This window comes from Streptomyces sp. NPDC059092 (assembly GCF_042756365.1).
Taxonomy (GTDB): Bacteria; Actinomycetota; Actinomycetes; order Streptomycetales; family Streptomycetaceae; genus Streptomyces.
Window position 1 is genome coordinate 1 of record NZ_JBHZEJ010000034.1, and the last position, 56,420, is coordinate 56,420.

General features: G+C 71.5%; 51 protein-coding genes and 1 tRNA gene (1 of these 52 running past the window's edge). 18 read left to right on the plus strand and 34 right to left on the minus strand.

Going from position 1 to position 56,420, the window contains the following annotated elements:
• Positions 1-55: 55 nt before the first annotated feature.
• From ACFXPL_RS20455 to ACFXPL_RS20465, 3 genes are all read right to left on the minus strand, one after another.
• Positions 56-463 (minus strand): rodlin, encoded by a 408-nt coding sequence (locus ACFXPL_RS20455; protein WP_384921142.1) that lies wholly within the window; start codon positions 461-463, stop codon positions 56-58.
• Between the two features lie 29 nt (positions 464-492).
• Positions 493-900 (minus strand): rodlin, encoded by a 408-nt coding sequence (locus ACFXPL_RS20460; protein WP_384921145.1) that lies wholly within the window; start codon positions 898-900, stop codon positions 493-495.
• A gap of 168 nt (positions 901-1,068) precedes the next feature.
• Entirely contained in the window at positions 1,069-1,479 is a 411-nt protein-coding gene (locus tag ACFXPL_RS20465) for a rodlin (protein ID WP_384921148.1), read from the minus strand.
• Between the two features lie 232 nt (positions 1,480-1,711).
• On the opposite strand from ACFXPL_RS20465, the gene ACFXPL_RS20470 reads away from it, so the two are divergent.
• The 3 genes from ACFXPL_RS20470 (at position 1,712) to ACFXPL_RS20480 (ending at position 3,702) form a co-directional block, all read left to right on the plus strand.
• Complete coding sequence (locus ACFXPL_RS20470) at positions 1,712-2,122, plus strand: rodlin (protein ID WP_384921333.1); 411 nt, start codon at positions 1,712-1,714, stop codon at positions 2,120-2,122.
• 272 nt (positions 2,123-2,394) lie between these two features.
• Complete coding sequence (locus ACFXPL_RS20475) at positions 2,395-2,628, plus strand: chaplin (RefSeq protein WP_384921151.1); 234 nt, start codon at positions 2,395-2,397, stop codon at positions 2,626-2,628.
• A gap of 156 nt (positions 2,629-2,784) precedes the next feature.
• A complete protein-coding gene (locus ACFXPL_RS20480) occupies positions 2,785-3,702 on the plus strand; it encodes a chaplin (RefSeq protein ID WP_384921154.1) in 918 nt (305 codons plus the stop codon).
• A gap of 115 nt (positions 3,703-3,817) precedes the next feature.
• On the opposite strand, the gene ACFXPL_RS20485 is transcribed toward ACFXPL_RS20480, so the two are convergent.
• The gene (locus ACFXPL_RS20485) at positions 3,818-5,110 is read right to left on the minus strand and encodes an FAD-dependent oxidoreductase (RefSeq protein WP_384921157.1); all 1,293 of its coding nucleotides are present in this window, start codon (positions 5,108-5,110) and stop codon (positions 3,818-3,820) included.
• Between the two features lie 40 nt (positions 5,111-5,150).
• Positions 5,151-6,593, minus strand: a complete 1,443-nt coding sequence (locus ACFXPL_RS20490; protein WP_384921160.1) for an ATP-grasp domain-containing protein — start codon at positions 6,591-6,593, stop codon at positions 5,151-5,153.
• 161 nt (positions 6,594-6,754) lie between these two features.
• Between ACFXPL_RS20490 and ACFXPL_RS20495 the strand changes: the two genes are divergently transcribed.
• Entirely contained in the window at positions 6,755-7,963 is a 1,209-nt protein-coding gene (locus tag ACFXPL_RS20495) for a glycoside hydrolase family 26 protein (RefSeq protein ID WP_384921163.1), read from the plus strand.
• A gap of 40 nt (positions 7,964-8,003) precedes the next feature.
• Here the strand turns inward: ACFXPL_RS20495 and ACFXPL_RS20500 are convergent, their stop codons facing one another.
• From ACFXPL_RS20500 to ACFXPL_RS20535, 8 genes are read right to left on the minus strand one after another with little or no spacing between them, the layout of a single operon-like run.
• Complete coding sequence (locus ACFXPL_RS20500) at positions 8,004-9,245, minus strand: GNAT family N-acetyltransferase (RefSeq protein WP_384921166.1); 1,242 nt, start codon at positions 9,243-9,245, stop codon at positions 8,004-8,006.
• On the minus strand, positions 9,245-9,997 hold the full coding sequence (locus tag ACFXPL_RS20505) for a lipopolysaccharide biosynthesis protein (protein ID WP_384921169.1): 753 nt from the start codon (positions 9,995-9,997) through the stop codon (positions 9,245-9,247). The genes ACFXPL_RS20500 and ACFXPL_RS20505 overlap by 1 nt, the downstream gene beginning before the upstream one ends.
• A complete protein-coding gene (locus ACFXPL_RS20510) occupies positions 9,994-11,136 on the minus strand; it encodes a glycosyltransferase (protein ID WP_384921172.1) in 1,143 nt (380 codons plus the stop codon). The genes ACFXPL_RS20505 and ACFXPL_RS20510 overlap by 4 nt, the downstream gene beginning before the upstream one ends.
• The gene (locus ACFXPL_RS20515; protein ID WP_384921175.1) at positions 11,133-11,978 is read right to left on the minus strand and encodes a polysaccharide deacetylase family protein; all 846 of its coding nucleotides are present in this window, start codon (positions 11,976-11,978) and stop codon (positions 11,133-11,135) included. The genes ACFXPL_RS20510 and ACFXPL_RS20515 overlap by 4 nt, the downstream gene beginning before the upstream one ends.
• A complete protein-coding gene (murJ, locus tag ACFXPL_RS20520) occupies positions 11,968-13,911 on the minus strand; it encodes a murein biosynthesis integral membrane protein MurJ (protein WP_384921178.1) in 1,944 nt (647 codons plus the stop codon). Before murJ ends, ACFXPL_RS20515 begins: the two co-directional genes overlap by 11 nt.
• Positions 13,908-15,299 (minus strand): O-antigen ligase family protein, encoded by a 1,392-nt coding sequence (locus ACFXPL_RS20525; protein ID WP_384921180.1) that lies wholly within the window; start codon positions 15,297-15,299, stop codon positions 13,908-13,910. The genes murJ and ACFXPL_RS20525 overlap by 4 nt, the downstream gene beginning before the upstream one ends.
• Positions 15,299-17,023, minus strand: coding sequence for a sugar transferase (locus tag ACFXPL_RS20530; protein WP_384921183.1), 1,725 nt, complete (start codon positions 17,021-17,023; stop codon positions 15,299-15,301). Before ACFXPL_RS20530 ends, ACFXPL_RS20525 begins: the two co-directional genes overlap by 1 nt.
• Positions 17,020-18,285, minus strand: a complete 1,266-nt coding sequence (locus ACFXPL_RS20535) for a glycosyltransferase family 4 protein (protein ID WP_384921186.1) — start codon at positions 18,283-18,285, stop codon at positions 17,020-17,022. The genes ACFXPL_RS20530 and ACFXPL_RS20535 overlap by 4 nt, the downstream gene beginning before the upstream one ends.
• 524 nt (positions 18,286-18,809) lie before the next feature.
• Between ACFXPL_RS20535 and ACFXPL_RS20540 the strand changes: the two genes are divergently transcribed.
• Positions 18,810-19,049 carry a chaplin gene (locus ACFXPL_RS20540; RefSeq protein WP_384921189.1) on the plus strand — a complete coding sequence of 80 codons (240 nt, stop codon included), beginning with the start codon at positions 18,810-18,812 and terminating at the stop codon, positions 19,047-19,049.
• A 328-nt stretch (positions 19,050-19,377) separates the two neighbouring features.
• Positions 19,378-19,662 (plus strand): hypothetical protein, encoded by a 285-nt coding sequence (locus tag ACFXPL_RS20545; protein WP_384921192.1) that lies wholly within the window; start codon positions 19,378-19,380, stop codon positions 19,660-19,662.
• Positions 19,663-19,770: 108 nt separating this feature from the next.
• Here ACFXPL_RS20545 and ACFXPL_RS20550 read toward each other — a convergent pair whose 3' ends face one another.
• Positions 19,771-20,448, minus strand: coding sequence for a vitamin K epoxide reductase family protein (locus ACFXPL_RS20550; RefSeq protein WP_384921195.1), 678 nt, complete (start codon positions 20,446-20,448; stop codon positions 19,771-19,773).
• A gap of 22 nt (positions 20,449-20,470) precedes the next feature.
• Positions 20,471-20,977 carry a DUF5949 family protein gene (locus ACFXPL_RS20555; RefSeq protein ID WP_384921197.1) on the minus strand — a complete coding sequence of 169 codons (507 nt, stop codon included), beginning with the start codon at positions 20,975-20,977 and terminating at the stop codon, positions 20,471-20,473.
• 533 nt (positions 20,978-21,510) lie between these two features.
• Here ACFXPL_RS20555 and ACFXPL_RS20560 point away from each other — a divergent pair.
• Positions 21,511-22,428, plus strand: coding sequence for a nitroreductase/quinone reductase family protein (locus ACFXPL_RS20560; RefSeq protein ID WP_384921200.1), 918 nt, complete (start codon positions 21,511-21,513; stop codon positions 22,426-22,428).
• A gap of 57 nt (positions 22,429-22,485) precedes the next feature.
• Positions 22,486-23,853 (plus strand): damage-control phosphatase ARMT1 family protein, encoded by a 1,368-nt coding sequence (locus tag ACFXPL_RS20565; RefSeq protein ID WP_384921203.1) that lies wholly within the window; start codon positions 22,486-22,488, stop codon positions 23,851-23,853.
• Here ACFXPL_RS20565 and ACFXPL_RS20570 read toward each other — a convergent pair.
• The 11 genes from ACFXPL_RS20570 to galU all read right to left on the minus strand — a co-directional run bounded on the left by ACFXPL_RS20570 (position 23,840) and on the right by galU (position 34,409).
• Complete coding sequence (locus ACFXPL_RS20570; protein ID WP_384921206.1) at positions 23,840-24,619, minus strand: enoyl-CoA hydratase-related protein; 780 nt, start codon at positions 24,617-24,619, stop codon at positions 23,840-23,842. The genes ACFXPL_RS20565 and ACFXPL_RS20570 overlap by 14 nt on opposite strands.
• A 33-nt stretch (positions 24,620-24,652) precedes the next feature.
• Positions 24,653-25,861 (minus strand): hypothetical protein, encoded by a 1,209-nt coding sequence (locus ACFXPL_RS20575; RefSeq protein WP_384921209.1) that lies wholly within the window; start codon positions 25,859-25,861, stop codon positions 24,653-24,655.
• 215 nt (positions 25,862-26,076) lie between these two features.
• A complete protein-coding gene (locus tag ACFXPL_RS20580; RefSeq protein ID WP_384921211.1) occupies positions 26,077-27,669 on the minus strand; it encodes an amino acid adenylation domain-containing protein in 1,593 nt (530 codons plus the stop codon).
• Between the two features lie 339 nt (positions 27,670-28,008).
• Complete coding sequence (locus ACFXPL_RS20585) at positions 28,009-28,392, minus strand: hypothetical protein (protein ID WP_384921214.1); 384 nt, start codon at positions 28,390-28,392, stop codon at positions 28,009-28,011.
• Between the two features lie 452 nt (positions 28,393-28,844).
• Positions 28,845-28,918: transfer RNA gene (locus tag ACFXPL_RS20590), tRNA-Ala, on the minus strand.
• A gap of 106 nt (positions 28,919-29,024) precedes the next feature.
• Positions 29,025-30,167: a gephyrin-like molybdotransferase receptor GlpR gene (gene glpR, locus ACFXPL_RS20595; protein WP_384921217.1), complete on the minus strand. Its 1,143-nt coding sequence runs from the start codon at positions 30,165-30,167 to the stop codon at positions 29,025-29,027.
• Between the two features lie 142 nt (positions 30,168-30,309).
• On the minus strand, positions 30,310-30,933 hold the full coding sequence (locus ACFXPL_RS20600; protein WP_384921220.1) for a GNAT family N-acetyltransferase: 624 nt from the start codon (positions 30,931-30,933) through the stop codon (positions 30,310-30,312).
• Positions 30,930-31,469, minus strand: coding sequence for a molybdenum cofactor biosynthesis protein B (locus ACFXPL_RS20605; RefSeq protein ID WP_384921223.1), 540 nt, complete (start codon positions 31,467-31,469; stop codon positions 30,930-30,932). The genes ACFXPL_RS20600 and ACFXPL_RS20605 overlap by 4 nt, the downstream gene beginning before the upstream one ends.
• Positions 31,466-32,065 carry a cyclic pyranopterin monophosphate synthase MoaC gene (gene moaC, locus ACFXPL_RS20610; protein WP_384921226.1) on the minus strand — a complete coding sequence of 200 codons (600 nt, stop codon included), beginning with the start codon at positions 32,063-32,065 and terminating at the stop codon, positions 31,466-31,468. Before moaC ends, ACFXPL_RS20605 begins: the two co-directional genes overlap by 4 nt.
• 70 nt (positions 32,066-32,135) lie before the next feature.
• Entirely contained in the window at positions 32,136-33,464 is a 1,329-nt protein-coding gene (gene glp / locus ACFXPL_RS20615) for a gephyrin-like molybdotransferase Glp (RefSeq protein ID WP_384921336.1), read from the minus strand.
• Between the two features lie 42 nt (positions 33,465-33,506).
• Positions 33,507-34,409 (minus strand): UTP--glucose-1-phosphate uridylyltransferase GalU, encoded by a 903-nt coding sequence (gene galU, locus ACFXPL_RS20620; RefSeq protein WP_384921229.1) that lies wholly within the window; start codon positions 34,407-34,409, stop codon positions 33,507-33,509.
• A 102-nt stretch (positions 34,410-34,511) separates the two neighbouring features.
• Here galU and ACFXPL_RS20625 point away from each other — a divergent pair, with 102 nt between their 5' ends.
• Complete coding sequence (locus tag ACFXPL_RS20625; RefSeq protein ID WP_384921231.1) at positions 34,512-35,180, plus strand: 5-formyltetrahydrofolate cyclo-ligase; 669 nt, start codon at positions 34,512-34,514, stop codon at positions 35,178-35,180.
• 100 nt (positions 35,181-35,280) lie between these two features.
• Here ACFXPL_RS20625 and ACFXPL_RS20630 read toward each other — a convergent pair whose 3' ends face one another.
• The gene (locus ACFXPL_RS20630; protein ID WP_384921234.1) at positions 35,281-38,127 is read right to left on the minus strand and encodes a penicillin acylase family protein; all 2,847 of its coding nucleotides are present in this window, start codon (positions 38,125-38,127) and stop codon (positions 35,281-35,283) included.
• A 314-nt stretch (positions 38,128-38,441) separates the two neighbouring features.
• Here ACFXPL_RS20630 and ACFXPL_RS20635 point away from each other — a divergent pair, with 314 nt between their 5' ends.
• The 6 genes from ACFXPL_RS20635 to mscL all read left to right on the plus strand — a co-directional run bounded on the left by ACFXPL_RS20635 (position 38,442) and on the right by mscL (position 44,800).
• Positions 38,442-39,995 (plus strand): potassium/proton antiporter, encoded by a 1,554-nt coding sequence (locus ACFXPL_RS20635; protein WP_384921236.1) that lies wholly within the window; start codon positions 38,442-38,444, stop codon positions 39,993-39,995.
• Positions 39,996-40,440: 445 nt separating this feature from the next.
• On the plus strand, positions 40,441-41,763 hold the full coding sequence (locus tag ACFXPL_RS20640) for an MFS transporter (protein ID WP_384921339.1): 1,323 nt from the start codon (positions 40,441-40,443) through the stop codon (positions 41,761-41,763).
• Between the two features lie 66 nt (positions 41,764-41,829).
• Complete coding sequence (locus ACFXPL_RS20645) at positions 41,830-42,207, plus strand: FmdB family zinc ribbon protein (protein ID WP_384921239.1); 378 nt, start codon at positions 41,830-41,832, stop codon at positions 42,205-42,207.
• A 128-nt stretch (positions 42,208-42,335) separates the two neighbouring features.
• A complete protein-coding gene (locus ACFXPL_RS20650; RefSeq protein WP_384921242.1) occupies positions 42,336-43,169 on the plus strand; it encodes an S-methyl-5'-thioadenosine phosphorylase in 834 nt (277 codons plus the stop codon).
• Positions 43,170-43,411: 242 nt separating this feature from the next.
• Positions 43,412-44,068, plus strand: a complete 657-nt coding sequence (locus tag ACFXPL_RS20655) for a hypothetical protein (protein WP_384921245.1) — start codon at positions 43,412-43,414, stop codon at positions 44,066-44,068.
• A 228-nt stretch (positions 44,069-44,296) separates the two neighbouring features.
• The gene (mscL, locus tag ACFXPL_RS20660) at positions 44,297-44,800 is read left to right on the plus strand and encodes a large conductance mechanosensitive channel protein MscL (RefSeq protein WP_384921248.1); all 504 of its coding nucleotides are present in this window, start codon (positions 44,297-44,299) and stop codon (positions 44,798-44,800) included.
• A gap of 202 nt (positions 44,801-45,002) precedes the next feature.
• Here mscL and ACFXPL_RS20665 read toward each other — a convergent pair whose 3' ends face one another.
• Positions 45,003-45,218, minus strand: a complete 216-nt coding sequence (locus tag ACFXPL_RS20665) for a hypothetical protein (protein WP_384921251.1) — start codon at positions 45,216-45,218, stop codon at positions 45,003-45,005.
• A gap of 205 nt (positions 45,219-45,423) precedes the next feature.
• Between ACFXPL_RS20665 and ACFXPL_RS20670 the strand changes: the two genes are divergently transcribed.
• Complete coding sequence (locus tag ACFXPL_RS20670) at positions 45,424-46,455, plus strand: P1 family peptidase (protein WP_384921254.1); 1,032 nt, start codon at positions 45,424-45,426, stop codon at positions 46,453-46,455.
• Positions 46,456-46,601: 146 nt separating this feature from the next.
• Entirely contained in the window at positions 46,602-47,504 is a 903-nt protein-coding gene (locus tag ACFXPL_RS20675) for a DUF6227 family protein (RefSeq protein WP_384921256.1), read from the plus strand.
• A gap of 115 nt (positions 47,505-47,619) precedes the next feature.
• Here the strand turns inward: ACFXPL_RS20675 and ACFXPL_RS20680 are convergent, their stop codons facing one another.
• From ACFXPL_RS20680 to ACFXPL_RS20695, 4 genes are all read right to left on the minus strand, one after another.
• Positions 47,620-49,713, minus strand: coding sequence for a fructose-specific PTS transporter subunit EIIC (locus tag ACFXPL_RS20680; RefSeq protein ID WP_384921259.1), 2,094 nt, complete (start codon positions 49,711-49,713; stop codon positions 47,620-47,622).
• A 79-nt stretch (positions 49,714-49,792) separates the two neighbouring features.
• Positions 49,793-50,752, minus strand: coding sequence for a 1-phosphofructokinase (gene pfkB, locus ACFXPL_RS20685; RefSeq protein WP_384921262.1), 960 nt, complete (start codon positions 50,750-50,752; stop codon positions 49,793-49,795).
• Between the two features lie 9 nt (positions 50,753-50,761).
• Positions 50,762-51,523 carry a DeoR/GlpR family DNA-binding transcription regulator gene (locus ACFXPL_RS20690; protein WP_384921265.1) on the minus strand — a complete coding sequence of 254 codons (762 nt, stop codon included), beginning with the start codon at positions 51,521-51,523 and terminating at the stop codon, positions 50,762-50,764.
• A 104-nt stretch (positions 51,524-51,627) separates the two neighbouring features.
• On the minus strand, positions 51,628-53,154 hold the full coding sequence (locus ACFXPL_RS20695) for an MFS transporter (protein WP_384921268.1): 1,527 nt from the start codon (positions 53,152-53,154) through the stop codon (positions 51,628-51,630).
• Positions 53,155-53,215: 61 nt separating this feature from the next.
• Between ACFXPL_RS20695 and ACFXPL_RS20700 the strand changes: the two genes are divergently transcribed.
• Positions 53,216-54,190: a helix-turn-helix transcriptional regulator gene (locus ACFXPL_RS20700; protein WP_384921271.1), complete on the plus strand. Its 975-nt coding sequence runs from the start codon at positions 53,216-53,218 to the stop codon at positions 54,188-54,190.
• Between the two features lie 187 nt (positions 54,191-54,377).
• On the opposite strand, the gene ACFXPL_RS20705 is transcribed toward ACFXPL_RS20700, so the two are convergent.
• Positions 54,378-55,373, minus strand: a complete 996-nt coding sequence (locus ACFXPL_RS20705) for an RNA polymerase sigma factor RpoD/SigA (protein WP_384921274.1) — start codon at positions 55,371-55,373, stop codon at positions 54,378-54,380.
• A gap of 436 nt (positions 55,374-55,809) precedes the next feature.
• Positions 55,810-56,420: the 3' portion of a dioxygenase gene (locus ACFXPL_RS20710; RefSeq protein WP_384921277.1), read on the minus strand. It continues 172 nt past the right edge of the window; 611 of the gene's 783 nt are visible here — the last part of the coding sequence; its start codon lies beyond the right edge, outside the window; its stop codon occupies positions 55,810-55,812.

Below are 56,420 nucleotides of genomic sequence, written 5' to 3' on the forward strand. Positions count from 1 at the left end.
GTCCCCGCCGCGGGGGCGGGGCGCCCCCCCGCCCCCCCGCGCCTCCGGGGGAGCGTCAGTGGTTGCCGACACCGTTCCCGGACAGGACCGGGATGTCGTCCAGGATGTGCGAGAGCGCCTCGTCACCCTTGGCCTGGGTGGAGTTCTCCGTGCACTGCTGGTTCTGCGGGGAGGACAGCACGTTGACGTCCTGGACCGTGATCGGCACGGCGCCGATCAGCGAGCCGACGTTCGCCTTGACCGGCAGGCCGATGCAGGGCTTGTTGAGCGTGCCCTGGATCAGACCGGCCTGGGGGCTCAGGTCGCCCTTGGTCACGGCGTTGCCGAACGAGCTCTCCGCGCCGTTGCCGCTGAAGGAGGTCGTACCACCGTCATCGGCGATGGCCAGCGCCGGCGACGCCATGGCGGCCGTCGCACCGACGAGGGACGCGGCTACAGCAGCGGTTGCCCACAGCTTCTTCATGGGGAATACCTTTCCGGAAAGTCGGGTTCTCAGTGGTTGCCGGCGCCGTTGCCGGAGAGGATCGGGATGTCGTCCAGGATGTGCGACAGCGCCTCGTCGCCCTTGGCCTGCGTGGAGTTCTCCGTGCACTGCTGGTTCTGCGGGGAGGACAGCACGTTGACGTCCTGGACCGTGATCGGCACGAGACCGATCAGCGAGCCGACGTTCGCCTTGAGCGGCAGACCGACACAGGGCTTGTTCAGCGACCCCTGGACCAGACCGAGCTGGGGGCTCAGGTCGCCCTTGGTCACCGCGTTGCCGAAGGACTGCTCGGCACCGTTGCCGCTGAACGAGGTCGTACCACCGTCATCGGCGATGGCCAGCGCCGGCGACGCCATGGCGGCCGTCGCACCGACGAGGGACGCGGCCACGGCAGCGGTTGCCCACAGCTTCTTCATGTAAATGCCTTTCCGGAAAGTCGGACTCCACCGGTGGAATCCATTGTGTTCAACTGCTTACGGGGGGATTAGTTTCTGCGGTTCCCCCTAACGGAGTACCGCACCGGCAGATAAAAAGGCCGGGCCGCCGCGGAGAACAGCGGCGGCCCGGCCCGGACGGCCGATTCCTCAGTGGTTGGCGGCGCCATTCCCGGACAGGATCGGGATGTTGTCCAGAATGTGCGACAGCGCCTCGTCGCCCTTCGCCTGCGTCGAGTTCTCGACACACTGCTGGTTCTGCGGCGAGGACAGGATGTTGAGGTCCTGGACCGAGATCGGCACGAGACCGATCAGCGAGCCGAGGTTCGCCTTGGCGGGGAGGGCGATGCAGGGCTTGTTGAACGAGCCCTGGATGAGCGCCATCTGCGGGCTCATGTTGCCGTAGGTCGCCGAGTTGCCGTACCACTGGTCGGCGCCGTTGCCGCTGAACGACGTGGTGCCACCGTCGTTGGCGATGGCGAGGGCCGGGGCCGCCGCGGCGGCGGACACGCCGACGACGGAGGCGGCGACAGCCGCGCCGGCCATAACCTTCTTGATCACGATGAGTCCCCTTCTGAAGGATGCCCCAAAATCCCCGGGGCCCCCTGTGCAACTCCCTGCCACCGGTTTGGTTCTGGCCCTTCACTCCAACGGCCTATTACCGGCGTTCTACCAGGCGGAGCGAGGACAAGCCGATCGGGTGAAGCAGGAGGACCAAGAGGAACCAAAACACCGCCACCGGGTTGATCAGGTCGCTCCACATGCATTGTCCTGAGAAAAGGAACAGACCGTGATCAAGAAGTTCATGGCGGGTGCGGCCGTGGCCGTCTCCGTCGTCGGCGTCTCCGCCGCCGCAGCGGCTCCGGCCCTCGCCATCGCCGATGACGGCGGCACCACGTCGTTCAGCGGCAACGGCGCCAAGGAGGCCTTCGGCAACGCGGCGACCAAGGGCGACCAGAGCCCGCAGCTGGAGCTGGTCCAGGGCTCGCTGAACAAGCTGTGCCTCGGTGCGCCGGTCAAGGCCAACGTCGGTTCGCTCGTCGGCCTGCTCGTGCCCGTCACCGTCCAGGACGTCAACGTCCTGTCCTCCCCGCAGAACCAGCAGTGCACGGAGAACTCCACCCAGGCCAAGGGCGACGAGCCGCTGTCGCACCTGCTGGACGACATCCCGGTGCTCTCGGGCAACGGTGTCGGCAACGGCTGACCGGACCGCTCGGCGCGCGATGGACGGGCCGTACAGGGCGCTGGTGCCCTGTACGGCCCGTTCGGCGTTTCCGCGCGTTCCGCGCTTCCGCGCAGAAAAGAAATCGGCCAGGGTGCAATCGGGTGAAACAGCGATGTCATGAAAAACTGGACAGTTTCCTATGAACCGCCGTCTCGTTGGAGTTCCAGCAGCGGAGTGAGAGCCGGCACTCGACGGCTCGCGCCCGCACGACGGTCGTGCGGGCGTGTTCGCCGCTGCGGAAAGGGCTCAACATGAAGTGCAAGAAGGCCGCAACGGTCGTCGCTGGTCTGCTCCTCGCCATCGGTGCCGCGGCTCCCGCCATGGCCGACGCGGGCGCCGAGGGCATCGCCGTCGGTTCGCCGGGTGTCCTCTCGGGCAACGTCGTCCAGGTGCCTATTCACATTCCGGTCAACGTCTGTGGCAACAGCATCGACGTCATCGGGGTCCTGAACCCCGCGTTCGGCAACGTCTGTATCAACAAGTGACGTTGTGACCTCGTGAGGTCCGGGGGTGTCCCGCGGGACACCCCCTTCCGGTCCCGGTGCGCGTGCCGATCGCGTGCCGGGGCCGGCCCCGGTGGGTCAGGGAACCCACCCGCGACAACAGCCGGCCGGTCCGCCGGCAGGAGGAGAGAAAACAGAGTGCGAGACCTCATCAGCAAAGGACTGCTCACGGCCGCCGCGGCGTCGAGTGTGCTGTCCTTGAGCGGCGGTTACGCCCAGGCCGCGGACGCGAGCGGCACCGCCGTCGGGTCGCCGGGGCTGCTGTCCGGCAACAACGTCCAGGCACCGCTGGACATCCCGGTCAACGTCTGTGGCAACAGCGTCGACGTCATCGGGCTGCTGAACCCCGCCTTCGGCAACACCTGCGCCAACGTGTCGCACCCGCCCAAGCACCACACGGACCAGCGGCATCCCGCGCCTCACCACCCCGCGGCGCCCCCGCAGCACGCGCCCCAGCAGCATGACGCCCCGCAGTACGGCGCTCCCGCCCAGCCCCACGCACCCCAGCCCCACACGGCGCCCGGAGCCCCGCACCAGGCGGTCACCGGCTCCGGCAGCGAGGCCAGCAGCATCGCCAAGGGGTCGCCCGGCGTGCTCGGGGGCAACGACGTCGAGACGCCCGTCGACCTCCCCGTGAACGTCTGCGGTGACTCCGCCGACCTGGTGGGTCTCCTCAACCCGGCGTTCGGCAACACCTGCGTCAACGGCACGCCCCCGGAGCGCCCCACCGCCCCGGAACTCCCGGACACCCCCGACGAGGAGCCCGAGGAGCCCGAGGAGCCCGAGGAGATCACGCCGCCGGACGACCGCTCCGTCGTCCCGCCGGCCCACGCCGGGCCCCCGCACCACGTGCCGCACACCGAGACCGCCTCGCGTGCGATCACGCCCGCCGTCCTGCCCGCCGTGCTGCCCGCCGCCGCGGCCCCCGAGGCCGACGCGCGACTCGCGGCCACCGGCGGCGATCCCCGCCTCCTCGCCGCCGCGGCGTCGAGCGCCGGGCTGATCCTCGGCGGCGCGCTCCTGTACCGGCGCTCCCGCGTTCCGGCCCGCGTCTGACGCCGCCGTCCGACACCGCGCCCTCGGCGCCGGACCGGAGCAACGACCGGTGGCATGACCGATGGGGCGGGGCGGTGCGGCGGCAAGCCGCTGACCACGCCCCATCGGACAGATGTCACTTCACGGAGACCCGGCCCCCGCGCTGTTCCTGGCGCCGTACCTCCCGCTGCCCCTGCCGCTGACGCACCTTCGCGAGCGGTCCGCCCCGGGCACCGACCCGGCGCCGTACCCCGGCCACCAGCCGCTCCGCCGTGTACGACGCCCCGTACACGAAGCGCATCGACGGGCCGAACGACGGCGCGCTCAGCAGGCCCGCCAGAAACAGCCCCGGGTACGAGGACTCGAAGGCGGCACTCGCCTCGGGCGCCCTGCTCGGGCCCACGGTCCGCAGGCCCTCGGCGAGCGGCCCCTCCAGCAGGCCGAGCCGGTCGAGCCCCGGGGTGAAGCCGGTGGCGGCGATGACATGGTCGGTCTCCACCGTCTCCGTCCGCCCCGTGGTGGCGAACAGCTCCAGCCGTACGCGACCGCCCGCCGGAGCCGCCGTCACCACGCTCTCGCCGAGCCGCACCTCCACCCGCGCCGCCGTCTCGAAGCGTTCGCGCAGCCACCACGCGCCGGCCGGGCCGAGCGCGGAGGTGAAGATCCGGGCGCGGGTCGCCTCGGGGAACCGGCGGAAGACGCCGGGGGTCTCCGCGTACAGCCAGTTCTTCCAGCCGCATCCGAGCCCGGTGTGCGGGGCGCGGGCCGCCGTGCCGGCGGGGCGGTCGAGGGGCGGCGGCAGGGTGTTCCAGTTCAGCCGCCCCGAGCGGGCCACCAGCCGTACGGATGTGCCCTGTTCGGCGAGGAGCGCGGCGGTCTCCAGCGCCGCCTGACCCGCCCCGATGACCGTCACGTCTCCGCCCACGAAGCGGGTCAGATCGGCGTGGTGGCTGCTGTGCGTCACCTGCGCGCGGTCCAGACCGAGCAGCGGCGCGGGGATGTCGATGAACGGCATCACGCCGACGGCGAGGGCCACCGTACGGGCGAGGAACCGCTCACCGTCCTCGGCGGTCAGCCGGAACCCGCCGGGGCAGGCCTCCACGGAGGTGATGATCCGTTCGTCGACCGTCAGCGCCGCGCGCTCGGCGAACCACAGTCCGTACGAGGCGAAGAGACCGACCGGCAGCGGATCGCCGTGCCGGGCCTCCCTGCCCAGGGTGGCGGCGTAGGCGGCGAGGCCGAAGGCGCCGTCCGGGTCGGAGAGGTTGGACGCCCACGGTTCGGACTTCAGGAACATCCCCGGCGGCATGTGCTCCCGCCATGAGGCCATCGGCCTGCCGAAGACCCGTAGGTCGAGCCCGGCCGCGGCGGCGTGCGCGGCGATGGAGAGTCCGTAGGGGCCGGCGCCCACAACTACCAGGTCGTGCATGGTGTTTCCCGCTCTCTGTGGTGGATCTGCTGGGGAGGGTTCATCGGGTACGGCGCGGTGGTGCGGGGGTCGGGGGCCGGTCGCAGTGGTCCGGGCTGCTCCACCGCTGCCGTACGGGCGGGGTGCGCGGCAGCCCTCCGGGTTCGCTCGTGCGCGGGTACGGCAGGGCGCGGCGCAGCCGCCGCCAGCCGCGCCGTACGAGATGCAGCCCCCAGGCGAGGGCCATCGCGCAGGCGGGCAGCGGATCGTCCAGTGCCCACCACGCCGTCTCCGTGGAACGGAAGCGGAAGCGGAAACGGAAGCGCGGCCGGGGCGGTGTCCTGCCCGGCTCGCGGCGGCCGGTTCCGGCCGAGGAGAGGAAGGACAGCAGCGCGTAGTTCTCCACGACGAACGCCCGCCCGTGCACCGCCTCCTGCGTGGGCAGGCCACGCCCGGTCAGGTCGAGGTGGAGCGCGCGGACGACGTCCGTTCCCGCGCGGTCGGTGAAGAGCCGGAACTGCGCGCCGGGCCGGGGGTTGAAGTCGAGCAGGTGGTACGCGCCGGTCGCGGCCTCGCGGCGGAAGTCGAGGTCGAGGATGCCCCGGTAGCCGAGGGCGGCGACCAGTTCGCCCGCCAGGCGCTCCACGGCCGGGTTGGGCAGCCACCGGCCGACCGCGGTCAGCCCCGCTCCGACCGGCCAGGCGCGGTCCTTGCGCCCGGCGGCCCCGAGCAGCCTCGTGCGGCCGGGCTCGGGGCCGCGCCCGCTGTACCCGTGGAAGAACCAGTCGCGGTCGGGGCCGTGCGGCAGGAACTCCTGGAGCAGCAGTCTGCTGCCCGCCTCGTGGCTGCGCCCGTACAGCGCGCGTGCCTCCTGCGGGGAGCGGATGACGCGGGTGCTCCGCAGCCCGGACCCTTCGGGCAGCAGCCAGGGCCTGCTCCACTTCGCGATCACGGGCAGCCCCAGCGACCAGGCCGCCGCCGCGGCCTCCGCCGCGCCGCCCGGGATGACCGTACGGGGGTGCGGCAGTCCCAGCTCCTGGCAGATCCCGGCCAGCTCCGCCTTGTCCGCGACGCGCTCGGGCAGCCCTGACGGCTGTTCAGGCAGGAGGTAACGGCCCGCCAGCTCCGGCTGGAGCCGGCCGACGGCGATCGCGCTCAGGTCGTCCATCGCGATGAGGACGGCCGGGGTGGTGAGCCGGTCGGCGATGGAGAGGAGCAGCCGCCGGACCGCCGCCGTCGCCGGATCCTCCGCCACGCTCCGCGTCAGGTTCTTCGCCACGTGCTTCACCGGAAACGCTGTCAGATCCGGTGCGTCCGGGGGCCGTAGATGGGCCTGCCGCAGATAGCGGGAGCACCCGACGGGGCTGTGCGCGCCCTCGACCACCGCGTGCACCTCGATCCCGGCGCGGCCGAGGGAGCGCACGGCGCCCAGCGTGCCGTGGTGGAACGGGTTCCGGTCGAGCCGTACGAGGACGGCCGGAACGTGGGTGTCAAAGCTCGGCACGGTGGCGCCCTTCATTTCGATACCCCATGCGAGGGATGAAATTCACGAATGGACTACTGCAACACCAGGCCGGGTTCCCGACCGGCTTATTAGAAATACTTTGTGATCAACGTGACCACGGCCTGCGGCCACGGAAGCACGTGCGATCACAAGGAGCGGACATGACCCCTCGACGACGCCGAAGGATGGCGACCACATGCCTGGGTGTGGTCTCGGCCGGACTTCTCGTCTCCGGCGCCGCACTGCCCGTTCCACGACTCGCCGCGGATTCCGGTGACGCGGAAAGACAGAAGCCGCCCGCGGCCCCGTCGCCCGCGCTGGGCGCGTATCTCGACTACGGGCCGGACGGGGTACGGCGCATCGCGGCCATGGAGAAATGGCTCGGCGGCCGGGAATTGCGCGTGGGGCACACCTATCTCCCCGGCGACGTGTGGTCCAACATCGAGGGCAGCCCGGATTTCCTGGAGAGCTGGGCCGAATGGCGCACGGCGCGCGACAACCGGACGTTCGTCCTCAACGTGCCCATGCTGGAGCGCAACGAGGACCACGTACCGGACGGCGTGGTCCGCCGTGAGCTGCGCAGAGGCGCCAAGGGACAGTACGACGAGCACTTCAGGACGCTGGCGCGGCGGCTCGTCGCGCTCAAGGTCCCCGACACGGTGATCGTGCTCGGCTGGGAGATGAACGGAATCACGTACACGCATCGTTGCGGTCCTGACCCGGAGGCGTGGAAGGCGTACTGGAACCGTATCGTCACCGCCATGCGTGAGGTGCCCGGACAGAAATTCCGTTTCGATTTCGCCCCGAACCGGGGGCGGGACGACATTCCCTGGACGGAGTGTTATCCGGGCGACGACACCGTGGACATCGTCGGCATGGATTCGTACGACCAGCCGCCGGGACGGACGTTCGACGAACAGGTCAAGGAGCCTTACGGACTCCAGCAGCATGTGGACTTCGCCGCCGCGCATGGAAAGGTGATCTCCTATCCGGAGTGGGGCCTGTTCCGCAACGGGGACAACCCTGTGTACATGCGGCGCATGCTCCAGTGGATCGACACGTACAAGCCGCTGTACAACACCGTCACGGATTACTGCCCGCACGGCGTCTGGCAGTGCAAGCGGAATCCCCAGTCGTCGCAGGTGTTCCGTTCGATGCTGTACGAGCGCGACCCACAGCCCGTACCGACCCCGACGCCGCCCACTCCGCCCACGCTCCCGACGCCCACCGCGCCCGCGGAGCCCACGCCGGCGCCCACCCCGGAGCGTCCGCGGGGCTGCCGTCCGCTGAACCTCGGTAGCTGGCTGGAGAGCTGGCTGGGCGGCAAGATCTGTATCCGTCTCGACTGGTGGGCGAGCCGGCGCGGCTGAGGTCACTGCCCCGGCACGGACGACGACGGCGGCGGCGAGGTCATCCCTGGTCGCCGCCTCGCCGTGGCCGCTGCCGTGGCCGCACCCGCTTCACCAGCTCGGCCGCCCGGCCGCGCCCCGCCGCCCGCGCGACCACGAGGTGCAGGGACGGCGCCAGTGCGGACCGCGCGAGCAGCAGCCGCTGATTGGTGACGGTCTCGGGGCGCCAGTGGTGCTTGTACGGTTCGTCGCCGCGCAGCATGCTCAGCGTGGTCCGGCCGCTCGCGCTGATCCACCCCGCGCCGGCGCGCAGCAGCATCGTGGCGACGTCCGCCTTCCTGGCGCGCAGCTCGGGGTCGGCGCCGTACAGGTAGCCGCCCGCGAGGTGACCCGACATCAGGGTGACGTCGGCGGCCACCACCGCGCCCGCCAGCGTGAACTCGGTGACCCGCGCGTCGCCGGACTCGGCCATCGCGCGCACGGCCCGGGTGAGGTGTTCCGAGAAACGCCCGCTGAGGTGCTCGGTAGTGACGCCGCGGCCCTGCCACTGGAGGCGGTGCAGGGCCAGCAGCCGTTCGACGGCGGCGGGGATCTCCGCGCACTCCACCATGCGCTCGCCGATGCCGAGCGCGTCCAGCTTGCGCAGCTTGGCGCGGGAGCGCTGGGCGCGCGCGGCGGGCAGGCGGGCGAGCAGTCCGTCCATGGGGACGGCGGGCAGTTCGAGGCAGGTGGAGTCGGCCAGTCGGCGGCGCGGCCCCCGCCAGCAGTCGTAGACGCGCTCGGCCGCCGCCCCCGGCCGTACCTCGCGCAGGTCGATCACCGCCGTACGGGCCAGTTCCGAGAGGGCCTTGGCGAGCGCGGGCGCGGCGGCGCCGGCGTACTCGTCGGCGAGCAGGACGTCGGAGAAGTCGGAGATGGAGCCGCCGAGGTGGACGAGGACGGGCAGGGGGCGGTGCGTGAGCATCAGCGCGACCGCCGCGACCGGCTCCCCGGCCCGGCGTACGAGGACGACGCGCAGCCGGCCGCGACCGCCACGCCCGCCATGCCCGCCCCGTTCGCCGCCCGCACCGCCGCCCTGCCCGTACGACAGCCACCAGGAATGCAGCCAGGCGTGGCTCTGGAAGGGGGTGGCCGTACGGCAGCGGCGGTACAGGGCGTGCCACTCCGGGGCGAGTTCGGCGAACCGGCCCGTGTCACGGCAGAGCTCGGTGGTGAACACCGCGTCCGTCCGGGAGGCGTTGAGCGGCGTCGATACGGGGACGTGGCGGGCGGCGTCGGCCCGCGTGCCGGGTCCGGCGGCCATCAGACCGTTTCCGACTGCTGCGGTGAGCAGGCCGCCGAGGCGGTCGCGGGCCCTGGTACGGACGCTCCGGCGCCCTGCGCGGTGGCCTCCGGACGGCGCTTCGGCCGGACCAGCAGGCCGAGCCCGCCGAGCAGCCCGCCCGCGCAGCCGCCGACCAGCGCGGCCAGCGACGCGGAGGGCGTGACCGGGCTCGCGGGCTCCACGGCGCGGGAGAACGGGAGGACACGTACGTGCGTACTGTCCTGCATCTGCGAACCGTTGACGACGAGCGAGCGCGCCACACCGTCCGCCATGGTCGCGGCGGTCGACGCGCTGGTCGAGGTCGCCGTCACCGAGATCATGGGCGCGTCGGGCGAGGTCGCCGTCTGGACGTTCTCCTTGAGGGTCCGCGCGGGCACCCCGGCCCAGACCGCCGCGTCCCCGACCACCGCGACCTGCGCGGCGACCCGCCCGTACGCCGTCGCGAAGCCCAGCGCGGCGGCCGGGTCGGACTTCTCGGTCGGTACGACGACGACATAGCTGGTCGCCGCGTACTCCGGGGTACGGAGCTGCCCGTACGCACCGCCCGCCGCCGCCCCGGCCAGGACGGCGGCCGGAATGATCCACCGGGCCGGCAGCACCGGCCGCGACCGCCGGACCAGCAGGGCCGGCCGGAACCGTCGGAGCCGGCGCTCCCGTTCCGCGCGCGGGCCGGGCGGGGCGCCGCACCGCGGCGGTCGCCGGTTCGGTTGCTGGGGCGCCTGCTGGGTCATGAGCTGCTCGCTTCTCGGGTGGGGGCCTGGCGGCGGAGGGCTCTCTCGTAGACGGCCATCAGCTGCTCGGCGCTACGGGCGATGTCGTAGTGGTGCACGGCGGGCGGTACGGGCCGCCGGTGCGGGCCCAGGTCACGCAGCCGCCGCAACTCCTCGGCGAGGCCGGGGACGGAGCCGCTGACCCGGCGCGCGCCGGGCGCGGCCTCGGGCGGCAGGTCCTGGAGCGCCGGGCAGGTGACGTGGAGCACCGGCAGCCCGGCGGCGAGCGCTTCCACCACGGCGAGGCCGAACGCCTCGTCGTGGGAGGTGGAGACGAAGACGTCCATGGCGGCGAGCAGCGAGGGCAGGTCCCCCGGGTGCGGGACGGGCGGCGGGTCCTCGCACGCGCCGGGCAGCAGGATCCGGTCGGCCAGCCCGCGCTCCTCGGCGAGCCGCAGCAGCCCCGTACGCTCCGGGCCCTCGCCGACCAACAGGAGCCGGGCGTCCGGCAGTTCGCCGACGGCGCGGACGAGCCGGTCGTACCGCTTGCCGGGGGCGAGCCGCCCGACGCCGCCCACGACGAAGGCGTCCTCGGCCAGGCCAAGACGCTCGCGGGCGGCGCGGCGCGCCTTCTCGTCGAAGGCGAAGCGCGCGGACTCGATGCCGTTGGGGACGACGTGGATACGGTCGCGGCGCACTCCCCAGCGCTCCAGCCGGCGCGCGACGGTGGTGGAGACGGCGACGGTCGCGGTGCCGAGCCGTTCCCCGGTGAGATAGAGCGCGCGGGCGCCGGGGGTCAGCGGCCGGCCCTCGATCTGGACGGCGCCCAGGGAGTGTTCGGTGGCGAGGATCGTCCGCACCCCGGCCAGGCGGGCGGCGACCCGGCCGTACAGGCAGGCGCGGTAGAGGTGGGTGTGGACGAGGTCGTACCCGCCCTGCCGGACGAGGCGTGTCAGCCGGGGCAGCGCGGCGAGGTCGCGGTTGCCTGCCATGTCGAGATGGGCGACGCGTACGCCGTCGGCGACGATGCCGTCGGCGACCGCGCCCGGTTCCGTGAGCGTGACGACCTCGTTGTGGGTGGGCAACTGGCGCAGCATCAGACGCAGTTGTTGCTCGGCGCCGCCGATGCCGAGGCCGGTGATGACATGCAGGACCTTCATGGGGTGGCCGCCGGGAGTGCTGTCGGGACCACCTCGGAGGCGACGGACGCGCGGTACGCGGCGGAGCGGGCGTACGCGGCGAAGGCGGCGGCCGGGACGGGCTCGCGCCGCCGGTGGTGCAGCCGTCGCTTGAGGTGCAGCCTGAGGCCGGTGTCCCGCTCCCCCACGTGGATACGGGGCAGTGCGTGCATCCCGGTCAGCGGCCCCGGGTCGATGGCGCAGGCGTACGAATAACCCGCGGCGCGCACGGCGGCGACGACGCGGGCGTCGACCGTGCCGTACGGGTAGCAGAAGCCGCCGACCTCGCCACCGGTGAGGGCGCGCAGCAGCTCCCTGCTGCGGGCGGTCTCGGCGGCGAGCGTCGTGTCGTCGGCGGTGACGAGGTCGACGTGGAGCAGCCCGTGGGAGCCGATCTCCATCCCGGCCGCGGCTGCCTCGCGTACGCCGTCCTCGGTGAGCAGGGGCTTACGGGGGCCGGGGCTGTCCCACTCGTTGGTGCCGCCGGGCCGGCCCGGCAGGACGAAGACGGTCGCCGAGCAGCCGTGCTTCCGCAGCAGCGGGACGGCGGTCTCCACGAAGTCGGCGTACCCGTCGTCGAAGGTCAGCCCGACGAGCCCGGCGCCGCGCCCCTCGGCGCGGGCGCGCAGCAGTTCCGCCATGGAGACGCCGGCCAGGCCGCGCCGGCGCAGCCAGCGGAGCTGCCGTTCGAGCCGGCCAGGGGAGACCGTCACCTGGTACGGGTCGTCGGTGGGGTCGGCGACCGAGTGGTACATGAGGGCCCACAGGGGGTCGCCGGACCTCGGGTCGGCCAGGTCGGTCATATCGGCCTTGTCAGCGGGCATCGGTGAGCTTTCGTGTGAAGGGGCGGGCGAGGGAGCGGAGGAGGGAGTCGGTCTCGGGTGCCTTCAGGGCGCACGCGGCGACGAGGAACACCACGGTGACCACCAGGCCGGCGGCGAGGGTGGCGAGGACCGGGGAGGGCACGAGCGCGGCGCAGAGCCATCCGGAACCGGTGGCCGCCGCGGCGGCGGCGCTGAGCTTGGCCAGCCCGCCGGTCATGTGGCGGGTCCTGACGGGCACGCTGTGGCGGCGCAGGGCGCCCAGCATGAGCACGGCGGTGAGGGTGATGCCGAGGGCGTTGGCGGCGGCGATGCCGAGCACGCCCCAGACACCGACCAGCAGGGCGCCCGCGCCGCCCGTCAGCGCGAGCCCGGCGGTCATGGCGAGGGCGGGGAACCAGAGCGGGCGCGCGGCGGAGAAGTAGCAGCGTACGAGCGCCCCGACGAGGGTGTGGCCGAGCAGGCCGAGCGCGTACACCCGCATCACGGCGGCGGTCGCGGCGGTGTCCTCGGAGTGGAACTCGCCGCGCTGGAAGAGCACCTCGATGATCTGCGGGGCGCAGGAGACGACGGTGGCGGCCCCGATCAGCACGATGATCCCGGCGAGCGCGAGATCACGTTCGACGCGCCGCCTGGCCCGGTCGGTCTCGCCCGCCGCCATGGCGCGGGCGACCACCGGGAAGGTGACGGTGCAGAGCATCAGGGAGAGCGTCATCGGGATCTGCGCGACCTTCTGCGCGTAGTTGAGGTGCGAGATGGCCCCGGCGGGCAGCGGCGCCGCGAGGAACCGCTCGACGAGGACCTGCGACTGGCGGCTGAGCGCGAACGCGATGACGGGCACGAGCAGCCCGAGGGCGACGGGCGAGGTGAGCCGGGCGGGCCCAGCGGACTCTGTGATCGCCGTGGTCGCAGCCGCAGTCGCTGCCGCAGCCGTCGCCGTCGCTGGCGTTGGCGTTGGCGTTGGCGTTGGCGTAGCCGTCGCGGGTACGGAGGCGGGGACGCCGGTGGCGGACGGGGGCTCGTGACCGCTCGTGGGGCGGCGCTCCGTCAGCCGGTTCCACAGGGCGGGGAGCTGGATCAGCACCATGAACACACCGCCGACGGCGACTCCGGCCCCGGCCGCGCGTACCCCCGTCTCCGCGCCTGCCAGCAGCATCGTGGAGATGATGCCGACGTTGGAGGCGACGTAGATCGCGGCGGGCGCCACGAAGCTGCCGTGGGCGCGCAGGGCCGCGCTGCAGTAGCCCGCCACCCCGTAGGTGAAGATCGACGTGGCGGTCAGCCGGGTGCAGTCGACGGCCAGCCGGGATTCGGGCAGACCGGGCGCGAGGACGGCGACCGCCCAGGGCGCGAGGGCGACGAGCAGGGCCGCGCACGCGCTGAGGACGAGGAAGAGCCGGGGCAGGGTGGCGCGGGTGAGCTGCCGTACGGGGTCGAGGTCGAGGTCCTGCGCGCTGTCGCGCGTCCGGTCCTGGGGCGACCGGGCGGCCCGGCGGGCGAGGGCCAGACTGAACGCCGGTACGAGGATCAGCGCCATGGCGTCCTCGATGAGGAGCGTGGCGGCGACCTCGGGCACGGTCCAGGCGACGAGGAACGCGTCGGTGTCGGTGCCCGCGCCGTAGAGGTGCGCGATGGTCTGGTCGCGGAGGAGACCGAGGAACGCTCCGGCGGCGGTCAGCGCGGCGGTCACGAAAGCGGCCCGCGCGAGGAACCGTCCGGAGGCCGAGCCACGCCCGCCGTCCCCCGCCGCGTCGGCGGTGACCGTGACAGCGCTGCCGGTGACGGCGGTGTCAGGACCGGCCGTCGCGGTGTCAGGACCGTCCGGCACGGGGGCGGCACCGGCCGGCCCGGGGGCCGGGACGTCGGGGCCGGCCTCCGCCGCCGGAGGGACGGAGGGCGGCGGGACCGCGGGGAGGGAGTGCGTCGTATCGCTCACGCCGGGCCGACCCTTCTGCCGGCCGCGGCCTCACCGCTCCGGTGGCGCCGCCGGCTCAGCGCCCACCACGCCGCCAGGCCGAGCATCACCGCCGTCAGGACGGTCGACGGGCCGCCGATGTCCGCGTAACCGAAGTCCACCAACTGCCAGACCAGCAGCCCCGTGACGACCAGCCCGCACTCGGCGCCCGTACCGGAACGGCGCGCCCCGTACAGGCGGACCCGGTGGACCGCGCACACCAGGAGCCCCGCCCAACTGCCCGCGAAGGCGACGATGCCGAGCAGCCCCTGTTCGCTCAGGACCAGCAGATACATGTTGTGCGGCGACAGCAGCGGCTGGCGCTGGAACCCCATCCCCGCGCCCGAGGTGTCGCTGGCCGAGGAGAGCGCGAGGGAGGCGTGGTGGTCGCGGTAGGCGGGGAAGCCCTTCAGCCCCACGCCGGTGACGGGCCGCTCGCGCCACATGTCGGTGGCCGCCGCCCACATGGTGTACCGGTCGGTGACGGACTGGTCGGGCGCGTCGGCGACCTGGGCGATCGAGTCGAACCGCTCCGTGATCATCTGGGAGCCGACGCCGAGCCCGCCGACGAGGACGACCCCGAGCGCCGTGGCCGTGAGCGTCACGACGACGGCCCTGCGGACGCCCGAGAGCGCGAGTTGCAGCGCGAGCGCCACGGCGGTGGCGATCCAGGCGCCGCGGCTGAAGGAGAGCAGGAGCGGTACGCAGAGCAGCGCGGCGCAGCCGAGCGCGAGGGTCCGCTGTCCGCGCGGCGCCTCCGCGCCGCTGCCCAGGGCGTAGCCGACGGAGATGATCAGCCCGTAAGCGACGACGGTGGCCATCCCCATCACATCGGTGGGCCCGAAGGTGCCGACCGCGCGGATGTCCTCGCCCTGGTACGAGGCGCCGGTGCCGGTCAGGTACTGCGTGACCCCGACCGCCCCCTGCGCCAGGGCGAGGACCACCACCGACCCGGCGACCAGCCGGAAGTCGCGGCGGTCACGGATCAGGAGCAGCAGGGCCGCCGGTACGAGCACGAAGATCTGCAGATACCGCGCCAGCCCCGGCAGGGTGGCCGCCGGGTCGTCGGCGGTGAGCGAGGCGACCGTCACGCCGAGCACCGGGAGTCCGAGGAGGAGCGCGGCGGTACGGGTCAACGGGCGGGCCCGTGAGCGCAGTACGCGCACGAGACAGTGCAGGACGAGTACGGCGGAGGCGGCGTCGGCCACGCTCCCCGACCCCGCGGAGCCGTCGCCGGCCGGCGGCGCGGGGACGGCGAGCAGGGCGACGACGGCCACGGCGGGCAGCAGGGGCGCCGCCCTGCGCACCGCGTCGGACCACGCGGGAGGGCGGGTCCGTACGCGGGGCGCGTCGAGGGCGCCGGTGGCCATCAGCTTCCCGCCGGGCGGACGAGGGAGAGGGCGGTGCGCACCAGGATGCACACGTCCTGCCAGAGCGACCAGTGGTCGATGTAGTGGTTGTCGAAGCGGGACCGCTCCTCGATGGAGGTGTCCCCGCGCAGCCCGTGGACCTGTGCGAGGCCGGTGATGCCGACGGGCATCCGGTGGCGGGCCGCGTAACCGGGGTGGGTCTTGCTGAAGTTGGCGACGAAGAAGGGGCGTTCGGGCCGGGGGCCGACCAGGCTCATGTCACCGCGGAGCACGTTCCAGAGCTGGGGCAGCTCGTCCATCGACGTACGGCGCAGCGTGCTGCCGACGGAGCTCATGCGCAGGTCGCCCGCGATGTTCCAGCGGGTGGCGGACTCGTGGTCGTCGGAGGGACGCAGGGTACGGAACTTCAGCAGGGTGAAGGGGCGGCCGTGCTGGCCTACGCGCTCCTGCCGGAACAGCACACCGGGGCCGTCGCAGAGCCGGATCGACAGCGCGCAGACCGTCAGTACCGGGGAGATCGCCAACAGCGCGGGGACCGCGATCAGCAGGTCCAGCAGGCGTTTGGCCAGGGTGCCGCACCGGTGCGCGTGCGTGGCGGGCGGCTCGACGCGGCGGCGGCTGAGGCCCCAGAGGTGGTGCTCCATGAGCGTGGGCGGGGCCGCGGTGTCCCAGGGGCCCGCGCCGACGAAGGAGGTGGCGCAGCCGTACTCGTGGAAGAGCGCGACGAGCCCGGCTCTGCCGGTCCACTCGCCGGGGTCGCCGTAGCCGGGCCCGGCGTCGACGAACAGGGCTTCCTGGACGCCGTTCTGGATGACGGCGCGGTGGATCTCCTCGGCGGTGGTCAGCACGGGCAGGGCGGGGACGTCCGTACCGGCGCCGTGGGCGTGCCCGTCCTGGCCGGCGTTCTGGTCGGCGTCCCCCGGCTCGGGGGCGGCGGACGCGACCCCGACGGGGCGCAGTCCGTACTCCGGGTGCTGGGCGAGCAGTGCGGCCAGCCGGCGCGCGGCCGTCCCCGTACCGACGACGAGGGCGGACCGCAGCCGGTCGCGGGCGAGGGAACGGCGGTACGTGTGCAGCAGCGCGCGGCCCGCACCGCACACGGCGAGCTGTACGGCGCCGCCACCGGCCAGGGCGGTGAGGCCCAGGGCGTGGGCGGGCAGGAGCGCGGCGAGCACGGCCGCGGCGGCGCACCAGGCGACCGCGATCCTGGCGGCCAGCGCGGGAAGCTGGTCGAGACCGGAGACGACGGTTCCGGGGCGGTAGAGACCGGCGCGGGCGTTGAGGGCCGCCACGCAGGCGAGGAGCTGGACGGCCAGGAGGGTGTCGCGCTGCTCGTCGCCGAGTACGGCGGTGGAGAGCAGCGCCGCGAGACCGTCCACCACGACGAGCGGCAGACCGAAGCGGAGCGCGTCGTGGGCCGGGGTGCGGCGGGGCTGCCGGGCGACGCGGTCGGTGGCGTCCCGGGGCGGGGCGAGGGCGACGCGCCCACCGAGGGCCTGCTGCCCCACCGATTGCTGGCCCGTCGATTGCTGACCCGTCGATTGCTGCCCTACCGATTGCTGCCCTACCGATTGCTGGCCCACGGCCTGCTGGCTCAGGGAGGGCAGGGACTGCTTGGCCGGGGAGAGGCGGGCCGTCGGCTGCCCCTGGTTCCGCTCCCCGTGCTGCTGTGCGGTGCGCGCCCGGCCGGGCGGCGGCGGGACGCTGGTGCTTTCCGTGGTCACTGAGGAATCGGCTCCCTGCGCTCGGGGCGCGGCACGGCGGCGACTTCGCGGTACACGTCTGCGATGGCCTGCGCGGTCTGCCGCACGTCGTAGGTGCTGAGTACGTGCTGATGGCCCTGGCGTCCGATGGCCTCGCGCAGCGGCCCGTCGTGGAGCAGGGCGCTGACGGCCGCGGCCAGCGCGGGCGGATCATCGGGCGGGGTGAGACAGAACCGCTCGCGCCCCGGCGGCAGGCTCTCGCGGGCGCCGTCCACGTCGCTGACGACGACGGTCCTGCCGCTCGCCATGGCCTCCAGCGGCGCGACGGCCATGCCCTCCCAGCGGGACGGCAGCACCACCAGGTCTGCCGCCCGGTACCAGGGGGCGGTGTCCGGTACGGCGCCCGCGAAGAGCACGGACGGCGGGGCGGCGGCGCGCAGCGCGTCGGCGTCGGGCCCGTCGCCGACGAGCACCAGCCTGGCCTGCGGGATCCGGCGTACGACCGGCTGCCAGGCCCGGAGCAGGATGTCCTGGCCCTTCTGCCGACAGAGGCGGCCGACGCACACGACGACGAGGGCGGTGGCCGGCACTCCGGCGAGCAGCGGCAGAGCGGCCCGCGCGGCGCCGGTTCCGGTTCCGGTTCCGGTACGGGTGCCGGACTCGGCACCGGTACCGGTGCCTCGGTCTGTGCCGGCACCTTGGCCGGCCTCGGTCACCGCACGGCTCCCGGGGGTGAACCGGCCGGTGTCCACGCCGTTGTGGACGACGGCCCAGGTGGCGTCGATGCCCGCGCGTTCGCCGGTACGCCGCTCCGCGTCGCTGACGCAGACGACCCGGTCGGTCCACCGGACCGCCCACCGTTCCCAGCGCCTGGCCAGCCCTCCGGTCACACCACCGACTGCTTCGAAGGACCAGGCGTGCGGCTGGAAGACGGTCGGGACCCGGCCCCTGACGGCCAGTCGGCCGGCGAGACCGGCCTTGGCGCTGTGCGCGTGGACCAGATCGGGGCGCACCCGGCCGACCAGCCGGGCGGCCTGCCGTACCTCACCGAGGAGTCCTGGCCCCGGCTCGCGCGTGGCGTGCCATGCGTGGATCTCGGCGCCCCGCCGCGCCGCCGCCCCGGCGAGCGGTCCCTCCTCGGGACAGCCCACGGCGACCCGGAACCCGGCGGCCACCTGCGCCGTGACGAGGTCCAGAACCACCTGGGCCACGCCTCCGTCGACGGGCTGGACGAGATGAAGTGCCGTGAAGCCGGTCCCGGGCCGGTGCCGCTGTCGCTGCACGCGCAACGCCTTCCACTCGTGCGATACAGGGAAATCAGTCGGGGCGGAGCGGACTCGGTCGAGGGAGCGCGGGAAACGTCCGCTGTGCGTTCCGCGCGTCCACCGCTCCGCGGAACGCCCCGATTCAGAGGGAGTCACGTCCGGTACGAGATCGAACGCCACATCGGGTCGGGCGGGAACACGCCACGAACAGGGCGAGAGGGGCCGGGCCGGACAGCAGGCCACGCCCCACAGCAAGAACCGCAGAATTCCGCATATTGGCTCTCCGCCTCGAAGGTCGAAACAGGCAAGATGGGACCATTACAGAGTGCAGGCTGAAAATCACGCCAGACGCGCTGAATCGCACTGAACGTACAACCGACCGGGGAAAGAGCCTTCTGACGACGTCCACCGAAGTCGCACACCCGGCCCAGCTTCACTCATTCGGCCCGCAACCTCTGGATGTCCTCGGCGTTGATCCATAAGCCGGGCAATCGCGCCCGGCGCGCCCCACGCCATCCCATACGACCGAGGAGCCCTTCCCCATGTCGCGTATCGCCAAGGCTGTTGTTCTCTCCACCGCGGCCGTCGCCGCTGTCGCCGGTGCCTCCGGCGCCGCCTTTGCCGACAGTGGCGCTTCGGCCGCGGCCATCGGTTCCCCGGGCGTCCTGTCCGGCAACATCGTCCAGGTCCCCCTGCACGTGCCGATCAACATCTGCGGCAACACCGTCGACGTCATCGGCCTGCTGAACCCGGCGTTCGGCAACGTCTGCGTCAACCACTGACGCCGTTCCCTCAGCGGAGCCGCCTTCCCCCGGGGGGAGGGCGGCTTTCCCATGTGAGCCCGTTTTCCGCGTGCGTCCCTCACCGCCGCCTTCCCCACCACCACGCTCCGGCCCTATCACTCCACCGGCGGACTGATAGGAGAATACGAGGAATTACCCCTTCATTCGGGTGGCCCGCCCAGAATTCCTTCCGCACGGGGTTTCCGGCGCGCCGGGGAATCGTTAGAGAGAACGAGGCCACGGGAGGGAAACCTCCCAAAGGGCCTGTGCGCGGGGCGAGTTGACTCGCACCCAGGCGCACCGGACATCACAAGGAGAAGGAATCACCATGAAGCCCATGAAGATCGCTGCCGTCGTCGCCGGTTCCATGGTCGCGCTGGGGGCCGCCGCTCCGGCGTTCGCCGCCGAGGCGAAGACCCCCTCGTTCAGCCTGAACGGCGCGCTGGACAGCGTGGCGAGCGAGGGTCTGCGCGACGCCAAGCCGCTGCACACCAACGCGCTGGACACCGAGAACGACGGCTCCGTGCTCAACGCGGTCAAGGGCGCCACCGACAGCCTCAACAAGCCCCAGCAGGGGAACAAGCTGCTCGGCGGACTCCCGCTCGGCAAGTAGTCACCACGTAGTCGCCGCCGTCCCGCCACCGCCCCTCATGGCGTACCGCCTTGAGGGGCGGGCGGGGCCGATCGGGCATGACCGGCCGGCTCGGGCCCTGCGGCGGTGTCAGCTCGTCCAGAAGTCCCACCAGCGGGCCAGGATCAGCATCCCGATGACCCCGATGTGGAGCACGGGCAGGACCCAGGTGAACTCGCCGAGGAAGCCGCGCAGCGCGGCCGGCGCGGGCAGCACCCCGGTACGGACGTTGTGGGCGGTGACGTACCAGAACATCAGGATCGTCGCGACCCACGCCAGGGAACACCAGAGGCAGAGCGCGTTGATGCTGTACAGCGACTGGTACTGGAGCCAGGTACAGAACCCGACGCCGAAGAGCGTCCCCGCGTTCAGCCCCCGCCAGAACCAGCCCCGGTAACGGGCCCCGGCCAGCAGCCCCGCACCGATACAGACGACGCCCGCGTAGGCGGCGAGGCCGAGCATCGGGTTGGGGAAGCCGAAGACCGACGCCTGGGCGCTCTTCATGATGTTGCCGCAGGACACCACCGGGTTCAGGCTGCACCCCGGGGTGAAATCGGGGTCCTCCAGCAGCTTGAACTTGTCGATCGTGATCACCCACGCGGCCAGCAGCCCCGCCGCCCCCGTGACCACCAGCAGCAGGGCGAGCGCCCGGCTCGCGCCCCGCACGCCGCGCGTGTCCCCGTCGGCGTCGCGCACCGCCTCCGCCACCGCTTCTGCTTCCGCTTCCGTTTCCCGGGCGGACCTGTACTCGGTCGATGCCGCTGCCATGTCCCCGCTCCCCGCTCGTCGCTCAGCCGCGCAGGCCGCGTACCGGCAGCAGACAGTGCGCGGCGCTCAGAAGCATCTCCTCGTCGCCCGCGAAGGCGCGCAACTGCTCCTCACCGACCGGCTTCCCCGGAGTTCCCTCGGCCCACGGCCGGGTCGCGACCAGGAAGTAGACCTGCCCGGCGTCGCGCGCGTCCTGCTCCCACTCCGGCGGTACGGCGCACTGCGCGTGGAGATACGGCATGGTCAGCACGGCCCGGCCCGCCTCCACGATCAGCTTGATCGGGATGTTGGGCGACTGCGTAACATCGACCACCTCGCTGCCGGGCTTCAGCCCGATGTCCGCGAGGACCGCACGCATCGCCTCCCCGCCGGCCTCGGGTCCGTCCCGGCCGTCGCCGAGTGAATAGGCCAGCAGGAAGGGCGCGTTGCGCTCTCCGGCGGCGGGATCGCTCGTCCAGGCAATCACCGAGAGGGTGCCCAGAAGGGACGCGTAGTGGGCATGGTTCGCCGCGGTATTGGTAGAGGTCATGTCTGGGCACAGTAGTGGCCCGCGGAGAATATCCGTGAGCCCGTGTCACCCAAGTGGGCTACTACGCAGGACAGTTACGGCCAACGCCTGCCACCGGGCAATCGTCCCCCCGTACGAGAGAGGCCAATGCTTCCGGATTGACAGGGCACCGCGGGATGGCTGTAATGGTCGGCGTGTAGCGCGACACCGGCCAGAGAGCTGTGGGCAGGCCGGCGTTCGAGCGGACACCATTACCGAGGGACGATGCCATGAGTTCATACTCCGCACCCCGCGTCTGACATCTCCCGCGTACTCGGCGTCACTACTGCCGTACGCGTTCCCGCACGTCGCGTCGCCGTCCCTTGTCTTTCCGGCAGCTGTCTTCCTGAGAGCCCGCTGTCTTTCTCCTTCCTGTTTCCTTCTGTGCCGTTCCGCCCGGCGCGATGCAGTGCGCCTCGCACCGCCGCGGTCGGCGTATTCCAGGACAAGGGCCCGCGCGTGGCCTCACCCATCCCTTTTCCGCATTTCCTCTTTTCCTGGAGAGTCACAGCCGTATGCCCATGTCCTTCAACCAGTCCGTCATCGAGGAGTTCCGGGCCAACGAGGGAAAGGTCGGCGGCCCTTTCGAGGGCGGCGACCTTCTCCTGCTGACCACCACCGGCGCACGGTCCGGGGCGGAGAACACCACTCCGCTCGGCTATGTGCGCGACGGTGACCTGCTGCTGATCGTCGGCTCGGCCGGCGGCAGCCACCGTCATCCCGACTGGTACCACAACCTGCTCGCCCACCCCATGGTGCGCGTGGAGATCGGCAAGCAGACGTACGGGGCCATCGCCGTCCCCGCCGAGGGCGAGCGGCGCGACCTGCTCTTCGAGCGCGTCGTGCGGGCGGCGCCCGGGTACGCCGACTACCAGGCCGGCACCGACAGGATCCTGCCGGTCGTGGTGCTGGAGCGCTCCGAACCCGACGCCGTCGAAGCGGAAGCGGCAGGAAAGGCGGGCCCGGCCAATCTCGCCGAGAAGCTGGTGGAGATCCACACCTGGCTGCGCGCGCAGTTGGAACACGTACGCGCCGAGGCGGACGACCACTTCGCCGCGCGGGCGGCGCACCAGGGTCCCGGAGCGCCGCCCGCACCGGGGCTCGGCCTCCAACTGCGCCAGCACTGCCTGGCGTTCTGCGAGTCGTTGACGTTCCACCACACCAGCGAGGACGCCCACATGTTCCCCGTGCTCGCGCGCAGCCACCCCCACCTGTCGGACGTGTTCGCCCGACTCGCCGAGGAACACCGCACGGTCGCCCGCGTCCAGGGCGAGCTGCACGCCCTGCTGGCGGATGCCGGCACGGCGGATCCCGGCCGTTTCCGTACCGAACTCGACCGGCTGACGACCGAGTTGACGGCACACCTCGACTACGAGGAGGAGTCGCTGCTGCCGGTCCTGGCCGCCATACCGTTCCCCCCGACCGCACCATGACCCGTTAGCGTCATCAGCGTCAGGAGGCAGTCGGAGTAGAAGGAGTACGTGAAGGCCATGCCCGCGGTTCCCCCAGCAGCAGACGACGCGCCCGTGATCCTGGGCAACGAGCCCGGCTCGTTCGCCCGGAGCGTCCTGGCCACCCGCCATCCGGCGCTCATCCAGCAGGTCCGTGACGCGTTCCCCTACGGCCCCGAGCAGCACGAGGCCCTCGACGCGCTCCTCCGGGAGGTCACGGACGGGGTGATGGAGCCGCTCGCCGCGGACGCCCATGACCTCGGCCGGTGGCGGAGCTGGGGGTACGACGAGCAGGTGGGCCGGTCGTGGTTCGACGCACCGTTCCTGTGGAGCGAGAGCTACTTCTACCGCAGGCTGCTGGGGGCCGTGGGGTACTTCACCCCCGGCCCCTGGCAGGGCGTCGACCCCTTCGCGCCGTTCAAGCGCGCCGAGCTGCGGACCGGTGCGGTCGACGACGAACTCACCGCCCTGGACGGCCTCGCCACAGTGGCGGACGGTCCCGGGCGGCGCGACGACGACCAGGCGTACGCGCTCCTGCTGGCCTCGCTCTGGGGCAACCGGGCCGACCTGGGCTTCCGTATCTCGTCGCCCTCCTCCCCGGGGGACGGGGGCGGTTCCGGTTCCGCTTCCGCTTCCGCTTCCGCTTCCGCTTCCGCTTCCGCTTCCGCTTCCGGCAGAGGTTCCGGCTCCGGCGACGGCTCCGGTACGGACTCGCCGCTCGTCGCGGACGACAGCGCCCCGCTGTGGTCCCTGCTCCCCGCCGGTGCGCCCGCCCAGGCCACCCGGCCCGTCCATCTGATCGCGGACAACTCCGGCCGTGAGCTGATCCCCGACCTGGTCCTCCTCGACCACCTCCTCCGTACCGGCCGCGCCGCCCGCGCCGTGCTGCACGTCAAGCCGTGCCCGTACTACGTGTCCGACGCGACCCTCCCGGACGTCGTCGACGCGCTGCGCCGACTGCGCGAGGCGCCCGGGTACGCCGCGGAGATCGGCGAGCGCCTGTGGTCCGCGATGGCGACGGGACGCCTCGACGTACGCGCGCACGACTTCTTCCGCGCTCCGCTGCCCTTCGACGCGATGCCCGGCGACCTGCGGAGCGAACTCGCGGAGGCCGCCGTGACGCTGGTGAAGGGCGACCTGAACTACCGCCGCCTGGTCGGCGACCGCGCCTGGCCCGCCACCCTGCCCTTCGCCGGGCGCACCGCGTACTTCCCGAGCCCGGTGACCGCGCTGCGCACCCTGAAGTCCGATGTGATCGTCGGCCTGAGCGACGCCACCCTGAAGTCGCTGGACGCACGTACGACGGAGAAGGGGAGTTCCTGGCGGACCAGCGGCACCCACGCCCTGATCCAGACCCGGCTCGGCGACCCCGGCGACCCCGGCCCCGGCGACCTCAGCGACCGGTGAAGCGGGGCTCGCGCTTCTCCAGGAACGCGCGCATGCCCTCGCTCTGGTCCTCGGTCGCGAACAGCGCGTGGAACAACCGCCGTTCGAAGAGGACCCCGTCGCGCAGCCCGGTCTCCAGCGCCCGGTCGACCGCCTCGCGCGCCGCCGTCACCGCCTGTCTGCCGTACGAGGCGACGGCGGTGGCGGCCCGCGTCGCCTCCTCCAGCACCCGGTCGTCGGGCACCACCCGGGACACCAGCCCGGACCGCTCGGCCTCGGCCGCGTCCATCGTGCGGCCGGTGAGGACGAGATCCATGGCCTTGGCGCGGCCCACCAGCCGGGTGAGGCGCTGGGTGCCGCCGATGCCGGGGATCACACCGAGCGTGATCTCCGGCTGCCCGAAGACGGCGGACTCTCCCGCCATCACGATGTCGCACATCATCGCCAGCTCACAACCACCGCCCAGCGCATAGCCGTTGACGGCCGCGATCTTCGGAGTACGGAAGGCCGCGAACTCCTCCCACTCCGCGAAGTAGTCCTCGTCCGCCATCTCGACGGCCGTCTTCCCCGCCATCTCCCTGATGTCGGCGCCGGCCGCGAAGACCCTCTCGGACCCGGTGACGACAAAGCAGCCGACGCCCGGATCACGGTCCAACGGACGTAATACATCGAGGAGTTCGGCCAAGAGGGCACTGCTGAGAGCATTGAGCACATGGGGCCGGTGGAGCCGTACGGTCACGACCCGGCCGTCCGGGCCGCCACGCTCGGTCTTGATGTTCAGGTCCACGGAAGATGCCTCCGATCGGGGTCCGGCGGGACGTCACGAGTCCCAGATCGCGCCGTACGCGGGGATGCCACGGCGTTCGAGACCGTGCACGACCTGCCAGGTGAGTTTCTTGTTGGAGATGCAGATGACGGCCTCGGCACCGAAGTCGCGGTACGCGGCGTACGCGAGCCGCACCATGTCGGGTTTGCCGTGGCGCGAGGTGTCCCAGATGAGCGCGTCCGGCTGGACGACGAGGATCTCGTCGACGAGCCCGTCCCCGTACGTCACCCGCGGATCGCGCGTCGCCCAGACCAGCCGTGCCGGCACCTCGGCGGCGAGCAGATGGGGCAGGCAGGGGCCGATGCCGCTGCCGGTGGCCACGTAGATCACCTTGCGGAACAGCGTCTCGATGTTCGCGACGCCCGCCGTGGTGATGCCCTTGACCCACACCCGCTCGGGCGCGTCGTCGATGAAGGAGCCGGTCCAGTCGCCCGCGCGGGAGATGGTGAGCCGGAATCCGGAGCGCCCCGGGGCAGGCACGTTGGCGAACGAGTGCCACTCCTTGAGCGGGCTGCGGCTGATCGTGGTGGACGAACCCGCGAACGGGGTCACGCCGTGGTCGAAGTGGGCCAGCGCGACATGGGACGAGGGCCGTTCGATCCGTACGCCGACCTCGCGCAGCCGCAGCCAGGGCAGCGCGACGGAGAAGGTGACAAGGGCGAGCACCCAGAGGCCGGGCTCGGCGACGACCGGTCCGCCGGCGGAGAGCGGGGGGAGCGCGGAGAGCACCGTATGCGCCCAGAAGAGCGCGAGGGCCGCCCAGCCGCCGTAGCGGTGGATCTTCTCGAAGCGGTCGTGGAAGCGGGAGCGGAAGGGCGGCAGCGCGGTGGCGATGATGCCGGCGAGCAGGGCGATCAGCGTGTAGGCGACGACAAGCAGCGCGACGCCCGCGCCGGTGCTTCCGACGGTCAGGACAACGGTCTGGCCCAGGAACCACAACGCCCCGGCCACCGTCCCGCCCACGTGCAGCCCCCCGAAGTGGTACACCTTCGCGAGCGTCCGGCGCAGCTTGAGCGGCCGGCGCGTGGACGGCCGGGTGGCCAGCCGGAACAGCAGGTTGATGACGTACTGCTGGCGCACGACGACGGCGAGCGCCAGGTTGGCCAGGGCGGCATGGCCGAGGGTGCGCGGGCTGTGCGGGCCCGCCGCGAGGAAGCCGAGGTTGGCGAGGAGAACGAGGGCGGCGAGGCGGTTGTAGTGCATGAGGCGGGGGTGTTTGAAAAGCCGCCTGGGCCAGGAGATGAGCGGGGGAAGGGAGACGGCGTCGACGTCGACGGGCGGCGCCACCGGCGCGGGCGAGCCCGCGGCCGAAGACCCTGTCCGCGCCGGCGTCTGGGCCGGCGTCTGCGTCTGCGTCTGCGTCTGGGCCGGCGCCGGCGTCGAGGCCCGGCGGACGCTCTCCTCACCGACGGAGAACGTCACGCCCCCACCACCCCTACGCGCGCGGCCCGGTCGGTGTCCCCCGTGGCGAGCCGCAGCAGCGCCGCCTTGTCGATCTTCCCCCGGTCGGTCTCCGGCAGGGCGGCGAGGGGCAGCACGGCGGACGGCACGCAGTAGTACGGGAGCGCCGCGGCCACCGCCCCGCGCGCCGCCACCGGGTCGACGTCCTGGGGGCAGACGAACGAGACGAGATGCTGGGCGTCGCGCTTGAGCGTGACCGCGCGGGCGCACCCCGGCAGGGACTCCAGGACGGCGGAGACGGCGTCCGGTTCGACGCGGAAGCCGCGGATCTTGACCTGATCGTCCGTCCTGCCGAGGTGTTCCAGCTCGCCGTCGGGTGTCCAGCGGCCGAGATCTCTCGTACGGAACATGCGGTGGTCCCCACCGAGGTACGGGTCGGGCGCGTACCGTTCGGCGGTCAGGGCATCGTCGCCGAGATAGCCGGCCGATACGCAGTCGCCGCCCGCCCACATCTCCCCCACCTCGCCGATGGGGAGGGCGCGGCGCCGCTCGTCGAGGACGTACACCGCGTTGTTGGGCGTCGGGCGGCCGATCGTCAGCAGCTCCGCGTCCGGGTGATGGCGCTGCATCGTGTTGACGATCGTGGTCTCCGTCGGGCCGCAGGCGTTGTGGAAGGCGCAGCGCCCCGCCCACAGATCGGCGAGGGGGCGCGGGCAGGGCTCCCCGGCGACCGCGACCGCCCGCACCCGGGGGCAGGTGGCCGGGTCGATGGAGGCGAGGACGGTGGGGGTCGCGACGAGGACGTCCGCGGTGCGCGCCGTCTCCGCGATGTCCTTGCCGCGGATGACGAGGGTGCCGCCATGACTGAGGCAGCCGAGGATCTCCCAGGCCGCCATGTCGAAGGCGATGTTGAGGAGCTGGGCGACACGCAGACCGGGCCGGACACCGAGGCTGCCGGGCTCGGTGAACAGGATGTTGGCCACGTTCCGGTGGGTGACGGTGACCCCGTTGGGCCGGCCGGTGGTGCCGGAGGTGAAAAGGACGTAACACCCGTCGTCGGGCCCCGCCACACCGTGTCGCGCGAACCCCCCTCCCGCCGGCCCGTCCCCGTCGAGCCCATCCCCGTCGAGGCGATCCACCTCATCCGCCTCATCCACCTCGACGAGATGGCGCACCCCGGCGGGTAAGGGCACACGGTGCGCGTACTCCCGCTGGGTGAGGACGACCCGAGTGGCGGCCGTACGGATGACATGACGGAGCTGGGCGGCGGGCGCGAGGCCGATGTCCTGCGGTACGTACGCGGCACCGGCCTTGAGCGTCCCGAGCAGCCCCACCAGCATCGGAATCGAGCGCCGCACGAAAAGCCCGACACGGTCACCCGGCCGCACCCCGGCACACCGGAGCCGACCCGCGAGCCGCTCCGCGCGGCGGTTCAGCTCCGCGTACGTGACGGTGGCACCGCGGTGCTCGGCGGCCACGGCATCGGGCACGGCCAGCGCCTGCTGTTCGAAAGCATGGTGCACAAGGGCGTACGGAACGCGCACGGCGGGCCCGTACCCGAACCGCCTGAAGAGCTCGCGGTCCCGCGGTGTGAGGTGGTCCAGATGCATGGGAGGGGAGACCTCCTGGCTGTTTCGAGCGACGGATGGGGGTCCGGTATTTCGAACGCCTTGCGGTCCACTGGCCGTCGGGGGCCGACGCCCCACGCGGTCTTCCGTCCGACTGTAGTGCGCGCGCTTTAACTCTCAACTACGCCTGACCAGACAAGAACTGACGCCTAATCAGCCACATGTACCGCCCTCCACCCCACCGGCAACCTTCGCCACACAGTGCGACGACACCACAGGTGGGGGAAGCTGCGCGCCGAGCCTCCGGGACCTCCAACCACTACGGCCCGGCGGAGGAAGTCGACGCTCCGAGCCTCAGGAAGGCACCCCCGGATCAGCCGCTCACCGCATGTCGCCGCCGGCGCGCTCCGGCTCCGCCGCGTCGCGCCGATAGTGGTCCAACAGCCGGAAGAACTCGTCGATCGGCGTCGAACCGGAGGGGGTCCGGCGCTCGATCTCCGCCGACCAGGCGAGAGAGCTGCAGATGCCGTAGTGCTCGCGGAGCCAGTGGGTGAAGCCTTCCTCGGGCCAGAAGGCAAAGGGCTCGTCGATGGCGTGTACAGCGAGTGCGATCCGGTACCCGATGAGAAGGGACCGCGGATGCTCCAGCGACCCTCCGGGCAACCACATCCGGGGCCGCCGCCGGACCTGCTCCAGGAAGTCGTACACATCCACGCAGTCCTGCCAGTGCTTGACGGTTCCCAGCGCGCTGTCTTCGGTCGTCACGAACCGAGCCTACGGCGCCACACGCCGCCTGATCAGGCGAATTGGCCGGAGGCCCTTCCTCCGTAACGAGAGGTTCAGGGCCTGCCGTGTCACACCCACCTCATCGCCTACCCCAGAGCTCCCATCCCACCCGGCGTGGAGCGGGCATGGTTCAGGACCTCAAGGTGGAGCACGCCACTGCATGAGCGACCTCGACGCTCCAGGCTGCGGCCGATCGCCTTTGCCTGGCAGGAGAGTCGCCGGGTGAGGGACGGCCTGATCCTGAGCAGGCCGGCGTCGCGCCCTGCCACGGCCGGCGGCCCGACCCACCTCGGCCGGGCCCCGGCCCCGGCTCCGCCTCGCCCCCGGTCAGAAATCGGCCGACCTGGCCGCGTCCGCCGAACGTTTCGTCACTGCTGTACGGCACCAAAAAGCCCCTACCGGGTTTCCCCGGCAGGGGCTTTGAGCTGCTGTGGACCTGAGGGGATTTGAACCCCTGACCCCCTCGATGCGAACGAGGTGCGCTACCAGTCTGCGCCACAGGCCCTTGCAACGAGTGAAACTTTAGCACCCTCCCGGCCGTGTCCGGAAATCCGTGAGCGGCTGGTCACGGGCGGGCGGCCCGCGGCCTGCCGAGCACGTCGCGGGGCTGGTTACTCGTTGGCCGCGCGGGGGCGGTCGTCTTCTTCGTCGTACTGGTCGAAGAGCGGGGTCCTGCCGTGGTCGCGAGTGCGGCGCTGGGGTGGGGTGCGCGGGGCGGGGGTGGGGTCCGGCACCGGTTCGGCCGTGGAGGAGCGGGCCGCGCTCCAGGTCTCCGGGTCGCCGACCTCCACGCCGCTGGAGGCGCGGGGGGCGACCGGGGCCGTGACGTACGTGGGAAGGGGCACCGGGACCGGCTCCCAGCTCTCGCCGCGGGCCGGGCCGCGTTCGCGCTGCTGGTCGACCCATTCCGCGTGGTCGGTCTGCTCGACCAGGGCTCGGCGGCCCGCCTCCTGGGGAGAGACCGTGGCGGCCGGCTCAGGTTCAGGGCAGGGTTCCGGCTCCTGTTCGGGCTCGTCGGCCCCGGACGCGGCGGGCTGTCGGCGCGGGGAGCGGTTCTCGCGCAGGCGCTGCGCGGCGGCCTCGGCCCGGCGCCGGTCCATGGTGAACGCGAAGCGGCGCCGCTCCTGGCCGCGCAGGTGGACGATGTATGTGCTGAGGAGTATGGCCGGGACCGCGGGCGCCCAGAGGAACCCCAGGCCGCCGACCGCCGCGACGATCGCGCCGAGGGTGAAGGAGAGGAAGAGGATCATGGTGGTACGCCGGCGGCGGGCGAGGACCTGGGAGCGCTGTGCGCGCCGGGCCCGTTCGGCCGGAGTGCCCGCGGGGCGCGCGCGTAGCTTGGACGCGGGGCGCTCGGGGGCGGCGGGTCGAGGCGCGGGGCGGGGTTCGGGGTGGGGCGCCGCCGGCCTGGGCTGTGCCGACCTGGCCGGTGCGGGGATCTCCGCGCGGACGCTCATCCGGAGCTCCGTATGGTCCGGAGGCGCGGCGAAGGCCCGGACGTCGACGGAGCTCATCGACTCCGTACGGCTCTCCGGTTCCACGTCGGCCCCCGCCTCCTCGGCGGCTCGCCCCTGAAGCTCCTTGGCGTAACGGCGCTCCATGGCCGCCCGTCCGGACAGCAGCCGGATGGCGGTGCTGAAGCGTTCCGTCGGACGTGCCTCGTTCAGCTCGTCCTGCCTGCGGAGCCACATCGGCACCAAGTAGGCGGCCCAGGCCCCGACGATGACTGCGTAGATGAGGCCGCTGCTGCTCACGGTTCACACCGTAGAGGGGTTCGCACGAGGGCATCGGCCAATTGGGCCGGTGTGTCGCACGATCCGGCTGATATCACGGACTTTTTTTGTGATTGTTCGTATTGGTTTATGGGCATACGTAACGCAATATCGAACGTTTGTTTTATTTTCTGGTCGTTCCCGGCCGCTCTCTGCGCCAGCGGTGGACCAGCCCCTCGGGGACCTCCTCCGCCGTGAGGACGTAGACGAGGTGATCCCGCCAGGCTCCGTCGATATGGAGATAGCGGGGCCGCAGCCCTTCCTCGCGGAAGCCGAGCTTGTCGACGACGCGGCGGCTGGGGCCGTTCTCGGGGCGGATGCAGATCTCGACGCGGTGCAGCCCCACCATCCGGAAGCAGTGGTCCACGGCGAGCGCGACGGCCGTCGGCATCACTCCGCGGCCCGCCACCTCGCGGTCCACCCAATAGCCGACATGGCCGGAGCACATCGAGCCCCAGGTGATCCCGGCGACCGTGAGCTGGCCGACCAGCCGCCCCTGGTACTCGATGACGAACGGCAGCATCCGGCCCGCGTTCGCCTCGGCGCGGAGGTGGCGGACCATCTGGCGGTATGTGGGGCGCTGGGCGAGTGGGCCGCCGGGGGGCGGCGGCGGAATCGTCGCTTCCCAGGGGCGCAGCCAGTCGCGGTTGCGCCGGTTCACCTCCCGCCAGGCGCGCTGGTCGCGCAGCCTTATGGGGCGGAGGGTCACCTCGCCGTCCACCAGCATCGCGGGCCAGGCCGGGTTCATCCGGAGACGCGGGGGTGATCGCCGCCGCGGATCTGGTCCACGGCGTGGACGAGCAGCCGGTCGAGCACGGTGAGCCCGTCGCGTACGCCGCCGGTGGAGCCCGGCAGGTTCACGATCAGGGTCTGCCCCGCGACGCCCGCCAGGCCCCGGGAGAGCGCGGCGGTGGGGACCTTCGCCGCGCCTTCCGCGCGGATCGCCTCCGGGATGCCGGGAATCTCGTGGTCGAGCACGCGGCGCGTGGCGTCCGGGGTGCGGTCGGTGGGCGAGATGCCCGTACCCCCGGTGGTGAGGATCACGTCGTACCCGGCGGCCACGCCCTCGCGCAGGGCCTGTTCGACCGGGTCGCCGTCGGGGACGACCCGCGGGCCGTCGACGGCGAAGCCGAGCGCGCCGAGACCGTCGGCGAGGAGCGGGCCGCCCTTGTCGGGGTAGACGCCCGCCGCGGCCCGGTTGGACGCCGTGACGACCAGGGCACGGTACGGCGACGAGGGTGCCCCGCTCGGCGGTCCCGGGTGGCCGGGGGGCGGTGTGCTCATGCCGTACCCCCGGCGGCTCCGTCGTCGGCCGCCTCCGGGCGGTTCCAGGTTCCGGACGCGCCGCCGGTCTTCTCCTCGACCCGTACGTCCGTGATGACCGCGCCCTTGTCGACGGCCTTCACCATGTCGACGACGGTCAGCGCGGCCACCGAGACGGCGGTGAGGGCCTCCATCTCGACGCCCGTGCGGTCCGTGGTCTTCACCGTCGCCAGGATCTCGACCGCGTCGTCCGCGACCGAGAGGTCGAGCTTGACGCCCGACACGGCCAGCGGATGGCAGAGCGGGATGAGGTCAGGGGTCCGCTTGGCGCCCATGATGCCCGCGATACGGGCCGTGGCGAGCGCGTCCCCCTTGGGCACTCCCTCGCCCCTGAGCAGTTCGACGACGCGCGGCGAGACCAGCACCCGGCCGCTGGCGCGCGCGGTGCGTGCCGTGACCTCCTTGGCGGAGACGTCGACCATTCTGGCGGCGCCCGACGCGTCGATGTGGGTCAGGCCGTTCTGTCCCGCCTCGGTCGGGCCGTCCTGACCGCTCGAACCGCTCTCGTCGGCCTGCTGAGGGTGTCCGGGGGTCGCCCCCCGGGAAAACACAGTCATTGCTGTGGCGCTCCTGGTCCGGGCCCGACAGGGCCTGTGTGGGCAGCCACGGTACCGCCACCGCGGGGCGTCAGCCGATCAGAACCACCTCGACCTCCGTGCCGGGCTCGACGGAGACGGTCTCCTCCGGGATCACGATCAGCGCGTCGGCGTGGGCCAGGGCCGCCACGAGGTGGGAGCCCGAGCCGCCGACCAGGGTGACGGCGCCCGCCTCGGCGTCGTACGTACCGCGCAGGAACTGGCGGCGGCCCGCCGGGGACGAGAGCGTTCTGTCCGCCTTGAGGGGCGCCTTGACCGTCGTACGGTGCAGGTCCTCCAGGCCCATGAGGGCGCGGATCGCCGGGCGCGCGAACAGCTCGAAGGAGACGTAGCACGACACCGGGTTGCCGGGGAAGGCGAGCAGCGGGGTGTGCTCCGGGCCGATCGAGCCGAACCCCTGGGGCTTGCCTGGCTGCATCGCGACGCGGCGGAAGTCGATCCCGCCGCCCGCCTCGTCCTCGTCCCCCACGGAGGAGAGCGCCTCCTTGACGACGTCGTACGCCCCGACGCTGACGCCGCCCGTGGTGACGACCATGTCGGCGCGGATGAGCTGGTCCTCGATCGTGGCGCGCAGGGTGTCCGCGTCGTCGGTGACGGCCCCGACCCGGTACGCGATGGCACCCGCGTCCCTGGCCGCGGCGGTGAGGGCGAAGCTGTTGGAGTCGTAGATCTGGCCCTCGTCGAGGGACTCGTCCGGCTGGACCAGCTCGCTCCCGGTGGAGAGGACGACCACCCGCGGGCGCGGGCGGACCCTGACCCTGCCCCGGCCGATGGCCGCCAACAGGCCGATCTGCGGCGGGCCGAGGATCGTACCGGCCTTCAGGGCGAGGTCACCGGCGCGGACATCGCTGCCGCGGGCGCGGACGTGGGCGCGGGCCTCGGCCGGGCGGTGGACCCGTACCTCGCCGCTCGCGCCGGCCCCTCCCCCGGCGGCCGGGCGCATCGAGGTGGCCGCGCCGGCGCCCATACCGCCGTCGGTCCACTCGACCGGGACGACGGCCTCGGCACCGGGCGGCAGCGGAGCCCCGGTCATGATCCGGGCGGCCTGCCCGGGACCGACCTCGGGGAGCGCGCCGCTGCCCGCGGCCACGTCCCCGACGACGGTCAGCACGGCGGGGAACTCCTCCGTGGCGCCCGTCACATCGGCCGTACGGACGGCGTACCCGTCCATGGAACTGTTGTCGAACGGCGGCAGCGCGACCGGAACCGTGACGTCCTCCACGAGGACGCAGCCCTGGGCGTCGAGCAGTTGCAGCTCGATGGGGTCGAGCGGACGGACCGCGGCGAGGATGTCCGCGAGATGGTCCTCCACGGACCAGATCCGGTCCTGCCCGGAGGCCGGGACCGGGTCCGTACCCAGGCCCAGGCCCGGGTCCGGGGCGTCTGCCGTGCTGCTCAAGTGCTACATCTCCTCGCTGACGTAACTGCGGAGCCAGGTCCGGAAGTCCGGGCCCAGGTCTTCACGTTCGCACGCGAGTCTGACAATGGCACGGAGATAGTCGCCCCGGTCACCGGTGTCGTAGCGGCGGCCCTGGAAGACGACGCCGTGGACCGGGCCGCCGACCTTCTCGTCCGCGGAGAGCTGCTGGAGGGCGTCGGTGAGCTGGATCTCACCCCCGCGGCCCGGCTCGGTCCTGCGGAGTATCTCGAAGACGGCGGGGTCCAGCACGTAGCGGCCGATGATGGCGTAATTACTGGGGGCGTCGGCGGCGTCGGGCTTCTCGACCAGGTCGTGCACCTTGACCACGTCGGCGTCGCCCGTGGGTTCCACGGCGGCGCAGCCGTACAGGTGGATCTGCGCCGGATCGACCTCCATGAGGGCGACGACACTGCCGCCCTCCCGCTCCTGGATCTCGACCATGCGCGCGAGCAGCGGGTCGCGCGGGTCGATCAGGTCGTCGCCCAGCAGGACCGCGAAGGGCTGGTCCCCGACGTGCGGGGCTGCGCACAGGACGGCGTGACCGAGGCCCCTGGGATCGCCCTGACGCACGTAGTGCATGGTGGCGAGGTCGCTGGACTCCTGAACCTTCGCGAGGCGCCCGGCGTCGCCCTTACGGGTCAGCGCCTGTTCCAGTTCGTAGTTCCGGTCGAAGTGGTCCTCAAGAGGGCGCTTGTTGCGACCGGTGACCATGAGGACGTCGGAGAGCCCCGCGGCCACCGCCTCCTCGACCACGTACTGGATCGCCGGCTTGTCGACGACCGGCAGCATCTCCTTGGGCGTGGCCTTGGTGGCGGGGAGGAACCGGGTGCCGAGGCCTGCGGCGGGGATGACAGCCTTGGTGATCCTGGAGGGCGAATGAGTCATGCCGGGGAGCCTATCCGCTGCGTATGGGCGGAAGATGATGCTTCGGTTAACTTTCGACTCATACGAGCCCATAGGCGAGGTACGAGAGGTTTGTGATGCCCCGTGAGCGCCGACTTGCCCGACACGCCGGGAAAGAGCGTTCTGCGAAGTGAACTCCTCGCCGCGCGTGGCCTGCTGTCCGGTGAAGACGTACAAAAGGCCGCGGAGGTTCTCTCACGGAGGGCACTGGATCTGCCGGAACTCGCCCGTGCCCGCACCGTCGCCGCCTATGTGTCGGTCGGACGTGAGCCGGGAACGCGCACGGTGCTCGACGCCCTGCGCGCACGGGGCGTCCGGGTCCTGCTGCCGGTGCTGATGGCCGACAACGATCTCGACTGGGCCCGCTACGAGGGCGCAGAACGGCTCGTACGGGCCGGACGGGGGCTGCTGGAGCCCGAGGGGCCCCGGCTGGGCCCGGAGGCTGTCCTGGCGGCGGAGGCGGTCCTGCTGCCCGGTCTCGCGGTGGACGGGCGAGGAATGCGGCTGGGCCGGGGCGGAGGCTCGTACGACCGGATCCTGAGCCGGCTGGCACGGGCGGGCGCCGCACCGGCGCTCGTGGTGCTGCTGTACGCGAACGAGGTGGTCGCGCGGGTCCCGGAGGAACCGCACGACCACCCCGTACAGGCCGTGGTGACACCGGAGGGCATCAGACGCTTCGGCGGCCCCGGGAGGGCTGACAGCACCGACGGCACTGACGACGCCCGCAGCGCCGACGGCCCGGTCGGCTCTTGAGGCGGGCTCTTCCGGTGCGGCGATCGATCCGATGATGCGATCGGATGCCGGAAGAGCCCCCCTTCGAAACGCCGCAAGGGCCCTGTAGGGGCCCCCGCGGTTACGGCTCCAGCGTCAGCGTGTCCTTCGTACTGTTCTGCACCGCGTTGGGGGTGAAGGACCAGTCCAGCAGTTCACCCCTGGCCCACTTGTCCGTCTGATCGGTGTAGTGCGCGCTGTAGGCGTGCCCCGAGGCGCCCGTCAGGTTGATCCAGCGGGACTTGTCCCAGTCACCGACATTGACGACCATCCGCATGGACGGCACCCAGACGACCTCGTAGCCGCCGGCGGCGTTCCAGCCGGTCGCGTTGACCGCGGCCTCGCCACCGCCGAGGTTCCACGGGCCGCGGTTGAGTATCTCCTTGAGGAATCCGGGCCCCTCGGTGCCGAGGGTCTGGTTCTCCAACTGGAGCTGATGCAGACGGCCCCAGCTCCAACTGGAGACGTCCTTGCCGAGCTTGGCCGTCAACTCCCAGCGCGCGTCCTTCATGGCGCGCTTCAGGAGCCCGTCACGCGTCGTCGTGGCGGCGTCCTTGCGGCTCTTCGGAGAGCTCCACCATTCGTTGCCCTCGTCCTTGACGATCTTGCGCACCACCTCGTACCAGCGGTCACCGCCGTCCGGCTGCGCCTGGTCGGGGTCGCGCTGGCCGCACTCCCGTACGAGCTCGTCGAGGCCGTCCGCCGGGCCGGTCGAGTCGGCGGGACGGACAGTGAGGCACTCGTCCTTGACACGCACTTCCTTGGGAAGCTTGTTCCCGAAGGCCAGCTTGAGGACGTTGCGCCAGACCGCGTTGAAGTAGGCGGCGGCACCCGAGTCGGGCTCCTGGGTGTAGTCCCAGCCTTCGAGGAGCTTCTGGGCCTCGCGGACGGACGGGTCCGAGACATCGATCTTGAGCAGGTAGGGCATCAGCACCTTGGCGATCTCGCTGCTGTTGTCCATCTGCATGGTCTGCATGTCGTCGGTCGAGATCTTCCCGCCGTCCTTGGTCTTCGACTCGATCAAGTCGTTGATCCGCTGGCTGCGAGCGCCGTAGCCCCAGTCCTCGGTCAGCAGGTACGGGGACTTCTCCGCGTTCACGACGGCCTGGTTGGCGGTGACGATGTAGCCACGCTCGGGGTTGTACTCGTACGGCAGCTCATCGAAGGGGATGTACCCCTTCCACTTGTAATTCGGGTCCCAGCCGGGCGCCGGCATCGTGCCGTCGCCCTCGGAGCGGACCGGGATCCGGCCGGGTGCCTGGTAGCCGATGTTGCCCTTGGTGTCGGCGTAGATGAGGTTCTGCGAGGGAACCTCGAAATGCTCGGCGGCCTTGCGGAAGCCGGAGAAGTCCTCGGCCCTGTTGAGCTCGAAAACGGCGTCCATGGACTTGCCGGGCTGGAGTGCGGTCCACTGCAGGGAGACCGCGTAGCCGCTGCCGCGGTCAGGGGCGACATCGCCGACCGGGGCCTTCTCCCCGACCTTCTCCAGGGCGTCGTCGCGGTCGGAGACCACGGGGCCGTGGTCCGTCGAGCGGACCGTGATCTTCTTGCTCGCGCCGCCGGCGACCTTGATGATCTCGTCACGGACCTTGAACTTCTTCTTCTGGGACCCGTACTGGTACGTGTCCCCGCTGACCTTCTCCAGGTACAGGTCGGTCACGTCGGCGCCGAGGTTGGTGAAGCCCCAGGCGACGTCCTGGTTGTGGCCGATGATCACTCCGGGCATTCCCGCGAAGGTGTAGCCGGCGACGTTGTACTTGCAGGTCGGCGAGACGCTGCGGCAGTGCAGCCCCATCTGGTACCAGAGCGAGGGGAGCTGCGGCGCGAGGTGCGGGTCGTTGGCGAGGAGCGGCTTGCCCGTCGTCGTGTACCGGCCGGAGACGACCCAGGAATTGGAACCGATACCGCTGCCGTTCGGGCCGAGCAGGGCGGGGATCTCGTCCAGGGTGCCGGAGAGCGCGCCGAGCTGTGCTTCGAGGCCCTGCGCCGCACCGGCGGCGCTGGTGGACCGCAGGGAGACGTTGGAACCTGTGCCTGTGCCTGTGCCTGTGCCTGTGCCTGTGCCTGTGCCGTCGATGGTCGAGCCGTCGGTGCCGCCGCCGATCCCTGTGCCCGTGCCACTGCCGTCCGTACCGCTGCCGCCGGTGCCGGTGGGCTCGGCCTTGGGGTCGTACGCGCCCGTGACCGGGTCGATCCCGCCCTCGCTGACGATCGGCTTGTTCCGGTCGTACGGGTACGCCGGGTACAGGTCCTTGATCTGCTGCTCACTCAGGCGGCTGGTCAGCAGCGAGCGGTCGATCTCGTCCTGCATGTTGCCGCGCAGGTCCCAGGCCATCGCCTTGAGCCAGGCCACCGAGTCGACCGGGGTCCACTTCCCCGGCGTGTAGTCGTTGGTGAAGCTCAGGGCCGCGTACTCGACCGAGATGTCCTTGCCGCCGCGGCCCTTGAGGTATTCGTTGACGCCGTCCGCGTACGACTGGAGGTTCTTCTTGGTCTCCGCCGACAACTCGGTGTCGTACTCGCGCTGCGCGACTCCGCGCCAGTCCAGGGTGCGCAGGAAGGTATCGGTCTTGACCTGGCTCTTTCCGAACATCTCGGAGAGCCGGCCGGCGGTCATGTGCCGCCGTACGTCCATCTCCCAGAAGCGGTCCTGCGCCTGGACGTATCCCTGGGCGCGGAAGAGGTCGGCGTCACTGTTCGCGTAGATCTGGGGGACGCCGTGGCTGTCGCGCCGGACGTCCACGGATCCTGACAGGCCCTTGAGCGTGACGGTCCCCGTGGTCTGCGGGAACGAGGCTCGGGCCGTACTGACGCCCCAGAACGCGCCGTATCCGACACCCGCGACAAGCGCCAGCACCAGGACGATCACGATCAGACGGGCGCGTCGCCCCTTCTTTTTGACGGAAGGGGGGGCTGTGTTGGCGGGCATCGCTGTCCTTCGAGGGGCAGGGTGGTCCTGGAAATGCTGGAGCAACCATAGGCGCAGGGGTTCGGCGCCCCCGACGCGGTGTCATGTAGTGCGACTGATCCGACGATCACAGAATGATCACACAGAGGTTGACGCATGGATTCCTCTACGAATTCACCACGCTTCACCCTTGTCGTACCGCTTCGCACGCCTGACGCACCCCTCGGCCGCGATGGAAATCACACCAACGCTCGTACTGGCGATCGAAAGCGTCAAGAAAACGTTAAAGATTAGGTAAGGTAACGAAGTACTGGCTCCCGGAGGAACGATCCGGCGTGCGCGAGGGGAAGGATCGGCCGCTGTCTGTTCACCATCTCAACGAACTGCTGCTCATCAGCTCGCTCGTGCTGCTGATCGCGGTCGCCGCCGTCCGGATCTCGTCCCGGAGCGGCCTCCCCAGCCTGCTGCTGTACCTGGGGATCGGTGTCGTCATAGGGCAGGACGGCCTCTTCCATGTGAAGTTCGACAACGTCGAGCTGACGCAGGTGATCGGCTATGCCGCACTGGTGGTGATCCTGGCCGAGGGCGGTTTGGGCACCAAGTGGAAGGAAGTGAAACCGGCGCTGCCCGTCGCCGCCGCCCTGTCGACGGTGGGGGTCGCGATCAGCGTCGGCGTCACGGCGTCCGCCGCGCACTACCTGATCGGCCTGGACTGGCGGCAGGCCCTGATCATCGGGGCCGTCGTCTCCTCGACGGACGCGGCGGCCGTCTTCTCCGTGCTGCGCAAGGTGCCGCTGCCGTCCCGGGTCACCGGGGCGCTGGAGGCCGAGTCCGGGTTCAACGACGCCCCTGTGGTGATCATCGTGGTCGCGCTCGCGGCGGTGGGCCCGGTCGAGCACTGGTACATCCTCGTCGGCGAGATCGTCCTGGAACTGGCGATCGGCGCGGTCATCGGGCTCGCCGTCGGCTGGGCCGGTGCCTTCGGGCTGAAGCACGTGGCCCTGCCGGCCTCCGGGCTCTACCCGATCGCCGTGATGGCGATCGCGGTGTCGGCGTACGCGGTCGGCGCCACGGCGCACGGCAGCGGCTTCCTCGCCGTCTACATCGCCTCCATGATCCTCGGTAACTCCAAACTGCCGCACGCCCCGGCGAACCGCGGCTTCGCGGAGGGGCTGGGCTGGATCGCGCAGATCGGCATGTTCGTCCTGCTCGGACTGCTGGTGACGCCGCACGAACTGGGCGACGACTTCCTGCCCGCGCTGATCGTCGGCCTGGTCCTGACGGTGGTGGCCCGGCCGCTTTCCGTCATGATCAGCCTGCTGCCCTTCCGGATCCCCTGGCAGGAGCAGGCCCTGATGTCCTGGGCGGGGCTGCGCGGCGCGGTGCCCATCATCCTCGCGACCATCCCGATGGTCTCGCAGGTACAGGGCAGTCTGCGGATCTTCAACATCGTCTTCATCCTGGTCGTCGTGTACACGCTGGTGCAGGGGCCGACCCTGCCCTGGCTGGCGAAAGCGCTGCGGCTCGGACGCTCCTCCGACGCCTCCGACCTGGGCATCGAGTCGGCGCCGCTGGAACGGCTGCGCGGCCATCTCCTCTCCGTGGCGATCCCGGAGGGGTCGAAGATGCACGGCGTGGAGGTGGCGGAGCTACGACTGCCGCCCGGGTCCGCGGTGACGCTGATCGTCCGGGACGAGAAGAGCTTCGTACCCCTGCCCGCTACCGTGCTGCGCCGTGGCGACGAACTGCTCGTGGTGGCGACGGATCCGGTACGGGACGCGGCGGAGCGGCGACTGCGGGCGGTCGGACAGGGCGGAAAGCTGGCCGGCTGGCTGGGTACGGGCAACGGCGCGGGTACGGGAGCCGGCGCCGGCGGCAAGCTCCTCTGAGCACCCGCGGGGACGTGAGGCGAGTACGAGGAGGGCGCCAGGCGGGGTGTGGGGGCGTGAGACGAGCGCCGGAGCAATCGCAGGCGCGCACTCGGTGTGATCGGGCTTTCTCAGGCGCACAGGAACACGTGCCTGTACGATAAAGGCGCACGTGATCAACTGTTTTTACATCTGTATCCAGCTGGACATCTGCATCATCTACTGATCGACCAACTCTGCCTGACGCAGTGCTGGCGCGACCGTATGGCGGCCGTGGCTGCCCCCTCAGTGGGCCCTGGTATCTACCGCAGTTCCGCGCAAGAGGACAGCTCTCGGCTGCGCCCGCCTCCGTAACCGACGGAGGCCGTACAGGGGCGCGCTACCAGGCGGCAGAAAGGCATGGGCCGTGTCCCGCAACACGGTCAACACCAGCGCCGGCACCGGCGCTGTCGAGGCGGAGGGCGCGATGCCCCGCCCGGGCTACGGACGGTTGTTGCGCACTCCCGGTGCGTGGACCTTCCTGATCCCCGGCTTCGCCGCGCGCCAGCCCTTCGCGATGCTGACCATCGGCATCGTCCTCCTTGTCCAGCACACCACCGGTTCGTACGGCGCCGCCGGCGCTGTCGCCGCGGTCACCGGTGTGTCCATGGCGCTCTTCGCCCCGCAGGGCGGCAAGCTCGCGGACCGGTACGGGCAGCGCGCCGTCCTGATACCGGGCGTGCTGATCCACGCGGCGGCCGTGGCGACCCTGGTCGCGCTCACGCTGGCGGGCGCCCCGCTCTGGGCGCTGTTCGCCGCGGCCGTCCCGACCGGCGCCTCGGTCCCGCAGATCGGCCCCATGGTCCGCTCGCGCTGGGCAGCGCTGCTGGGCCCCTCCGACCTGGTCCCGGCCTCCGGCCCGGACTCGGATCCCGGCCCGGCCTCGGGCACCCGCGGCTCTTCGTCCCTGCTGCCCACGGCTGCCGCCTTCGAGTCCGTGACGGATGAGTTCACGTTTGTCATCGGCCCTGTGCTCGCGACCGCGCTGTGCGCGGGGGTCCACCCGGCGGCCGGGCTGATCGCCGAGGCCACGCTCACGCTGGTGGGCGGGCTGCTCTTCGCGGCCCAGCGCGCCACGGAGCCCCGGTCGGACCGGCACGGCGGGGCGGGCGGCTCCGCGGAGCCGCGCGTCTCCGCACTCTCCGTACCTGGTGTGCGCGTACTGGCTGTGGCCCTCCTCGGGATCGGTTCGGTCTTCGGCGGTATGCAGGTCTCCCTCACGGCGTTCGCCGAGGAGATCGGCGACCCCGGCATGAACGGCCTCCTGTACGGGATCTTCGCGGCGGGCAACATGCTCGCCGGCCTCGTCTGCGGAGCCGTGGCCTGGAAGATCGGGCCCCGCCGCAGGTTGCTGGTCGGGTACGCGGCACTGACCCTCGCCGCGTCCGCGCTCTGGACGGCGCACTCGGTACCGCTGCTCGCCGGCCTCGGACTCCTGGTCGGCCTCTGCATCGCGCCCGCCCTGATCACGAGCTACACCCTGGTCGAATCGCTGGTGCCCGCCTCGGCACGCACCGAGGCGTTCACCTGGCTGACCGGGGCGGTCGCGCTCGGGCAGGCGGCAGCGGTCACGGCCGCGGGACAGTTGGCCGACGCCCATGGTGCGGGCGCCGGATTCCTGGTGCCGCTCATGGGCACGGCGCTGGCCCTGGCCACCCTGGTGGCGCTCCGTTCACGGCTCGTTCCGAGGGTCTCGGGACGGGTCGCCCTGCGTGGGATGAGTCACCGCGCGCCGGTGACAGTGGACTGATCGCTCGGAATACGTCAGTATGGAGCGTCGTTAGCACTCATTGAGTGAGAGTGCCAGGAGGAGCAAGTGCCGACCTACCAGTACCAGTGCACCGAGTGTGGCGAGGGCCTCGAGGCGGTGCAGAAGTTCACCGATGATGCCCTCACGGTGTGCCCGAGTTGCGAAGGACGCCTGAAGAAGGTCTTCTCCGCGGTCGGTATCGTCTTCAAGGGCTCCGGGTTCTACCGCAACGACAGCCGCGGCTCGTCGTCGAGCAGCGCGCCCGCGGCGGGGAGCTCCTCGGGGACCTCCGGATCCGGCTCTTCGAGTGCGAAGCCGTCCTCGGACTCCAAGGCCGCGGCGTCGGCCTCGTCCTCCTCTTCGGGCTCCGGATCCTCCTCCGGTGGGTCCAGCTCTTCGAGCTCCGGCTCGTCGAGCAGCTCCAGCGGCTCGTCGGCCGCCTGATTTCTCTCCTTTCACCGCGAGGGCCCCGCCGTTCCGTACGGTCGGGGTCCTTCGCGTACGGGGCCTGCCTCCGTGGGCCGGCAGGCCCCTGCCAGGTGCGGGCGGGCGAGCCCGGCTAGTGTGACCGGATGGCGAATGCAGAGATCGGCGTGATCGGTGGCTCCGGCTTCTACTCCTTTCTGAAGGACGTGACCGAGGTCCGGGTGGAGACCCCGTACGGACCGCCCAGTGACTCTCTCTTCCTCGGCGAGATCGCCGGCCGGAAAGTCGCGTTCCTGCCCCGGCACGGGCGTTCGCACGACCTTCCTCCTCACCGCATCAACTACCGCGCCAATCTGTGGGCCCTGCGCTCCGTCGGCGTGAGGCAGGTCCTGGGACCGTGCGCGGTGGGCGGACTGCGGCCGGAGTTCGGCCCGGGCACCCTGCTCGTACCCGATCAACTGGTGGACCGGACGAAGGCCCGCGTCCAGACGTACTACGACGGGCTGCCGCTGCCGGACGGCAGCGCCTCCAAAGTCGTCCATGTCTCGCTCGCCGATCCGTACTGTCCTGAAGGGCGCAGGACAACCCTGGCAGCGGCGCGCGGGCGCGACTGGGAGCCGGTGGACGGCGGAACGCTCGTCGTCGTCGAAGGACCGCGCTTCTCCACCCGGGCGGAGTCGCGCTGGCATGCGGCGATGGGCTGGTCGGTCGTCGGGATGACCGGTCACCCCGAGGCCGTACTCGCTCGTGAACTGGGTCTCTGCTACACCTCCATGACGCTCGTGACGGATCTGGACGCGGGGGCCGAGACCGGCGAGGGGGTCTCCCACGAAGAAGTCCTCAAGGTCTTCGCCTCCAATGTCGACCGGCTGCGCACCGTGCTTTTCGACGCCGTGGCCGGACTGCCGTCGAACGAGACACGTGACTGTCTGTGCGCGCACGCGCTGGACGGAACGGACACGGGGATTCAACTGCCCTGATCCCGCTGTGCCTTGGATCTCGTCGTGTCTTGGGCGCGCTGTGTCTCGATCTTGGATTGCCCTGCTCCCGCTCGGACCATGCGCGGGAGCGGGGAAATTCGCCGGGCCGGGCCCTGAACCACCCTTGCGGGTGAGGGAGTTATCCACAATCGGGAACTGATCCACAGGCCTCGGCGAAATCTGGCCGGGCGGTGCATCGTGAGGAGCGGTCGCAGAACTTCTCACGTCAGGCGGTGTTCGCCATGTCCCGTTCCTTTGCTCAGGACCCCTCCCGAGCCCCCGCGCCTCACCCGTCCCCTCTCTCACCGTTCTCCTCGTTTCCCCAGATCCTTCCCCCCGGCGCCACGCCGGAGCCGCGCACGGTGCCGTCGTTCGCCCCGCTGCGCGTGGGCGGATCGCGTCGGCGGCTGAGCCGAGCCCTGGCGAAACGACGGCGGGCGACAGCGGCCGGTCTGGCGGTGACAGCCGCCGCGCTGGCCGCCGCCGGGGCGGGCGGTGCGGTCGGTGGGACCGCGGGCGCCCACGCCCATGCGGAGGCCGCCGCGGGCGCCCTCGCGCCTTCGCCCTCCTCTCGGCGGCACCGGGCGGTCCCGCAGCCGGTGCGTATGGTGTCCGCGCCCGTGCGGATCGCCGACGCGGCGACGGTCAGGCTGCTGCGCCGGGGAGACCGCGTCGATGTGATCGCGTCCGTGATGCCGCCACCGGGATCGGCGGGGATCGGGGAGAGCGGGTCCGAGGCCCGTGTGGTGGCCACGGGCGCCCGGGTCGCCGATGTCCCCAGGGCTCCGGAGATCTCGCCGGACGGCGGGGCGCTGATCGTGCTGTCGGTGCCGCGCGCCACCGCCACGGCGCTGGCCGGCGCGAGCGCCACGTCGCGGCTGGCGGTGACGCTGTGCTGATCGGTGCGGTGTGGAGTCGCGCGGTGCGGGGTTGCGCGAGTCGGGTACGGCCGGTCGCGAGGCGTCTGTTCCGGGCCGGGGTGGAGCTGGGCCGTGCCGCGCGGACTCGTGCTGGCGCGCTGTTGCGTCGCTTGGTCGCGTGTGCGGATTGGACAGCGCGGGCACGCGCTGTCGTAGGTTGCGGGACAGATTGTCAGCCCTACAGCACATGCGAAGAAAGGCTCACTCGTGAGCAAGGAGAAGGAGAGCGTCCTCGAAGGCTTCAAAGCCTTCCTGATGCGCGGCAACGTGATCGACCTCGCGGTGGCGGTGGTCATCGGGGCGGCGTTCACCAACGTGGTGACCTCGGTCGTCAAGGGCGTGATCAATCCGGTGGTCGGCGCGTTCGGCACGCAGGATCTGAACATGTACAGCTCGTGTCTCAAGGCGCCGTGCGAGACGAACGACGCGGGCGAGGTCGTCAAAGGCATTCCGATCATGTGGGGAACGGTGCTGAGCGCGGTTCTCACGTTCCTCATCACGGCAGCCGTCGTGTACTTCCTGATGGTGCTGCCGATGGCCAAGTACCTCGCCCGGCGCGCCAGGCAGCAGGCCGCCAAGGAAGAGGTCCAGGAGGTCATGGAGGTCAGCGAACTGGAGGTCCTCAAGGAGATCAGGGACGCTCTGGTCGCGCAGCGCGGCTCGGGGCGCAACGACCCGGGACGCAACGGTCCGGGACAGAGCACGCCCTAGGGTCTTTCGTTTGGATCTGGCCGGGTCAGGGAGCGGGGTCTGGTGCCGTGGATCGCAAGGCGGAGGAGGGAGGCGACGCGGAGCGTCGTGGACAGACGACAACGCCGCGAGGCGCGGCACCAAGGCGCGCGAGCCCGGCAAGATCCAAACGAGAGGCCCTAGCGGCGGGCCGTGCTGGAGCGCCCCGTCCGGGGCGCTCGGCTCAGATGTGGTGGGGCGGCTTCTCGTCGAGGAATCGGGCGAGATCCGCGGCGCTGCCGCCGCTCCCGGCGGGGCGCTCTCCCCAGCCGTCGTCGGTGTCGTCCGAGGACCGCTGGTCGAGGGGATCGTCGAAGACCAGCGCGGCGGGCGGGCGTGGCCGCCCGGTCGGCCGCCGGGGCTCCGAGGGGGCCGGCTCGGGGGTGGGGGTGGTGCTCATGCCTCCAGGGTACGGGGGCGCGTGCGGAGCCGGGTCGTTCGTGGACGGACGAGGGGCGGCGCCCGCGCCCGGGATCGGCCGACGCGCGCGCGGGCCGCCGCAGCCCCTGCCCCGTCGCCTCCGCCGTCCCTCGCTCCGCCCTCCCTCGCCAATTCTCCGGCGTCCAGCACCTCACTGCCCGAGTTGCGTGGTACGCATGGGGTTCATGGCATCGAATGACGCACTGACCGACGTGGCGGGCCTCCGGGTAGGGCACGCCCAGGTGGCCGGGGAACGCGCGCTCACCGGCACCACCGTCGTACTCGCCCCGGAGGGCGGGGTGGTCACCGCCGTGGACATAAGGGGCGGCGGGCCGGCCACGAAGGAGACCGACGCACTCGACCCGCGCAATATCGTCCAGCGCACGGAGGCCGTCGTGCTGACGGGCGGCAGCGCGTACGGGCTCGATTCGGCGTCCGGCGTGATGGCGTGGCTGGAGGAGCGCGGGCGGGGCATACGGGTCGGCGCCGACCCAGGTCAGGTGGTTCCCGTCGTCCCGGCGGCGGGCATCTTCGACCTGGGGCGCGGCGGCGACTGGCGGATCCGGCCCGATGCGGCGACGGGGCGTGCGGCGGTGGAGGCGGCGGCAGCGTCGAAGGACGGTGCGCCGGTCGCGGAGGGCTGTGTGGGCGCGGGGGTCGGCGCCCTCGCCGGACAGCTCAAGGGCGGTGCGGGGACGGCGAGTACGGTGCTGGACTCCGGAATCACCGTCGCCGCGCTGGTCGTGGCCAACGCGGCGGGCTCTGTGGTCGATCCGCTGACCGGCGTGCTGTACGGGCGTTACTTCAGCGGGCGTACGAAGTACCCGACGGCTGAGGTACACCAGGCGGCACAACGGCGACTGGCCGAGTTGAGCGAGCGGAACGGCCCCGCTCCACTCAACACCACCCTTGTGGTCGTCGCCACCGACGCCGAACTGACCCGTGCCCAGGCGCAGAAGCTCGCGGGGACGGCGCACGACGGCATCGCGCGCGCCGTCCGTCCGGTGCATCTGCTCAACGACGGGGACACCGTCTTCACGCTGGCGACAGGTGTTCAGCCTTTGACAGAGAGGAATTTGCTCGCTTTAAACGCCATACTGGCAGCCGGCGCGGATGTAGTGACCAGGGCGATCGTCTCGGCCATGTGTGCGGCAGAGGGGGTCGACGGTCCTGGCGGGACGTTCCCTTCGTACCGCGAGTTGTACGGGCTCGACTGAGGGGCGTGTCCTGCGAGTTGGCAAGGGGCGCGCGGGAACTTCACGTACGCCCCCTTCGTTTTCTCAAACTTAGGACGCGATGTCAGCCCTAGGCACTACGTTATGCAATCACCAAGTGACATGTGGCGACGGCCTGGAGACCCATCTTGAACGATCCCTACGAGACAACCGAGACGCACCTCGAGCGACTCCTGGGTCGGGCACTCAACTCCTTCGACCTGCCTGACGCACTGGTCGATCGACTCGACCGTGCGCTGGCGCACGCCAGCTCGCTGTGTTCCGCGCACCACAGTGCGGGGCTGCACCGCGAGACGTATCGGCACACCTATCTGCTCGACGACGGCAGCGCGTTCAGCCTGTGGGAGCTGGTGCACAACACCGGCCGGGACGGCGCGCGGCTGCACGAGCTGTACGGGGACGAATCCGAGGCCCAGCTCGCTGCGGCGCGTCTGTGCCGTCCGGGCAGCCCGGAGGCACCGCGGCTCTCGTCGGGCGGTCCGGACGGGCGGGACGACGAGGCGTACTGGGGAGACCGAGGATGCCTGGACGACGATCTGCTGGAGGAGGACCCTCGAAATCGCGAGACGGCCATGGACGATCTCGCGACCGATCTCCTCGCTGAGCTGGAGTCGGAGCGTACGGCCGAGATCGACGCCCATCTCGCGTTGATCCGCGGATTGCGTGCGCTGCCCGCCCCGGCGACCTCGCCGCGGCACCGGCTCTACTCGCCCGACAACTCCCCGGACCACGCCCGCAGGGTGCTGCGCCGGGCGGAGAACGCGGACTGCCCGGGTGAGGAGACCAAGCTGCTCCTGAAGACTGCGTTCGCGCATCACATCACGCAGGTCTTCGGGCGGCAGTGCCAGGTCGAGGGCAAGGACGCGGGGTTCATGCTCTACGAGCACGCGTTCCTGCTGATCGACGGCACCGAGACGAGCCTGTGGGAGGTGGAGCACACGGCGACGCCGGACGGCCGGCACATGTGTGAGGTGTACGGGGCCGAACAGACGGCGCGCGAAGCCATGGAGCTTCGCGCGCGGGTCCTGTGAGAGCCGGCCCGGGCTGACGGAACCGGGCCGGAAGGGAGGTCGTACGGCCGCCAGAGGTGGGACGGTCCGTACGACCTCCCTGGGAGGGCACCGGGACGGGGTGACGGAAGGGCGTTCAGACGCTCGCCGGCACCTTGGCTTCCGCTCCGACCGCGCCGGCTCCGACCGCTCCGGTCTCGGCGGCCTGGTCCGGGCGGCCGGTCTTCCGGGCGCCCTTGAGCAGGATGACGAGTCCGGCGGTGACTGCCGTGCCCGCCGCGATCGCGATCAGGTAGAGGAACGGGTTGCCGATCAGCGGGATCACGAAGATGCCGCCGTGCGGGGCCCGCAGGGTGCACTCGAAGAGCATCGAGAGCGCGCCGGTCACGGCGCCGCCCGCCATCGCGGACGGGATCACCCGCAGCGGGTCGGCCGCTGCGAACGGGATCGCGCCCTCGGTGATGAAGGAGGCACCGAGCACCCAGGCGGCCTTGCCGTTCTCGCGTTCGGTACGGGTGAACAGCTTGCCGCGTACGGTCGTGGCGAGCGCCATGGCCAGCGGCGGGACCATGCCCGCGGCCATCACCGCGGCCATGACCTTCAGGCTGCCCTCGTTGGGGTTGGCGAGGCCGCCGACGGCGAAGGCGTAGGCGACCTTGTTCAGCGGGCCGCCGAGGTCGAAGCACATCATCAGACCGAGGATGACGCCCAGGATGACCGCGTTGGCCCCGGAGAGGCCGGACAGCCAGTCGGACAGGGCCTCCTGGAGTGAGGCGATCGGTTTGCCGACCACCAGGAACATCAGGAAGCCGACGATCGCGGAGGAGATCAGGGGGATCACGACGACAGGCATGATGCCGCGTAGCGGAGCGGGTACCTTGACCCGCTGGATGGCCATCACCACGCCACCGGCGATGAGACCGGCGGCGAGGCCGCCGAGGAAGCCCGCGTTGATGGTGAGCGCGATGGAGCCGCCCACGAAGCCGGGCACGAGACCTGGGCGGTCGGCCATTCCGTACGCGATGTAGCCCGCGAGGACCGGCACCAGGAAGCTGAAGGCCAGGCCGCCGATCTGGAAGAGCAGAGCGGCCCAGCTCATGCTCTCCGTCCAGACGAAGTGTTCGGCGACGGAAGGAGCCTTGTTGACGGTGTAGCCGCCGATGGCGAAGCCGAGGGCGATGAGGAGTCCGCCCGCCGCGACGAACGGGACCATGTAGCTGACACCGGACATCAGCCACTTGCGCAGTTTGGTGCCGTAGCCCTCGCCGGACTCCCCCGCGTCGTCCACCGGCGAGCCGGAGGCTCCCGCGACGCCGGTGATCTCGCCGCGCTCGGCCTTGCCGCGCACCTCGGCGATCAGTTCGGCGGGGCGGTTGATGCCGGCCTTGACACCGACGTCGACCGTCGCCTTTCCGGCGAAGCGTTCCTTCTCCCGTACCGGCACGTCGTGCGCGAAGATCACGCCGTCGGCGGCGGCGATGACCGCCGGGTCGAGCCGGTTGAAACCGGAGGACCCCTGCGGTTCGACGACGAGCTCGACGCCCGCCTGCTGTCCGGCCTGCTCCAGGGCCTCGGCGGCCATGTAGGTGTGCGCGATGCCGGTGGGGCAGGAGGTGACGGCGACGATCCGGAAGACCTGGTCCGCGGGTGCGTCGGCGGTCGGAGCCGCCGGTTCCGGCGCCTTGTCCGCAGCCTTCTCCGCGGCCTTTTCCTGCGGCTTCGGGGTCTTGGACGGCTCGGCCGCCGAATCCGCCGCCGGGGCGGTCGCCGTGGGTGCCGCCGCCGTGGGCTCCTCGCCGCGGATCAGGGCGGCCGTCGCCGAGGCGTCCGCGGCCGAGCGGAGCGCCGTGGTGAAGTCCTCGTTCATCAGGCGGCGGGCCAGGGCCGAGAGGATCGTGAGGTGCGCGTCGTCGGCGCCGGCCGGGGCCGCGATCAGGAAGATCAGGTCGGCGGGCCCGTCGGGGGCGCCGAAGTCGATGCCCCGCGCCGAACGGCCGAAGGCCAGAGTCGGTTCAGCGACGTGCGCGCTGCGGCAGTGCGGGATGCCGATGCCGCCGTCGAGCCCGGTCGGCATCTGTGCCTCACGTGCGGCCACGTCGGCCAGGAAGCCGTCCAGGTCGGTGACCCGGCCCAGGGTCACCATCCGCTCGGCCAGCGAGCGGGCCGCTGCTTCCTTTGTCTCGGCGGCCAGGTCGAGGTCGACCAGGTCCGCGGTGATCATGTCGCTCATCGCGGGCTCCTTTGCTCGCTTATCGCGCGGTTCAGGTCCAGAAGGGGGACGGGAAGGGGGACAGGGGAGAACAAGGAGGTCATGAGGCGGGCTCCCTGAGCAGGCGGTCCAGCGGGATGTCGGCGGTCACGGTGACCGCCGACAGGTCCAGGTCTCGGGGGGCCGGCATCACGCTGCCAGGAAGCTGCACCGCCGCCGCGCCGTGGGCGACGGCCGACGCGAGCGCCTCAGGGCCCTCGCCGCCCGCCGCCAGGAACCCGGCGAGCGAGGCGTCGCCCGCACCGACGTTACTGCGGACCGTGGTGACCGTGGCGGAGCCGAAGTACGTTCCGGCCTCGGCGACCAGGAGCTGGCCGTCCGCACCGAGGCTGGCGAGGACGGCGGTCGCCCCGTACGTCCGCAGTTCCTCCGCCGCCTTGACGGCGTCACCGACGGTCGTGAGGGGGCGGCCGACAGCCTGGGCCAGTTCTTCGGCGTTCGGCTTGACGACGTCCGGACGCTCGCGCAGCGCGGCCAGCAGCGAGGGGCCCGAGGTGTCGAGGGCGATCCTCGCCCCGGCGTGGTGGGCGCCGGCGACCAGTTCGGCGTACCACTCGGGGGCCAGTCCGCGCGGGAGGCTGCCGCAGCAGGCGATCCAGGCCGAGGAGCCGGAGTGGGTACGGATCTGGGTGCGCACCGCGGCGAGCAGCGACTCCGACTCGGCCGCGGTCAGCTCGGGGCCCGGCGCGTTGATCTTGGTCAGGGTGCCGTCGGGCTCCGCGAGCGCGATGTTGGACCGGGTCGCTCCCGCGACCGGCACCGGCGCGACCTCTATCCCCTGCCCGGCCAGCAGCTCGGCGACCAGCGCCCCCGGGGCGCCCCCGAGGGGCAGCACGGCGACGGTACGGCGGCCGGCCGCGGCGACGGCGCGGGAGACGTTGACGCCCTTGCCGCCGGGGTCCATGCGTTCGGCCGTGGCCCGCAGCACCTCGCCCCGGTCGAGGGCGGGCACCTCGTACGTACGGTCCAGGCTCGGGTTGGGGGTGACGGTGAGAATCATGCGGCGCTCCTAAACACACAGCACTTCGGTGCCCTCGGCCTCGACGGCCGCGACCTCCGAAGGGCTGAGCCCGCTGTCGGTGATGAGCAGATCGACATCGGCGAGCGTGCCGAAGCGCGCGAAGTGCTCCTGGCCGTGCTTCGCCGAGTCGGCGAGCAGCACCACGCGCCGTGCCGCGCCGACGAGAGCGCGCTTCACTGCGGCTTCGGCGAGGTCGGGAGTGGTGAGACCGCCTTCGGGGGAGAAACCGTTGGCGCCGAGGAAGACGACATCGGCTCGGATCTCCCCGTAGGCCCGCAGCGCCCAGGCGTCGACGGCGGCGCGCGTACGGTTACGGACCCGCCCGCCGACCAGGTGGAGATCGATCCCCGGGTGGTCGGCGAGGCGGGCCGCGACCGGGAGGGAGTGGGTCACGACGGTGAGTCCGCACTCCAGCGGCAGCTCCGCCACGAGCCGCGCGACGGTCGAGCCGGCGTCCAGGATCACGCTGCCGTCCTGCGGCAGTTCCGCGAGTGCCGCGTGCGCGATGCGGTCCTTCTCGTCGGCGGCGGTGGACTCACGCTCGGCCAGGTCGGGCTCGAAGTCCATCCGGCCGGCCGGTATGGCCCCGCCGTGCACACGGCGGACGAGGCCGGCCCGGTCGAGGGCCTTCAGATCACGCCGTACGGTCTCCGCGGTGACCTGGAACTGCTCGGCGAGCGACAGCACATCGACACGTCCGCCCTCACGGGCCAGGCGCAGGATCTCCTGCTGACGCTCCGGTGCGTACATGTGGGTTTACGTCCGTTCCGTGCCCGAACCTGTGGTTTCGGCGATACGCTACGCCCACATTTCTGGAAAGTAAACAGATTCGGGCGAACTACGGACACGATCGGTCATCCCTCTTCGGTCTTCGCCTTGGACGGGAGCGCGAACATCATGGTGAAGATGACCGCGAGTACGGCCACCACCCACCACAGGGCGTGCTGAAAACCGTCGGCGAAGGCCGTCCGCATCGCGTGCGCCGGGCGGTCGTCGACCACGCCGAAGAACACCACGGACACCAGGCCGAGCCCCAGCGCGCTGCCCATCTGCTGCACGGTGTTGATCAGGCCCGACGCCGAGCCCGCGTGTTCGCGCGGCACGCCCGAGAGCACCGCGTCCGTCAGTGGGGCCACGATCAGTCCCATGCCCGCACCCATGACCAGCAGGGGCGGCGCCATCTGCCAGGAGCTGATCTCCAGGCCGTACCGGCCGGCCGCGCCGATGTAGAGCAGCAGCCCGATGATCATGGCCAGGGCGCCCGCCTGGAGGACGGCCCGGCCGAAGCGCGGAACCAGCTTCTGCACGGAGAGGCCGGCCGCGACCGATACGGCGAGGGAGAACGGCACCCCGGTGAGCCCGGCGTGCAGCGGGCTCCAGCCGAGGCCGATCTGCATGTACAGCGTCCAGACCAGGAAGAAGATGCCCAGGGCGACACCGAAAGTGAGCTGGACGGCGACGCCCGCGGCGAAGCTCTTGACCCGGAACAGCGACAGCTCGATCAGCGGTGAGCCGTCCTTGCGCGCCTTCCTCCGCTCGTACGCCACCAGCACCGCCAGGACGCCCAGGCTGCCGACCATGCAGATGTGGCCCCACAGCGGCCAGCCCAGTTCTCGCCCGCGGGTGAGGGGGTAGATCAGCATCAGCAGCGCGCCCGTCACCAGCACCACGCCCACCAGGTCGAGGCGGAGCGCCTTGGGCGCCTTGGACTCGACGATGAACCTCCGGCCGAGCAGCAGCCCCGCCACACCGACCGGCAGGTTGATGAGGAAGATCGGGCGCCATTCGAGGCCGAAGAGGTTCCACTGGGTGAGCAGCGCGCCGAGCAGCGGGCCCGAGACGGCGCCGAGGCCGACGATCGCACCGAACAGCCCGAAGACCTTGCCGCGTTCGTGGGCGGGGAAGGTGACGTGGATGATCGACAGCACCTGGGGCACCATCATCGCGGCCATCGCGCCCTGGAGCAGCCGCGAACCGACCAGCATCTCGGGACTGGCGGCGAACCCGCAGAGGGCGGACGCGATCGTGAAGCCGGTGATACCGATCAGGAAGAGCCGCTTGCGGCCATATATGTCACCGAGACGGCCACCAGTGATCAGCCCGGCGGCGAAGGCGAGCGCGTATCCAGCGGTGATCCACTGGATCGCCCCGAAGGTGGCACCGAGGTCCCGCTCGATGCTCGGGATCGCGATGTTGACGATGGTGACATCCACCAGGTCCATGAAGGCGGCCGTCATCACCACGGCCAGGGCCAGCCAGCGGCGGCGGTCGGCGGGCTGCGGAGTACCGGTCTCCGGAGCGCGTGTCTCCGGAGCGGCTGGGGATGATGGGGCATGGCTGGAGACGGCCGCGGCCGTTGGCGAGGTGGTGGGTGAACTCATGGGGACAAGCTAAGGAGCATCTAGGTCCATACATGTCCTAGATGGCGCGCATCATGGGCGCATGACCGACACCCCGGCACGGCTCCTGAGGCTGCTCTCCCTCCTCCAGACCCCGCGCGAATGGCCGGGCAGTGAGCTGGCCCAGCGGCTCGACGTCAGCGCACGCACCATCCGCCGCGACATCGACCGGCTGCGCGCCCTCGGATACCCCGTGGAGGCCACCATGGGGGCCATCGGGGGCTACCGGCTGGTCGCCGGTGCGGCGATGCCCCCGCTGCTCCTGGAGGACGAGGAGGCCGTGGCCATCGCCGTCGGTCTGCGGGCCGGGGCGGGCCACGCCGTCGAGGGTCTCGACGAGGCGTCCGTACGCGCCCTGGCCAAGCTGGAGCAGGTGTTGCCGTCCCGGCTCCGGCATCGCGTCGCCACCCTCCAGGCGGCGACGACGCCGCTCACCCGCGGGGACGGCGCGACCATCGATCCCCACACCCTCACGGTCATGGCCGGCGCCGTCGCGGGCACGGAGCGGCTGCGCTTCGGCTACCGCTCCGGGGACGGTACGGAGACGAAGCGGCAGGTCGAGCCGTACCGTCTCGTCTCGACCGGCAGTCGCTGGTATCTCGTGGCGTACGACCTGGAGCGCGACGACTGGCGTACGTTCCGGGTCGACCGGGTCAGCGAGCCCTTCGCGACCGGCGCCAGGTTCACGCCGCGCGAGCTGCCCTCGGGGAACGCGGACGCCGCCCAGTTCCTGACCCGGTCCATGTCACGGCTGCAGCCCCGGATGGACGTGGACGTCACCTTCCGGGCGCCGGCGGAGTTCGTGGCGGCCCGGATGCCCTCGTATCTGCCCGCGCCCGTGCCCACCGGGCCGCACTCCTGCCGGCTGCGCATGACGGTGTCCGACTCGCTGGAGTGGATCGCGCTGCGCCTGGCGCTGGTGGACTGCGAGTTCACCGCGCACGCCCCGGCGGAGCTGACGGAGTATCTGTACGAGCTGGGGGCGAGACTGACCCGCGCCTCCGTACCGGCCGGGTAGCGCCGCCCCGTACCGGCCGGGTGGCGGTGAGGGAGGCGTAAGGAGCGGGGAAAGGCGCAGGGGAGCCCCGGCACCTGGGGGGGGTTGGTGCCGGGGCTCGTCTCTGGGGGCCGACGGATCAGCCGCCCCGTACCGCTCGGTGAGCGAGTGCGGGTAAGGGGGACACTACGGCCCTGGAACGGCGACGTCACGCCGCCGCGTCGAAGCCGGTGTCCCGAGCCATCTTTTTCAGTTCGAGCAGCGCGTGCTTCTCGATCTGGCGGATCCGCTCCCGCGTCAGGCCGTGCTGCTTGCCGACCTCGGTCAGCGTGCGCTCGCGGCCGTCCTCGATGCCGTACCGCATCTTGATGATCGACGCCGTGCGCTGGTCGAGCCTGCTGATCAGGTCCTCCAGCTCCTCGCTGCGCAGCAGCGTGAGCACGGACTGCTCGGGCGAGATCGCGGAGGTGTCCTCCAGCAGGTCGCCGAACTGGGTGTCGCCGTCGTCGTCCACCGCCATGTTCAGGCTGACCGGGTCGCGGGCCCAGTCCAGGACGTCGATGACGCGCGCCGGGTTCGAGTCGAGCTCCGCGGCGACCTCCGTGGGCTCCGGATCGCGGCCGTGCTCGCGGTTGAACTCGCGCTGCACGCGGCGGATCCTGCCCAGCTCCTCCACCAGGTGGACGGGGAGCCTGATCGTGCGCGACTGGTCGGCTATGGAGCGCGTGATGGCCTGGCGGATCCACCAGGTCGCGTACGTCGAGAACTTGAAGCCCTTGGCGTAATCGAACTTCTCGACCGCGCGGACCAGCCCCGCGTTGCCCTCCTGGATGAGGTCCAGCAGCGGCAGGCCACTACGCGGATAACGGCGCGCGACGGCCACCACGAGGCGGAGGTTCGAACGTATGAAGACGTCCTTCGCACGGTCGCTCTCGGCGACCAGCGCCTCCAGCTCCTCGCGCGAAGCGCCGGCCGCCCCGCTCTCCACCACTCCGTCGAGGATCTGCCGGGCGTAGACCCCGGCCTCGATGGTCTGGGACAGATCCACTTCCTTCGCCGCGTCGAGAAGCGGCGTACGAGCGATCTCGTCGAGGTACATGCCGACCAGGTCGCGGTCGGCGATCTCCCCGCCTACGGCGCGAACACTGCTTGCCGCTTTCGCCCCGCCGGAGGCGGAACGACGGGCGACGGCACGGGTTGCCATGCGAGCTCCCTTACTGAACTGAGTAGGTCGCGACACCCTCCCGGGTGCCCTGCATCCGTTGGAAACAACGACTGGAATCCGGACAGAATTCCCATGGCGTGCATAGATTTTCTGATCATGCAGTACCCTGTGCCGCCGACCGGGTGACCCCCACTCTCCGCCGGGCGCAGAAGTGCAGGTCAGGACGGTTGCCGAGGCTGGTGCCGACCGCGCTCCGTGAGGAGTGCGACCGGCGGCTCCAGCAGGTCCGGTCACTTCTTGAAGACGATTCGCCCGCGTCTTTGGTTGCTCAGGGCGCCGGCCCTGACGCCCTCGGCGTGCACGCCACCGGCCGCGAGGACGCCCGTACGTCCGCCTGCCCGCCCCTTCCTCCGGCACTCCCCCGCACTCGGCCGAACCGGTCCCCGGCTGGACGAGTCCTCGACCGGACCGTTCCTCAGCCGAACTGGAGCGATCGCTTCGCCAGGCCCAGCCAGAAGCCGTCGATGACGCTCCTGCCGGTGCCCAGTTCGCCCTCGGCCGCGCCGAGCGTCACGAACAGTGGGGCGAAGTGCTCGGTGCGTGGGTGTGCCAGGCGGCCGGCCGGGGCCTTGTGTTCGAAGTCGAGCAGGGCATCGACGTCCTGCGCCTGGAGCGCCCGCGTCCCCCAGTCGTCGAACTCCGCCGACCAGCCGGGCACCCCGCCGCCCGGGTGGCGCAGCGCGGCGAGGTTGTGGGTGAAGAAGCCGCTGCCGACGATCAGGACGCCCTCGTCCCGCAGCGGGGCCAGCTTGCGCCCGATCGCCAGCAGCTTGCGCGGGTCGAGCGTCGGGAGGGAGATCTGGAGTACGGGGATGTCCGCCTCGGGGTACATCTCGACCAACGGTACGTACGCCCCGTGATCCAGCCCGCGCCCCGGCACGTCCTGTACGGGGGTGCCGGCGCCGCGCAGCAGCTTGCGCACGGAGTCCGCGAGCTCCGGGGCGCCGGGGGCGTCGTAGCGCACCTGGTAGTAGTGCTCGGGGAAGCCCCAGAAGTCGTACACGAGCGGTACGGATTCGGTCGCGC

What these genes read in the sequence shown, in the direction of transcription:
- ACFXPL_RS20665 (WP_384921251.1), bottom strand. Translation starts at nt 45,218, where the DNA reads ATGAGCACCACCCCCACCCCCGAGCCGGCCCCCTCGGAGCCCCGGCGG.
- ACFXPL_RS20505 (WP_384921169.1), bottom strand. Translation starts at nt 9,997, where the DNA reads ATGACCCAGCAGGCGCCCCAGCAACCGAACCGGCGACCGCCGCGGTGC.
- ACFXPL_RS20525 (WP_384921180.1), bottom strand. Translation starts at nt 15,299, where the DNA reads ATGGCCACCGGCGCCCTCGACGCGCCCCGCGTACGGACCCGCCCTCCC.
- ACFXPL_RS20580 (WP_384921211.1), bottom strand. Translation starts at nt 27,669, where the DNA reads ATGCATCTGGACCACCTCACACCGCGGGACCGCGAGCTCTTCAGGCGG.
- ACFXPL_RS20500 (WP_384921166.1), bottom strand. Translation starts at nt 9,245, where the DNA reads ATGGCCGCCGGACCCGGCACGCGGGCCGACGCCGCCCGCCACGTCCCC.
- ACFXPL_RS20650 (WP_384921242.1), top strand. Translation starts at nt 42,336, where the DNA reads ATGGCGAATGCAGAGATCGGCGTGATCGGTGGCTCCGGCTTCTACTCC.
- ACFXPL_RS20575 (WP_384921209.1), bottom strand. Translation starts at nt 25,861, where the DNA reads ATGCACTACAACCGCCTCGCCGCCCTCGTTCTCCTCGCCAACCTCGGC.
- ACFXPL_RS20485 (WP_384921157.1), bottom strand. Translation starts at nt 5,110, where the DNA reads ATGCACGACCTGGTAGTTGTGGGCGCCGGCCCCTACGGACTCTCCATC.
- ACFXPL_RS20460 (WP_384921145.1), bottom strand. Translation starts at nt 900, where the DNA reads ATGAAGAAGCTGTGGGCAACCGCTGCCGTGGCCGCGTCCCTCGTCGGT.
- ACFXPL_RS20545 (WP_384921192.1), top strand. Translation starts at nt 19,378, where the DNA reads ATGAAGCCCATGAAGATCGCTGCCGTCGTCGCCGGTTCCATGGTCGCG.
- ACFXPL_RS20700 (WP_384921271.1), top strand. Translation starts at nt 53,216, where the DNA reads ATGACCGACACCCCGGCACGGCTCCTGAGGCTGCTCTCCCTCCTCCAG.
- ACFXPL_RS20540 (WP_384921189.1), top strand. Translation starts at nt 18,810, where the DNA reads ATGTCGCGTATCGCCAAGGCTGTTGTTCTCTCCACCGCGGCCGTCGCC.
- pfkB (WP_384921262.1), bottom strand. Translation starts at nt 50,752, where the DNA reads ATGATTCTCACCGTCACCCCCAACCCGAGCCTGGACCGTACGTACGAG.
- ACFXPL_RS20510 (WP_384921172.1), bottom strand. Translation starts at nt 11,136, where the DNA reads ATGAAGGTCCTGCATGTCATCACCGGCCTCGGCATCGGCGGCGCCGAG.
- ACFXPL_RS20680 (WP_384921259.1), bottom strand. Translation starts at nt 49,713, where the DNA reads ATGAGCGACATGATCACCGCGGACCTGGTCGACCTCGACCTGGCCGCC.
- ACFXPL_RS20690 (WP_384921265.1), bottom strand. Translation starts at nt 51,523, where the DNA reads ATGTACGCACCGGAGCGTCAGCAGGAGATCCTGCGCCTGGCCCGTGAG.
- ACFXPL_RS20630 (WP_384921234.1), bottom strand. Translation starts at nt 38,127, where the DNA reads ATGCCCGCCAACACAGCCCCCCCTTCCGTCAAAAAGAAGGGGCGACGC.
- galU (WP_384921229.1), bottom strand. Translation starts at nt 34,409, where the DNA reads ATGACTCATTCGCCCTCCAGGATCACCAAGGCTGTCATCCCCGCCGCA.
- ACFXPL_RS20495 (WP_384921163.1), top strand. Translation starts at nt 6,755, where the DNA reads ATGACCCCTCGACGACGCCGAAGGATGGCGACCACATGCCTGGGTGTG.
- ACFXPL_RS20655 (WP_384921245.1), top strand. Translation starts at nt 43,412, where the DNA reads ATGTCCCGTTCCTTTGCTCAGGACCCCTCCCGAGCCCCCGCGCCTCAC.
- ACFXPL_RS20640 (WP_384921339.1), top strand. Translation starts at nt 40,441, where the DNA reads ATGCCCCGCCCGGGCTACGGACGGTTGTTGCGCACTCCCGGTGCGTGG.
- ACFXPL_RS20560 (WP_384921200.1), top strand. Translation starts at nt 21,511, where the DNA reads ATGCCCATGTCCTTCAACCAGTCCGTCATCGAGGAGTTCCGGGCCAAC.
- ACFXPL_RS20550 (WP_384921195.1), bottom strand. Translation starts at nt 20,448, where the DNA reads ATGGCAGCGGCATCGACCGAGTACAGGTCCGCCCGGGAAACGGAAGCG.
- ACFXPL_RS20555 (WP_384921197.1), bottom strand. Translation starts at nt 20,977, where the DNA reads ATGACCTCTACCAATACCGCGGCGAACCATGCCCACTACGCGTCCCTT.
- ACFXPL_RS20695 (WP_384921268.1), bottom strand. Translation starts at nt 53,154, where the DNA reads ATGAGTTCACCCACCACCTCGCCAACGGCCGCGGCCGTCTCCAGCCAT.
- ACFXPL_RS20670 (WP_384921254.1), top strand. Translation starts at nt 45,424, where the DNA reads ATGGCATCGAATGACGCACTGACCGACGTGGCGGGCCTCCGGGTAGGG.
- ACFXPL_RS20515 (WP_384921175.1), bottom strand. Translation starts at nt 11,978, where the DNA reads ATGCCCGCTGACAAGGCCGATATGACCGACCTGGCCGACCCGAGGTCC.
- ACFXPL_RS20455 (WP_384921142.1), bottom strand. Translation starts at nt 463, where the DNA reads ATGAAGAAGCTGTGGGCAACCGCTGCTGTAGCCGCGTCCCTCGTCGGT.
- ACFXPL_RS20605 (WP_384921223.1), bottom strand. Translation starts at nt 31,469, where the DNA reads ATGAGCACACCGCCCCCCGGCCACCCGGGACCGCCGAGCGGGGCACCC.
- ACFXPL_RS20565 (WP_384921203.1), top strand. Translation starts at nt 22,486, where the DNA reads ATGCCCGCGGTTCCCCCAGCAGCAGACGACGCGCCCGTGATCCTGGGC.
- moaC (WP_384921226.1), bottom strand. Translation starts at nt 32,065, where the DNA reads ATGACTGTGTTTTCCCGGGGGGCGACCCCCGGACACCCTCAGCAGGCC.
- ACFXPL_RS20705 (WP_384921274.1), bottom strand. Translation starts at nt 55,373, where the DNA reads ATGGCAACCCGTGCCGTCGCCCGTCGTTCCGCCTCCGGCGGGGCGAAA.
- ACFXPL_RS20475 (WP_384921151.1), top strand. Translation starts at nt 2,395, where the DNA reads ATGAAGTGCAAGAAGGCCGCAACGGTCGTCGCTGGTCTGCTCCTCGCC.
- ACFXPL_RS20600 (WP_384921220.1), bottom strand. Translation starts at nt 30,933, where the DNA reads ATGAACCCGGCCTGGCCCGCGATGCTGGTGGACGGCGAGGTGACCCTC.